We start from the raw sequence: 57,439 nt of genomic DNA on the forward strand, positions 1-57,439 counted from the left end.
CCCTCGAAGACAACCGCCACCGCATCCGGCGACCGCCCCACCTGCGCCTCGAACAACTCACCCAACGTCGCCGGCACCACATCAGCCCCGGTGTCATTCCAGTCGACGAGCACCCGACGCCGCTCGGCCTCGCTCAGGAGCTCCGCACGCGCGACGAGTTCGCCGGGCTCCGCCCCCGCGAGCCACGTGGCGACGTTGAGGTAGCGGCGGGAGACCGCGGCGGCCTCGGTGAGGTTGTGGACGTCCGGGTTGGCGTCGACGTTGATCTGCATGCCCGCGCGGTCGTAGATGTCGATGCGGAGGTCGTCGACGGGGCCGGTGGACAGGTTGTGGGCGACGGTGGGGTTGTCGCCGAAGCGCAGGTCGTAGTCGAAGGCCATGACATTGATGTGCAGCCCGCACAGGTCGCCGTCGACGATGTTCAGGTCGTTGAGCATGTCCTTGTAGCGGTACCGCTGGTGGCGGAGCCCGTCGCGGATCACCCGGGTGGTCTGGCGCACGACGTCCTCGACGGTGGACTCGGGGCCGATCGTGAGGCGCAGCGGCAGGATGTTGGAGGTCATGCCGGGCACGTCGAGGCTTCGCCTGCCGGAGCGGGCGCGGACGGGCAGGCCGATGGTGACCTCGCGGTCGCCGGTGACGCGGTGCTGGTAGAGGGCGGCGGCCGCGATCATCAGTCCGGGGAAGCTGGTCCTGAGGCGGCGCGCGCCGGCCTTGAGGAAGGCGGCCGCGTCCGAGTCGACGCCGTCCGTGTGCCGCAGCGGGGCGCGCTGGGCGCGCCGGGACTTGTGGGCGTCGCCGCCGTGCACGGCCGGGTGGTCGGCGAGCAGGTCCAGCCAGTACCGCCGGTCCTGCTCGAACTCGGGGGACGCGCGGTAGTCGCGGTCGGCGTCGAGGAGGACGGAGAGGGGCTCCACGGCGCCTTCGGAGGGGTCGCGGCCCGCCAGGAGCGCGGCGTAGATCTCGGCGGTCCGCTGGATCATCACGACGCCGCCATGGCCGTCGATGACCAGGTGGTGGGAGCGGACGTACCAGTAGTGGAGCTCGTCCTCGACCTTGATGACCGCGGCGTCGAACAGCGAGCCGCCCTCCAGCCGGGCCGGGCGCTCCAGGTCGGCGTTCATCCAGGCCGCGCCCGCGGCGCGCGGGTCGGGTTCGCCGCTGACGTCGACGACCCGGACCGGGTAGTCGCGGGCGTCGTGCAGGTACTGCATCGGTGTCCCGTCGACCACGCGCACGCGGAGGCGCAGCGCCTCGATCTCGCGGACGCGCAGCTCGGCGGTCCGTACGAGGAGGCCGAGGTCCACGGGGCCGTGGATCTCGAGGTACTCCGACAGGAAGAAGGCCCGGTTGTCGGGGGCGAGTTGCTGCGCGTACCAGATGCCGAGCTGTCCGCTCATCAATTCGCGGAGCTCACCCTCGCTCTTCGCCATTCCCGCGTACTCCAATCGTTTCAGCTCATCGACTGGAACAGCACGGGCCGCCTCCACCGGGGCATGGCGCATGACCGCCCAGCTTCTCTTGCACAAAGCGTGGCCTGACAATTCACACTGCTTCAGCGCCTAGCGGCGACCCACTATGACCCACGGCCCGGCGGTGATCAATGCGGCTCCGATGGGCGTTCAACTGCCGGAGCACGGTGGTTGAACGCCTGTGTGCCGGGCGCCCGTCACGCCTTGACGGAGTCGGACGCGCCCTGCGACCGTAATGGACGCCTATACCGTGAGCGGGCGCCGGAGATCGCCAGAAGCGTCCGCCGACTGCCTTCCGGCCGCGTATCCGTCGCGTATTTCCGGTCACCCACAGATCTGCGAGGCACATCCGCATGCCCGATTCAGCGCCGCTCATTAGTCTGGCGGATCCCGAACTCTATTCACTTGGCGATCCTTTCGCGCAATGGAGCTGGCTGCGCGCGCACGATCCGGTGCACTGGCACGAACCGACCGAGCTGCCGGGCTTCTGGTCGCTGACGCGCTACGACGACATCCGGGCCGCCTATCGGGACGCGGAGACGTTCAGTTCGGCCCAGGGCATCCTGCTGCGGCCCGCCGAGCACGGGCCGGACCCGGGCGGCGGGCGCACGCTGGCCCTGACGGACGCGCCCCGGCACAAGCAGCTGCGGGGGCTGGTCGACGGCTGGTTCGCCGTGCGGTCGGTGCGCGCCCTGGAGACAGAGATGAAGGACATCGCGCAGGGCGTGGTGGACAAAGCCTTGGAAATGGGGAGTTGCGACTTCGTCACCGATGTGGCGGCCCGCATCCCGCTCTATGTGATCTGCAGGATGATGGGTGTTCCGGAGTCCGACTGGGAGCGTCTCTACGAGCTGACCAGCCGGGCCTTCGGGGCGGGTGACCCGCTCACGCGCCGGTTCGCCCACCTCGACATTCTCGGGTACTTCGAGACTCTGCAGGCGGAGAAGGCGGCGGACCCGGGCGACGATCTGGTGAGCGTGCTGGCGACGGCGGAGGTGGACGGCGAGCGGCTGAGCCCCGACGATGTCATCCTCAACTGCGACAACCTGCTGGTCGGCGGCACGGAGAACACGCGCATCGCGGCGGCCGGCGGGATGCTCTCCTTCCTGGAGCATCCGGACCAGTGGCAGGCGGTGCGGGACGACCCGGAGCTTCTGCCGTCCTCGGTGGAGGAGGTGCTGCGCTGGACGTCGACGGCCACCCACATCATGCGGACGGCGGTACGGCCGGCCGAGATCGCCGGGCGGCGGGTCGAGGAGGGCGACAAGGTGGTCTTCTGGCTGCCGTCTGCCAACCGGGACGAAACCGTCTTCGACGCTCCCGACGTCTTCGACGTGCGCCGCACGCCCAACCGGCACCTGTCCCTGGGCTTCGGTGAGCACTTCTGCCTGGGCGGCATGCTGGCCAGGGTCGAGCTGCGTCTGCTGTACGGCGAGCTGCTCAGCCGGGGTGTGCGCATCGAGTCGGACGGGCAGCCGAAGCTTCTCGACTCGATCGTGGTCAACGGCCCCGAGACCCTGCCGGTCCGGATGAAGGCCGTCTGAGGCTCGGCGGGCACATACGCCGAAAGGGGCCCACCTGCCGAGGTGGGCCCCTTTCGCGTGCCGCGGTGGCTCAGTCGGACATGGCCACCAGGACCCGGCGGTCTCCGGTGAAGGGGCGCCGTCCGTGGCCCACGGCGACGTTGTCGACGACCATCAGGTCGCCCCGGCGCCAGTCGACGTCGACGGCCATCTCCAAACCCCGGTCGTGGATGTGGAGCACGTACGCGTCGGGGATGGGGCTGCCGTCGGCGAAGGTGACCGACTGGGGCAGTTCCTCGGGCGGGAGGATCTGCGCGAGTTCGCGCGCGGTCTCGTCGCCGAGCGCGGCCGGGTGGAAGTGGTCGGCCTGGTTGAACCAGAGCTCGGCGCCCGACACCGGGTGCCGCACGGTGGCCGGCCGGATGGGGCTGGTCATGCGCAGTCCCCCGTCGGGATCCCACTTCCAGTCGAACTCCCCTGCGGTCAGGAAGGATTCGACGGTCGCGCGGTCGTCGGTCTCGAAGGTCTGCCGCCAGCTGCGGCCGAGCCCGAAGCCGTCGTGGAGGTTCTGTGTGTAGCGGATGCCCGCCGCGAACGCGTCGCGGACCTCCTCGTCGAGGGACTCCAGCCACAGCGCGCCGTCCACGACGGGCGTCGCGCCCCCGGAGCCGGGTGTGGTGGCGCAGTAGAAGAAGAGCCGTTCAGGCCAGCGGTGGCTGTAGGACAGCTCGTTGTGCATGGCGATGGTCATGTGCTGCGGGTACTCGGTGGACGTGTAGAGGTTCCCACCGAGCTTGGTGCGCGGCGAGGTGCCGTGCAGGTAGGCGAGCCGGTTCGGCAGCAGCAGGTCCATCACGGACTCGATGTCCTGCTCGGCCACCTCGAAGTCACGGAAGACGACGGCCTTCTCGCGGGCGAGCAGGTCGCCGAAGTCGCCTGCCGTGGCGAGGAGTTCACGCATTCCTTCCGCACCGGTGCGGCCGTCCTCGGGGCGCAGCTCCAGCGGCTTCCAGTCCTTGGGATCAGTCATGCCGATCTCGTCTCCGTTCACTCTCGTCCGTGGTTCCGCAGGCGCGACCAGGCCGCGGCGTCGTGCTGGAACACCTGGTCCTTGATCTCGGGGGGCCGCATCCCGGCCGCCAGGCGGTGGTGCCAGTGCTCGGTGAAGGCCGCGGCGGCCACCGGGACGACGCGGGCGGCGCCGAGGGCGCCCGTGGACCGCGCGTTGCGGTAGTCGCGGCTCACCCGGCCCAACTCCGCGTCCACCAGGTCCTGCAAGGAGGACAGCCCGGCCGCCGGCAGGGGCCGGCGCAGGGCGGCGGCCAGCGTGTAGTGGGGGCGGCGGTCGGAGCCGTCCTCGGTCCGGCAGGTGAGGTTGACGACGTCGACTCCGGCGGCCTTGGCCGCCTCCCGCACGGCGCGGACGACGTGCAGTTCGCGCAGCCGCTCGCCCGCCGCGTCCGAGAGCGTGGCGCGCCCGGCGTACTCGACCCTGGGCACCGTGCCGACCCGGTCGACGACGTGCGCGATGTCGCCGAGCACATAGCGGTACAGGCCGCCGGGATGGGAGAGGACGACGTGGTAGTCGCGGCCCGGCTCCAGCTCGTCGTACAGGAGGGTGGGGCTGTCGGGCGTCACGTCCCGGCTCGCGTCGACGAACTCGTACAGTGCGCAGGACACGGCGAGCGGCCCGGCGGTCGGGTGCCGGTCCAGCGGTACGCCGACGGGCCCCTCGGAGGCCGCGGGGGGCGTGGGCAGGACGGCGACGTCGGGGCCGTACGCCTCCTTGAGACGGGGCAGGTAGAGGGAGGCGAGGCCGCTCGTCCAGCAGTACAGCAGCCGCATGCGGGGCCAGACGGCGGCGGGCGTCGGCCGGCCACCGGGCGCGGCCGCGGCGCGTCGCTCCAGCTCGGCGGCGCGCCGGGGGTTGGGCGTGCCGCCGGGCTCGCCGAGGTAGGTGCCGTCGCGGATGTCCTTCAGCAGGTCGGTCCACCACTGGGCGAGCAGCTCGGGCAGCATCGCGATCATGGTGGGGTTGTGGCCGATGACGGAGCGCACGTCGTGCTCGGCGGCCATGCGGACGCGGACGTACAGCTTGTCCAGGTAGGCCTGGTCGTCGACGGGCACGGGCAGTTCGGCCCAGGGGGCGCGGCTGCCGGGCTCCTCCAGGCGCACGCCGAAGCCGCCTTGCAGGTCCGCCTGGCTGGGGCCGAGGCTCGGCCGTCCGGAGGCGCTGACGGCGGGCCGGGCGAGCCGGTCGTGGCGCAGGTTGAGGCAGACGGCACCGCGTCCGAACGCCTCGGGGTAGTACTGGGCCGGCACTCCCATGGCGGCCTGGAAGAAGGGGAGGTAGACGCGTTTGACGAAGGTCTCGGTGACGGGGACGCGTTTGCGGCCGCCGGTTGATCCGCTGGTGGTGAAGAACAGCCGGGGCGCCTCGCGCGTGAGCACCCGCGCCTCGCCTTCGGCGCTGCGCGCCAGCCACGGCCCGTACTCCTGGTGGGTGCGCAGCGGCACTGCGGAGCGGTACTCGTCGATGGTGCGGACGCGGCCGAAGCCATGCGCCCTGCCGAAAGCGGTGTCGGCGTTGTCGGTGAGGATCTCGGTGAGGATGCGTCGCTGCCATGCCGCCGCTTCGCGAACCGCGGCCGCGAACTGTTCCTTGGAGGCGATGAGCCTGCCGCGGTAGGCGGCTTCGTCGTCGCCGTCCGCCTCGGCGCGGGGGCCGGTGTCGCCGAGTCTCATGTTGCTTCCTCGATGGTCCCCAGCACGTGGTCGACGGCGGCCCCCGCGTCCTGGCCGGCGGGCACACGTTCGACGTGCAGCTGCCGGGTTTCCGCGACGAGTTCGGCGCGCAGGTCCAGCTGGAAGCGAGTGAAGCCGTCGATGTCGGGGGTCGGCCCGTAGTGCTCGAACGGGTTGAGCCGGGCGCCTTCGCCCGCGCGCCGCCACGCGGTCCCCGGGTCGACCTCCAGGAGGAGGACGCCCCGCGGCTGGGGCAGCGACCGCCAGTGCTCCTGCCAGGGCCCGTCGGCCAGGCCGAGCAGCCGGCACTTGGCGAGGATCTTGTAGTAGTAGGAATCGATCAGGAGGGTGCGGCCGGGTGGCGCGCGGAAGATCCGGTCGCGGTAGTAGGCGACGGCGACGTTGAGGAGGGCCTGTACGTACTCCGGGGCGTGTCCGCTCGCGAAGGCGCGGCGGAGCGCCTCGGGAAGGGCGGTGAGCGCGCGGTACTCCCCGAACAGCAGTGGGGCGTCGTACGAGACGGGCAGCACCGGGCCGCCGCGGGCGGCGATCCGGTCCAGGATGGTGGACTTGCCGCACTGGTCGGTGCCGAGCAGCACCCAGAAATCAGTCATCGCGACCCCTCTCGGGGCCGCCGAGGCATGCGTACGCGCGCAGCCGACCCGGGCGGCCGGTGTCCTCGTGGACCCGCAGATACGCGGGGCGGGTGGGCAGTTCGTGCAGGTGCGGCACGTGCTCGACCGCGATCCGGTCGCCGGGGTCGAGCACCCCGGTCAGCAGGGCCTCGGCGAGTGTGTGGTTGAGGTGCACCAGGTACTGCGGGAGCGTGAGCCCGTCCGTCGCGACGGTGAGCCGCCGGAGCCCGGCGCCGGCCCGTGCGCCGTGCGGGACACGCACGGTGTACGGCGGCGGTGGCGGCCCGGCGGGCAGGGTGCCGCGCACCCGGCGCAGCAGCAGCCGCAGTTCGCGGTGGCGGGGCCCGGCACCGGGGGCGTACCAGGCGATCCGGCCGTCGGCGCCGGTGAAGGAGGGTGGCAGCCGGGAGGCGAGGTTGCGCGGGTTACCGGCGAGGAAGACGGTGCGGGTGTGGTCGGCGAGCCAGGTGCGCGCGGTGTCCGGGGCGAGCGTGACCGTGAAGTCCAGTACGGACTGGGCGAACCGGGGCAGCTCGCAGCTGCGGAGCACGGCCACGGCGGCGGCCACGGGGCCGGGCGCCCCGGCCGCGCGCACGCGGGCGTCCAGTGCCTCGCGGAGTTCCTGTTGGCTGGGCATCACAGGTACACCTCGTTCAGCAGGTGGCCGTCGGCGCCGCCCCGGCGGGATCGGCCGAGCAGCGCCGTGGTGAGCCGGTAGGGATCGACGTAGGGGTGCGGGCGGGCGTGCCGCCGCAGCAGGGCGGCGGTGTCGGCCGGATCTGGGGGGCTGGACTGGCCCTTGAGCACGCGTGCGGCCCGTTCCATGCAACGGTTCAGCAGCTCGGCGCGGTACGGCTGCCGGTCGCCGCGGCCCAGCATCGCGACGAAGTACAGGCGCAGCCCGAGCCGGTACGCGTCGGGGCCCACCCGGTCCAGGTGGCGCTCGGCCAGCGCCGCGGCGGTCAGCCCCTGCCAGCCGCCGTGCCGCGACGAGGGCACCGGGCCGGGGGCGCCGCCGGTGCGCACCCGGCCGAGAGCGACGAGGTGGACTCGGGCGCCGAGCCTGCCCAGGACGTGCCGCAGCAGGACGTGGTCGGGGAGGGTGTCGCGGTCGCAGGTGAGCACGAAGTCGTCGTAGGCGCGCAGGTGCGGGATGAGATCGCGCAGCAGCCAGGCGAGGTAGTTGGCGGTGCCGTCGGCGCCGACGAGCAGGCGCAGCGGCAGGCCGCCGCGGGTGCCGTCCAGGTACACCGGGCCGTTCCAGCGGCGGTGGTCGACGCACAGGCCGAGGTCGGCGAGGAGCGCCACGAGTTGGTCGAGGCTCAGCGGCGGGCGTGCCCGCGTCCGCAGCCCCGGGTCGGCGATGCCGAGTTCGCGCAGCCGCACGCCCCACAGGTCGAGGATGCGGGCGCCTGCGGGGTGCGGCGGTCCGCCGGCCTCGGCGGCGCGCCGCACGGCGGGGTCGAGGCGGTCCCCGGAGGACCGGCCCCGCTGGTACTCGACGTAGAGGGCGCCGATCTCCTCCTCGTCGCAACGGCTGAAGTCGGCGCCGGGCCGGGTGCGGTCGAGGTGGTCCCAGAAGCCGAGGGTCTGGGCGTTGAGGACGCCGACGCTCCAGCTGTAGTGCAGGTCGACGTGGTGCAGTTGGCCGGTGGCCCGGTGCATGACGTCGCTCCACAACAAACCCTTGACGTGGCTGAGGGTGAGGGGCTTGGTGGGCGCCACGGGCACGGGGGCGAACAGAACGCGCCGCGCGTGCGCGGCGGTGGTGAGCTGGCGCAGGGCCACATCGTCCTCCGTCGGGTGCGTGTGGGAGGGATCCTGTGCTCCCGGCACCCGCCGGGACGGGGGCTTCCTCGGGGCGGGGCCGGGAGCGCACGGGGACGGGGGGACCCCGGCTGCGGCGGCCTCGCCGGGCTCCGCCGGGCCGGCCGGAGATCCACTATGCCCCCGGCGCACGCCGCCACGTCAACGGCGGGGCCTGGCCGTTCAACTGCCCCCGCATCCTGGTTGAACAGCACCGCCGGGGCCCCGGGGGGTGCTCAACGGACGGCTTGATCGGCGAGTCGGGGCGGTGTCATGGTGGGGCGCCCGGCAGCGCCCTGAGCCTTGGGACCGTACCACCGCACGCGGAAGCCCTGCGGGCGGTCGCCGCGCGCGACGGCCGGCGCGGTGCGCGACAGCCGGCGCGGTGCGCGACACCCGATGCGATGCGCGGCAGCCGGTGCGATGCGCGGCAGCCGGTGCGAGGCCTCTCGGGGTGCGTCCCCGACTTCCCTTCCACCACAGCGGCTCCGTCCATCACGGCGCCTTCGCCCACGACGACCTGGAGACCCTCTTGCACACCACGACTGTGAGCGGGGGCGCGCCATGCCCTACGTGACCGCCAACGGCATCCGGCTCTCCTACCAGCGCTCGGGCCGGGGGGAACCGGTTCTCCTCATCATGGGATCCGGCGCCGCCGGCCACGTCTGGACCACGCACCAGACGCCGGCGCTCAACAAGGCGGGCTACGAGACGGTGATCTTCGACAACCGGGGCATCGGCGCCTCCGACGCGCCCCCGGGGCTCTACTCGCTCGCCGACATGGTCGCTGACACCAAGGGCCTGATCGAGGCGCTGGACCTCGGCCCGTGCCGGATCGTCGGCATGTCCATGGGCGCGATGATCGCCCAGGAGCTGGCGAGCCGGTACCCGCACCTGGTGCACTCGGCGGTGCTGATCGCCACGCGCGCGCGGTCCGACGCGACGCGGCGGGCGCTGACGGAGGCGGACCTGGCGCTGCGCGCGAGCGGTGTGCAGCTGCCCGCGAAGTACGAGGCGATGCGCACGGCTCTGGAGATGCTGTCCCCGGCGACCCTCAACGACGATACGGCCGCGAGCGGTTGGCTGGAGATTCTCGAGCTGACCGGCGGCAGCGCCGGCGGCGGCCAGGTCGGGGTGGACCGGATGGGCGACCGCCGCGAGGTGCTGCGCTCGATCGGCGTGCCGTGCCGCACCATCGCGTTCTCCGACGACCTGATCTGTCCGCCGCATCTGGTGGCCGAGGTGGCCGAGGCCATTCCCGGCTGCGACCACGTCGAGATCCCGGACTGCGGGCATCTGGGGAACCTGGAGCGGCCCGGGGCGGTGAACGCCGCGATCGTCGAGTTCCTGGACAAGTACTGACGGCCCTCATCCGTCCTCCGTACGCCCTCTCACGTAAGGCCTCGCTGTGACACAGAGTGAGTTCATCGATTCGGGACCCGCGGCGAAGATCGTGCGGCGGGCCGTCACCACCTGGACGCTGCGGATGTCCTCACCCGACCGGCTGCGGCCGGCCCGCTCGGACGTCCCGATGCGGGTCGAGCGCTCCCAGGTGCCGTCGGTCGACCTGAGCCGCGCCCTGTACGCCGCCGTGGGCTCCCAGGTGTGCTGGACGGACCGCTTCTCCTGGGACCACGAGACCTGGCAGGCGTGGGTCCACCGGGAGTCCCTGGGCACATGGATCGCCACGGTCCACGGCACCGTCGCCGGGTTCTTCGAGCTGGAGGCCCAGCCTGGCGGCGCCGTGGAGATCGTGCTGTTCGGCCTGTTGCCCCAGTTCCACGGGCAGGGCCTGGGCGGCGCGCTGCTGACGGCCTGCGTGGAGCTGGCCTGGCGCGGCGGTGTCGACTGGGGCGGGCCGGGCGCCGGGCCCGCTGCGTACGTCTACCTGCGCACCAGCACGCTCGACCACCGCCATGCGGTGCGCAACTACCTCGCGCGCGGCTTCGAGAGGGCCGAGTCGGAGACGGCGGACAAGGGGATCCCCGACCCGCGGTTCGCTCCCTGGCCGCTGTCGCGCGACCCGCGGCAGGTGCCCGCGAGCGACCTTTAGCGGCTGTGGGGGCGGCCCTGTGGTCCCAGGCTCCCGGCCGGGCCCGCAGGGCCTTCCGTATCCGCGGTCACGTCCGGGTGGCGGCCGCCTCGCTCCTGACGAACCGGGCCAGCCGGCCGATGCCCGCGTCGATCTGGTCGTGCGTCAGGTAGCTGACGGACAGCCGGAGTGCGTACTCGCCCCCGCCCTGCGGATGGAAGTACGACATCGGGGTCCAGATGACGCCGAACTCCTCCGCCGAGCGCGTCAGCGCGGCGTTGTCCGCGCGGAACGGCACGGTGACGGCCAGGAAGAAGCCTCCGGTCGGCTCGTTCCAGCGCACCCCGAGCGCGTCGCGCTCGCCCTCCGGGAAGGCCGCCTCCAGCGCCCGCAGGGTGTCCCTCATCGCGTCCCGGTAGTACGCGGCGGTGGCCACGTTCAGCTCGGACGCGCGGCCGTCCGCCGTCAGCAGCATGCCGGCCGCCACAGCCTGGCTGACCGGCGAGGTGTTCACCGTCACCATGGACTTGATCTTGGTGAGCTCGTCCGCGAGCAGGCTCGTGCGGCCCGCCGCCCGCGTGACGGGCTGGTCGGCGACCGCGAAGCCGACCCGGGCCCCGGGAAAGAGCGTCTTGGACAGGGAGCCCAGGTGGACAACCCGCCGGTCCGTGTCCAACGCCTTCAGGGTCGGCAGCTGCCGACCTGGGCTGACCAGCCGGTACGGGCTGTCCTCAAGGACCAGGAAGTCCTCGCGGGCGGCCAGTTCGAGCAGTTCCCGGCGGGTCTCCAGCAACATGGTGGTGCCGGAGGGGTTGGAGTGGTCGGGGATGACGTAGAAGGCCCGGGGACGCCGCCCCCGGGCCCGCTCGGCGCGGATCGCCGCCGCCAGGTCGGCACAGCGGAATCCGCCCTCGGCCTCCTCGACCGCGACCGGGTGGATGTCGAAGAGCCGCGCCGCGCCGGTGACGCCCACGTAGCAGGGGCTGGAGACGAGCAGCACGTCCTCGGGGCCCGCGATGAGCGCACGCACCGCCAGCAGCATCGCCTCCTGGGCGCCGACGGTGACCACGACGGACTCGGGCGGCACGTCGATGCCCTCGTCCTTGCGCAGCAAGTCCGCGATCAGCTCGCGGATCTGGCCGCCGGCCGGGCCGTACTGGAACAGCGCGGAGCGCACACGCTCGGGCGGGGCGCCCTGCGCCTCCAGATGGTCCAGGTAGCGGCGCAGGTAGGTGAAGATCTGCTCGGTGTCGAAAAAGCCCTCGTAGGGGCGCCCCGGCGCGAACGAGACCGCGTCGGGGTAGCGGGTGGTGATCTCGTTGAGGAAATTCATCGTGTCCAGGACGGGATCCGAGACACTGCCGTGCAGTTCCTCCGCGCGCAGGCCCGCGGCGGTGGCCGCAACGGCAGGGGGCACGCCGGGCGCGGCTGCGGCCCGGTGGCCGAACCGCCCCTGCTCCTGGACCAGTTCGGGCCCGGCCTGCACTACGGAGCCGGTGCCGGTGAGCGCCATCGCCTCCACCAGCCCCTCGGTCACGATGCCGAGCACGTCCGCGACGCCCTCCGCTCCCGCCACGGCCAGCCCGTGCAGGGCCGGGCGCCCGAGCAGCACCGCGTCGGCGCCCAGCGCGAGGGCCACGAGCACGTCCGCGCCACGCCGTATCCCGCCGTCGAGCAGGACCGGACAGGCCCCGCCGACGGACCGCGCGATGCCGGGCAGCACGTGAAGGGTGGCCGGGGCGCCGTCGAGCTGACGGCCCCCGTGGTTGGAGACCACGATGCCGTCGACGCCCGCCGCGACCGCCCGCCGGGCGTCCTCGGGGGTGAGCACGCCCTTGACCAGGACCGGCAGTGAGCTGACGGACCGCAGCCAGTCGATCACCGACCAGTCCAGGGCCGGGTCGAACTCCGCGAGCGCGTGACCGCTCGGCGAGTCGAACCCGGTGCCGGTCAGGTTGGCGGGCGCCACGCCGTCGGGCAGCCGGAAGTCGTTGCGCACGTCGCGGAGCCGGCGGCCCAGGCGCGGCGCGTCCACGGTCAGTACCAGGGCCTCGAAGCCGGCCCGCTCCGCCCGTCGCACCAGGGCGCCTGTGGTGGCCCGGTCCCGGAAGCAGTACACCTGGAGCCACAGCGGGCTCGCGGCCTCGGCCGCGATGTCCTCGAAGGTGCGGCTCGCGAAGGTGCTGACGACCAGAGGCAGGCCGGCCGCCCCCGCGCCGCGCGCCGTGGCGGTCTCGCCCTCCGGGTGCGCCAGCCGGTGGTACGCCACCGGTGCGATCCCGAGCGGCGCGGCCCAGGTACGGCCCAGAATCTCCGTCGTGGTGTCGGGCGCTCCCCGGCCGGCCAAAACCCGGGGACGCAGCGACACCCCGTCGAAGGCCGCGAGATTGGACGCGAGCGTGCGCTCGTCGCCCGCGCCGCCCTCCAGGAAGTCCCAGACGGCGGGCGCGACGTTCGGCCGGGCCCGGGCGGCGTAGTCGGCCAGGGTGACCGGAGGCCCGGCGGTGGGGTCGGCGCCGCTCATCCGGAGGTCAGCCGCTCGCGCTCCACGGCTTCGTACAGCGCGCGGATGTTGGAACTGCCGAAGCCGCGGGAGCCCTGGCGCTGGATCAGCTCGAAGAAGAGCGTGTTGCGCTCGTACGGGGAGCGGCTGAACAGCTGGAGGAGGTCGCCCCACTCGTCACGGTCGGCCAGCACCTGGGCGTCGCGCAGCTCGTCGACGATGCCGCGCAGCCCCTCGAACCGTTCGACGAGCAGGTCGTAGTACGTGTCGGGGGTGGCCAGGAAGTCGACGCCGCGGTCCCTGCACTCCCGGACCGCCGGAATGATGTCGTCGACCAGGAACGCCAGGTGCTGGGCGCCCGGTCCCCCGTTCCGCTGCAGGAACGCGTCGAGCTGGCCCGGCTCCTTGTCCGGGTCCGGGGCGACGAGCGTGAAGGTGACACCGCCGCTCTCGCTGCGCACGACGATGGAGTCCATCGCCTGCCCGCCGACGGCGACGTACTCGGAGGAGAAGCGGGAGAATCCGAACCCGTCGCGGTAGAAGTCCGCGTACTCGGCGAGCGTGCCGCCCGCCAGGCAGACCGCGACATGGTCCAGGGCCCGGACGCGGCCCTTCGGGAGCCGAAGGCCCGGCGACGGGATCCAGTTGCGGCCCGGCGGGAGCCCGTCGGCGGGATTCCCGCCCGCGGGGAGGAGCGTGTGTACCACGTCGCCGAAGCCCGACACGACGGTGTTGCCGCGCATCGAGACCACCGGCTCGGCGCCGGCACGCAGCGCCGCCTCCCGAGTGGCCGCCACGTCGCGGCAGGTCATGGCTATGTCCGCGATGCCGTCCCCGTGATCGTCGAGGAACTTCCAGATGCCCCGCCCAGAGGTGACGACGAGCTGGACGTCTCCCTGTCTGAGCAGGATGGAGCTGCGGTCGATCTCGACGGAGTCGGCGACTCGTGTGAAGCCCATGGCCGAGACGAAGTAGTCGACGGCCACGAGCTTGTCCCTGGTGAACAGCTCGATGTATGCGATGTCTTGCACAGCCATGGAGAGAAGCCTCGCGATCGGCAGGTGCCCTGAGTCGGTGCCTGCGGGTGGAAGGGCAGGACACCCGCACCGCTGCCGCGGCCTCGCCGAGGTGTCCCGCCCAAGGTCGTCACTGACGTGGTCAGGCGACGGCTACCAGCGCCACTCCTGCTGCTTGAAGAGGTGACCGGACTTGATGTCACGGTCCTTGCACCAGGTCATGAACTCCTCGATCTGCTTGATCTGGTACGTGTCCTCCGTGTACGTGGTCGCCATGACGTGGCCCAGCCAGTCCTCCTCGCCCATCGCGTAGACGTAGGCTTCCTTCGCGCCGAGCTCGGTCATGATCGCGGCGGCCTGCTCGGCGTTGGAGCCGGACAGCTTGCGGGAGCTACTCATCTTCTTGGTGACCGGGATGGTCAGCAGGGCCTGGTAGAGCCAGGTCAGCGGAGCGCCGTCGCATTCCATGCCGAGGAAGGCGATGTCGGCGGTGCCCAGGTGGCCCTTGACGTAGCGGTACAGGGACGGTTCGATGCCGGAGGAGTCGGCGCCGATGAAGACCTTCTTGCCGGCCAGCTCCGCCCAGTACGTCGACTTGGCGCGGATGTCCAGGTCGCAGTGCTCGCCGAGGAACGGCGTGGCCGTGACCTTGCCGCCGGGGAACTCCACCTCGTCGAAGTCGTCCACCTCGATCACGTTGAAGCCCTGGTGCCTGAGCATCAGGGCCATCGACGGGTCGGCGAGGTTTCCGCGCGAGGAGCGCGGGACGACGATCGCGCCGAGGCGGCCGCGCAGCTGGAGCAGCGTCTCCAGGACGATGTGGTCCTGGTGGCCGTGGGTGATCAGCACGAGATCGATGTAGTCGGGCAGGTCGTCCAGCGTGTACCGGTCGGTCTTGTCACTGTCGGCGCTGATGAACGGGTCGGTGACGATGGCCGCCTCGGGCGTTTGCAGGACGAGGCAGGCGTGCCCGAAGTAGCGGATGCGGCCGCCGCTGTCGATGTGGCGGTCCGGGGACAGGCTCGGCTTGTCGGAGAGCAGCGCGCGCAGCTGCTTGGCCTGGGCGTCGTCGAGACCGAGGGCTTCGCGCAGGTGGGCGAGGGTCGTCGGGTGCACTCGGCTCTTGAAGAGCTCGGCAAGGCCCTCGTGGCGGAACGGGATCGGGAGCTCCAGGACGTCCGGCGAGGGCAGGCGCGGGGTGCTCAGGATGAACGGGCGCTCGATCCCGGTCTCCAGGGACAGCTGCACCGACTGGCGGGCCTCCTGATAGACGTTGCTCTTGTAGACGACCGGCTCCATGAAGCGCATCTGCGCCTGGTTGTCCGTGTCGTACGCGAGCTCTACCAGGCCGCCGAGCTCGGCCGGCAGCTTGGGGTAGAGCGGGGTGAGGTCGAAGCCGGTGGCGTTGGCCCGCAGGATCTCCTGGCCGGCGGCGATCGCCTCGGCGAACTTGAGCATGTCGGCACGGTCACGCTTGATCGCGGCGAGCAGGTCGCGCACCTCGTCGGCGCGCTCCTCGGGGATGTTGATGAAGTAGCCGCCGCGCAGCTCGGGGTTGTTGCTGGCCGTGACGTGCACCTGCGGGGACTGCAGGTACGACTCGAGGAGCGGGACCTGGAGGAAGGCCAGGTTCATCGCGGCCTGGACCGGCGCGATCGTGTAAGGCCAGGCGAAGAACCTGTCCACGAGCGGCTCGATGATTGCTTTCGACCTGAGAAACAGCTGCTCGTCTGCCATGAGTGCATTCCCTCCAGGAGAGCCAAGGACTAGGACACCCATGGGCATGCGCAATGCCCATGACGTCACAGCGGACCGTAAGAACGACAAGGGGAAATCGCAGGGCGCCGCAATATCGTCTTTGACGTTCCCCGCCGAAGCAGAATGGCCTGGGGGCTTGCTTGGATCAAGCGACTCGGGGTGCCGCGGCGTTGAACACGCGAGGCCTTCCGAGGCCAGCCGGGGAGGCGGTGTTCAACTGCGGATTCGTCTCGGCTGAACGGCCGGTTGGACGACTTCACGCACCGCGCAAGGGGCAACCGCTTGAACACAGCGAAGCCGTCGCCGGATTCCGGCGACGGCTTTTCGTTGCACATTTCCCGCTACTGATCGCGGCGCCGCACAGCGAAGATGGTGATCGCGGCGCAGACGATATACCACACCGCGTACACGGTCCACGCCCCGGCCTCGGACCACGGGTAATTCACGGGCTTTTCGACGACCTGGATCAGCCGCGCCCAGGCGCTGTAGGGCAGCAGGTGATCGACGACGGCCGTGCCGTGGTGGTCGTCGCTGACGCCCATCGGGACGAGCAGCAGGAGCGCGAAGCTCACGCCGATCGTGGCGGCACTGGCCCGCACGATCGCGCCGACGGCCATGCCGACGAGTGCGGCCACCGGGGCGGCCGAGGCCGAGGCGAGCACCGCGGGCACGACGCCCGGATCGCCCAGCGACAGGCCGGTGTCGCGCCCGGCGAGGAGCGCCTGGGTCGACCAGAAGGAGCCGCCGGCGGCGACCAGGCCCAGCGCGGTGCTGACGGCGGTGACGACGACGACCTTGGCCGCCATCACGGAGCTGCGGGCGGGTACGGCCGTGAACGTCGTCCGGATCATGCCGGTGCTGTACTCGCCGACGACGGTGAGGGCGCCCATGGCACTTGCGGTCAGCATCAGGCACAGCACGGCGGCGTCGGTGAAGGCGTCGAGCATCGCCCAGTTGGGCATGAAGTCGGCCTTCTGCCGGGCGTCCCAGCCCGTCCAGTTGCTGTAGTCGTTGTACGCGGTGAAGATGTTGAAGCCGATGATGGCCAGCGTGCCTGCCACGAACGCCCACGGCGTGGAGCGCAGCGACCACATCTTGATCCACTCGGCGGCGATCAGGTCGGTGAAGCGGGCGCGCGGCTCGGCCGGCTCGGCGGACCGCACGGCGGACTCGGTGGCGGAGGTGGCGGGCGCGGTCATCGGGGGTCTCCTGCGGCGTACTCGATGCTGTCGGCGGTGAGTTCCATGAAGGCCGATTCCAGGGAGGCGCTGTGGGGGGTCAGTTCGTGCACCGGGACCATGTTCTGGAAGGCGAGGTCGCCGACGCGGTCCGCGCTCAGGCCGGTCACCGTCAGCGAGTTGTCGGCGTGCAGTGACACCGAGGCGCCCGCGTCGACCAGGACCGTGCGCAGCGCGGCCACGTCGGGCGTACGGACGGTCACGCTCCGATGGGTGCCCCGCGCGGCGAAGTCCTTGAGGCTCTCCGCGGCGATCAGCCGGCCCCTGCCGATGACGACGAGGTGGTCGGCGGTGTTCTCCATCTCGGACATCAGGTGGCTGGAGACGAAGACCGTGCGGCCCTCGCCGGCGAGCCGATGGAACAGGCCGCGCACCCACTTCACGCCGTCCGGGTCCAGTCCGTTGAGCGGCTCGTCGAAGAGCAGCACCGGCGGGTCGCCCAGCAGCGCGGTCGCGATGCCGAGGCGCTGCTTCATGCCCAGCGAGTAACCGCCGATGCGCCGGTGGCCGGCGTCGCCGAGGCCGACCTCGTCCAGTACCTCGCCGACCCGGCGACGCGCAAGGCCGTTGCTGACAGCGAGGGCGGTCAGGTGCGCGCGGGCGGTACGACCGCCGTGGACCCCGTGCGCGTCCAGCAGGGCCCCGACGTGGCGCATGCCGCGCGGCCGGTCCGCGAACGGCCGGCCGTTGATGGTGACGCTGCCGGCGGTGGGCTGGTGCAGCCCGAGCATCATGCGCAGGGTGGTGCTCTTGCCGGCGCCGTTCGGCCCCAGGAATCCCGTGACATGGCCCGGTCGCACCGTGAAACTCAGGTCGCTGACCGCGGCCTTCGCGCCGTAACGCTTGGTGACTTCCCTCACTTCAATCATGCGTTTCATCGTGCCCCGCGGCTTCGAAGGCGTCATCGGTCCACGGCGGACAATTGCTGCACACCGGTGTCGACCACGGTTGTACAACCTCGGTCCGATCCCACGTCGGAACCGTCCGGCTACGATCCACGCATGGTCCCCCTACGCCACACGTTCCTCAAGCGGGTGCCACCGGGCGTCTGGGCGGGCGCCCTCTGGTGCGTCACGGCCCTGTATCCGCTGCTCTGGCCCACCCAGGGAGCGCGCGACGACACGGCACCGCCGGACGCCCTGAACGATCTGCGGGGGCAGCTCTTCCTGGCGCTGGCCACGGCCCTGACCCTGGCCGGCTGCGCCTTGCTGACGCGCCGTCCGTGGCCGGGGCTGGTGCTGCTGCTCGCCGGCAACGGCGCCTTCTCGGCGGCGTGGCGGCTGTGGGAGGTCCCATCGCTGCAGTTCCTCGTCGTCGACGTGGCGGTCGGCTTCCTCGCCGGCGTCCACCCGCGCCGTGCCTCGCTGCCGTTCGCGGGGGCCGCGCTCGCCACGCTCGGGGTGTTCCTGGGCGTGCGGCTGGCACACTCCGGGGAGGGCGGTACTCCATCGGAGCCGTACGTCGCCCTGACCGTCGTCGTGGCCTGGCTCGCAGGCAACTTGGCGTACCAGTCCCGTGCCTATGCCGAGAAGCTGCGCACCCAGCTCCTGGCGCAGGTCGCGGCGCAGGCGGTGGCCGCCGAACGGCTGCGCATCGCAAGGGAGTTGCACGACATGGTGGCGCACAGCATCGGCATCATCGCCCTCCAGGCCGGTGCCGCCGCACGGGTCGTCGACACCCAGCCGGAGGGCGCGCGGCAGGCGATGCTGGCCGTGGAGAGCGCGGGCCGCGAGACGCTGGCAGGACTGCGGCGGATGCTGGTCGCCCTGCGCCGGGCGGACGACGAGCACCGCGACGGCGGCGAGGGCGGCGAGGACGACGTCGAGGGCCGGGCGCGGGCCCCGCTGGCGCCCGCGGCGACGTTGGCCGACGTCGAGCGGCTGGCGGAGACGACCACGGCCGCGGGGGTGTGCGTACACGTGCGGTGGCGGGGCGAGCGGCGGCCGCTGCCCCCGGAGATCGAGCTGTCGGCGTTCCGGATCGTCCAGGAGTCGGTCACCAACGTCGTGCGACACGCGGGCACCGACTCGTGCGAGGTGACAGTCGACTACGGTGCCGAGGAGCTGACCATCGAGATCACCGACCGGGGCACGGGCGCCGGCGCGGCGGCCGGCACGGGCTACGGGCTGGCCGGGATGCGCGAACGCGTGGCCCTGCTGCACGGCGAGTTCAGCGCCGAGCCCCGCCCGGGCGGCGGCTTCCGGGTCGTGGCCCGGCTTCCCGTACCGCCCGCTTCCCCCTCGCCCGACCCTCGGCCCACCACGGCAGGAGCCCGATGACCGTCCGTGTCGTACTCGTCGACGACCAGCCCCTCATCCGTACCGCACTGCAGATGGTGATCGCCGAGGCCGACGACCTGGAGGTCGTCGGCCAGGCCGGGACCGGAGAGGAGGCGGTCCGGCTGGCCGAGGCCGAGCGGCCGGATGTGGTGGTGATGGACATCCGCATGCCGGGGATGGACGGCATCGAGGCGACCCGGCGCATCACGGAGCGCGGCGACGGCACGCAGGTGATCGTCCTGACCACCTTCGACGACGACGAGTACGTCTACGGGGCGCTGCGCGCCGGGGCGTCCGGCTTCCTGGTCAAGGACATGGCGCTGGACGACATCCTGGCCGCGGTCCGGGTGGTCGCCGCGGGCGACGGGCTCATCGCACCCACGGTGACGCGCAGGCTGATCAGGGAGTTCGCCCAGCGTCCGCAGGCGGCCGCCACCGCGTCCGGGCGGGGCCTGGAAATGCTGACGGAGCGGGAGCGCGAGGTGCTGACCCATGTCGGCCGCGGCCTGTCCAACGCCGAGATCGCCGCCGAGCTCCACATCAGCATGGCCACGGCCAAGACCTATGTGACCCGGCTGCTGGGCAAGCTCGGCGTCCGCGACCGGGTCCAACTGGTCATCACCGCCTACGAGACCGGGCTGGTGGGCCACTCGCGGTAGGCGGTGCGCCCGGGCAGCACCCTGCTCACTGGCTCCCGGCGGCTCTGACGACGGAACCGTCCGACGCCGGGACAGGGGAACGGAATCACCGCGCCGCGCCGCGGGTTCGAGCCCTGCTCAGCCGGCCCCGGGTGTCACAGACCTCACGGTGACCGGGCCGGTCACGCTTCCCGCGTCCGGCGCAGGCGCGCCCCCACCCGGGACGCCACCTCGCGCAGCCAGATGTGCGAGGCGTCGTGGGTGTGCACGGGGTGCCACCACATGGCCTCCTGCACGGGGACGGCCTCGTAGGGCGGCTCCAGGACGCGGACGGGGGCGATCGGCATCAGCAAGTGCGCGAGGCGGGCCTGCACGAGGGCGATGCGCCGGGTGCCGGCGACGAGGAGCGGCAGGAGCTGGAAGCTGTCGACGGAGACCTCCACCCGCGGCTCGATGCCGAGCATGCCGAGCTGGCGGACCGCCGGGGCGTCGTAGGTGCGCTGGTAGGTGACCCAGGGGAGGCGGGCCAGGTCCTGGCGGGTGAGCCGGTCCGGCACACCGGGGTGGTCGTCGGCGACGAGGAAGACCCAGCGGTCCTGGTAGAGGTCGGTGGCGGGGAAGCCGCTGATGACCCCGTGCGGCATGAGCAGGCCGTCGGTGGCGCTCAACAGGGTCGCGGTGTCGTCGACGACGGTGGGCGAGGTCTGCGTGAAGCGCAGGCGGATGCCGGGGGCCTCCTGGTGGACGACGCGGGCGAGTTCGGTGCCGAATACGGCGACGGCGTAGTCGGAGGCGACCAGCTTGAACTCGCGGCTCTCCGTCGCGGGATCGAAGTCGGCCTGGCTGGCGAAGAGGCGTTCCAGCACGTCGTAGGCGGTGGAGGTGCGGTCGAGCAGGACCTGGGCCAGGGCGGTGAGCTCGTAGTGGCCGCCGACCCGGGCGAGCAGGTCGTCGTCGAAGTGGCGGCGCAGCCGGGCCAGGGCGGCGCTCATCGCGGGCTGGCTGAGGCCGATGCGCTGCCCGGCCCGGGTGACGTTGCGTTCCTTCAGCAGGGCGTGCAGGGCTACGACGAGGTTGAGGTCCAGGCGGGCCAGATTCACGGGTCTTTCCTCTGCTGTGCGGGCGCCCACCAGCGCTGATTCGCCGGATGGATGCTTGCCATCCAACGAATCGATTTCCCTGATCACCGGGGGCGGGTCCAGATTAGTCGCACCGCAATCAGGAGGACATGTCCGTGAAACCTGAACAGGCGTCCGCGCTCTTCGCCGGACCGTTCGCCCTCGCCACGCTCTCCGCCCCGGAGGGGCCCGCCTTCCCCGCCCTGGTCACCCCGGACGCCCGGGCCCTCGACCTGCGTCTCGCCCTCGGCGACGAGCGGTTGACCATGCGGGGCCTGCTGGAGGAATGGACGACGGCCCTGCCGCGGCTGCGGGCCCTGGCCGGCGGGGGCGGCGGCGACCGCAGGCCGCTGTCCGACCACCGGGTGCACGCCCCGGTCGAGCCGCGCCAGGTCTTCCAGTCGGGGGCGAACTACCGGCAGCACGTGATCGACCTGCACGTCGCGCACCGGGCACCGGGGGACGACCGGCCCGAAGGCGAGCGGCGCGCCGAGGCGGCGGAGATCATGGACCGCCGGGCGGCCGAGGACCTGCCGTACGTCTTCATCGGGCTGCCGAGCGCGATCACCGGGCCGTACGACGACGTCGTACTCCCGGCATGGGCCGAACAGCCGGACTGGGAGCTGGAGTTGGCCGTCGTGATCGGCCGGCCCGCGTACCGGGTGTCCGTGGCGGAGGCACTGGAGTGCGTCGCCGGTTACACGATCGCCAACGACCTCACCGACCGGGCCACGGTGTTCCGCCGGGACATGCCGCAGATCGGCACCGACTGGCTGCGGAGCAAGAACGCGCCCGGTTTCACGCCGCTCGGGCCCTGGATCGTGCCCGCCGAGTCCATCACCGACCCCGGCGACCTGCGTGTGACGCTGAAGCTGAACGGCGAGACCATGCAGGACGAGTCCACGAAGGACATGATCTTCGGCGTGGCGCGGATGGTGGCCCACGCCTCGCAGACCGCCCGGCTCTTCCCCGGGGACCTGGTGCTCACCGGCAGCCCGGCCGGCAACGGCATGCACTGGGGGCGCCTGCTGCGCGACGGCGACGTCATGGAGGGCTCGGTCACCGGCCTCGGCGTCCAGCGCACCCGGTGCGTGCGGGAGACGGCGTGAACCGGCACGACCCCGAGGGCGCGATCGCCGAGGCCGCGAAGGCGTACTCCAACTGGGGCCGCTGGGGCGAGGACGACGTGCTCGGCACGCTCAACTTCCTCGACAAGGCCAAGCGCCGCGAGGGCGTCGCACTCGTCCGGCGGGGCGTGAGCTTCTCCCTCTCCCAGCGCTTCGACATGAACGGGCCGCAGAAGGGCTGGCGGCGGCGCACCAACCCGGTGCACACCATGCTGGACACCGGCACCGACGCCGCCCTCGGCCGCCAGGGCTTCCCGCACGGTCTCGGCGGCGCCGACGACGTGATCGCGATGCCGCTCCAGTGCTCCACCCAGTGGGACGGGCTCGGACACATCTTCGACCACGGCATCGCCTGGAACGGACGCCCGGCCGAGGAGGTGGTCACCTCCGACGGCGACCGGGTCACCGGCATCGAGCACATGGCCCCGCACGTCGCCGGACGCGGCGTCCTGCTCGACGTGGGCCGCGTGATCGGCGAGGACGGTGAGCTGCCCGACGGGTTCGCGATCACCGGGGAACACCTGACGGCGACCGCCGAGGCGCACGGCGTGAGCGTGGGCCGCGGGGACATCGTCGTCGTACGGACCGGACAGCTCGCGCGGGCCCGGCGCGACGGCTGGGGGGACTACGCCGGCGGGCCGGCGCCCGGGCTGTCGTTCACCACGGCCGGCTGGCTGCACGCCACCGAGATCGCCGCGATCGCCACCGACACCTGGGGTTTCGAGGTGCGGCCCAACGAGTTCGAGCACGCCTTCCAGCCCCTGCACCAGGTCGCCATCCCCCACATCGGCCTCCTCATCGGCGAGATGTGGGACCCGGAGGCGCTGGCCGAGGACTGCGCGGCGGACGGCGTGTACGCGTTCTGGCTCACCGCCGCCCCCCTCCCCATCACCGGCGCCGTCGGCTCCCCCGTCAACCCCATCGCCGTCAAGTAGCCCCGGAACAGAGGAGTTCCCTCATGAGCAAAGACCGCACGGTCCTGGTGATCGGTGGTGGCGCCGCGGGCAACGCCGCGACGGTCCTGCTGCGCCGCGCCGGCCTCACGGTGGACCTGGTCGAGGCCAAGGACGACTGGAACGCCACCGCCGGCTCCGGCATCACCCTCCAGGGCAACGCCCTGCGCGTCCTGCGCGAACTCGGCGTCTGGGAACGCGTGCAGGAGTCAGGCTTCGCCTTCGGCTCGGTCGGCATCACCGCCCCCGACGGCACCGTCCTGCACGTCGCCCGGGACGTCCGAGCCGGTGGCGACGGTCTGCCCGCCACCGTCGGCATGCAGCGCCCCCGGCTCCAGCAGATCCTCATCGACGCCGTACGCGCCTCGGGCGCCCGGGTCCGGCTGGGCACCCGGGCCACGGATTTCCACCAGGACGCCGACGGGGTGACCGTGCGCTTCACCGACGGCACCGAGGGCCGCTACGACCTGGTGATCGCCGCCGACGGCCTGAGCTCGGCCACCCGCGCGGCGATCGGCATCACCGCCAAGCCGGAACCGACCGGCATGGCCATCTGGCGCGCCGCCGCCCCGCGCCCGGCCGGCGTGACCCGCACCGACCTCGCTTACGGCGGCCCCGCCTACATCGCCGGCTACTGCCCCACCAGTGACACCACCCTGTACGCCTACGTCGTCGAGGCCAACCGCGACCGCGCCTCCATCCCGCAGGAGACGTACGCCGACGAGATGCGCCGGCTCGCCTCCGCCTACGGGGGCTTCTGGCCGGAGATCACCGCGTCCCTCACCGACCCGGCGAAGGTCAACTACACCTGGTTCGACCGGCTGCTGGTCGAGGGATCCTGGCACCGCGGCCGGGTCGTCCTGGCCGGGGACGCGGCGCACTGCTGCCCGCCCACCCTCGCCCAGGGCGCCGCGCTGTCCCTGGAGGACGCCTGGGTCCTCGCACAGCTGCTCACCACGAGCGACACCTGGGACGAGGCGCTGCTCCAGGCGTACTACGAGCGGCGGATCAGCCGGGTCCGTCCGGTCGTCGAGGCGTCCGTGCAGCTCGGGCAGTGGCAGCTCGACGGAGTGCGCGACGCCGACGTGCCCGGCCTGATGGGCCGCATCATGACGATGCTGCGGGAGCTGCCGTGAGCGCCGCATCCGCATCCGCGTCCGCCCCGACCGCTGCCGTGAGCGCCGCATCCGCGTTCGCGTCCGCCCCGACCGCTGCCGTGAGCGCCGCATCCGCATCCGCGTCCGCCCCGACCGTCGACGTGCACGCCCACGTCCTGCTCCCCGAGGTCGACGCGCTCGTGTCCGCACTGCCCGGTCGCGACGAGGCCAGGGCCCTGGACGCCCGCCGCAACGGCCCCGCCGCGCTGGCGGTGAGCGGCCCCATGGTCCGCGACCGCATGCCCCTGCTGACGAACGTGGCCCTACGGCTGGCCGCCATGGACGCCCAGGGCGTGGACGTCCAGCTGGTCAGCCCCTCCCCCTCGCACTACCACTACTGGACGGACGAGGAGGCGGCCGAGAAGGTGTACCGGCTGGCCAACGAGGCCACCGCCGCGCACTGCGCCGCGTCGCCGGACCGGCTGCGCGGGCTCGGGCTGGTGCCGCTCCACCACCCGGACCTGCTGGTCCGTGCCCTGGACCACGCCTTGGAACAGGGCCTGGCCGGAGTGGAGATCTCCAGCCACGCCCCCGGACGGGAGCTCTCCCACCCGGCCTACGCACCGTTCTGGTCGCGGGCCGAGGAGACCGGCGCGATCCTCTTCCTGCACCCCTTCGGATGCACGCTCGACGAACGGCTCGACCGCTGGTACCTGTCCAACACCGTCGGACAGCCCACCGAGAACGCCGTCGCGCTGTCCCACCTGATCTTCTCCGGCACGTTGGACCGGCACCCCGCTCTGCGGCTGATCGCCGCGCACGGCGGCGGCTACCTGCCGACCCACATCGGGCGCTCCGACCATGCGTGGTCCACCCGCTCCGACGCGGGCGCCGGATGCGCGCACCCGCCCAGCAGCTACCTGAAGCGGCTGTACTTCGACTCCCTGGTCCACGACCCGCGCGTCCTGCGGGAGCTGGTCCGCGTCGCGGGCGCGGACCGGGTCCTGCTCGGCTCCGACTTCCCCTTCGACATGGGCACCGAGGACCCGGTCGGCGCCCTGCGCGCCGCACGGCTCACCGGGGCGGACTTCGACGCCGTACGCGGTGGGAACGCCGCCGCCCTGCTCACCATCCCCACCGCCACCGTCTGAGGAGGCCCCCCATGAGCGCACGTCTGCTCACCCACCTGCGGCACGTGGACCTCGCCGTTCCCGACTACGCCAAGCAGCTCGACTTCTACGCCGGCGTCTGGGGCCTGACCAAGGTCGCCGAGGACTCCGGGATCTCCTTCCTCGCCGCCGAGGGCTCCCCGGAACAGTACGTCGTCCGGCTGCGCAAGGCCGACGAGAAGCGCCTCGACCTCGTCTCCTACGGCGCCGCCACCCCGGCCGACGTCGACACGCTCGCCGAGCGGCTGCTCGCCGGGGGCGTGCGGTTGATCACCCGGCCGGGCAAGGTCGACACCCCCGGCGGCGGTTACGGCTTCCGCTTCTTCGACGTGGACGGCCGCACCATCGAGGTCTCCGCCGACGTCAAGGTACGGCGGCACCGCAAGATCGAGGAGAAGGAGTCCATCCCGGTCAAGCTGAGCCACGTCGTCCTCAACTCCCCCGACCTGAACCGGACCCGGGAGTGGTACGAGCGGCACCTCGGCTTCCGCCTCTCCGACACCCTCAGCTCGCCGCACATGGGCGAGGTCATGCACTTCATGCGGATCTCCAACCAGCACCACTCCATGGCCATCGCGCGAGGCCCGCACACGGCCCTGCACCACATCTCCTTCGAGATGCGCGGCATCGACGAGTACATGCGCGGCTCCGGCCGCGTCATCCGCGCCGGCCACCGGAAGATCTGGGGGCCCGGCCGCCACATGGCGGGCGACAACACCTTCACCTACTTCCTCGACCCGCACGGCAACACCGTCGAGTACACCACCGAGCTGGAGTGCCTGGACGAGGACACCTGGCACCCGCACGTCTACGACTTCTCCCGGCCCGAGGTCACCGACCAGTGGGGCACCGCCAACCCGATGAACGAACTCGTCGCCAAGGAGTCCTTCAACGACCCCGACCGCGGCGTCTTCGTCGCCCCGCCGGTCTGATCCCTCCGACTCCGGGGGTGCGGCGCGTCCTGTCGTGCCCTGACTGCCCGCCGCGCCCCCGGTCCCGGCTTCGGCCGGCCCCACGGTCCCCCAGGAGGTCCGCCATGCGTTTCGCCGCCTATGAACACCACCATCACCGCCGAGTCGCCGTCGTGGAGGCCGACGGCACCCTTCTCCCCCTGCCCGGTGTCACCTCGCTGACCGACCTGCTCGCGCGGGCCGGCGGGCTGCGCGGGCTCCTCGCCGCCGGCGCCGCGGCCGACGACGTCCCGCCCGGCCCGCACCTGTCCGAGGTCCGCCTGCTGCCGCCCCTCCAGCCCGCTTCCGTCCGGGACTTCGTCACCTTCGAGGAGCACGTCGAGGGCGTACGGCGGTCCGTGGACGGGGCGGCGGGCGTACCCGAGCAGTGGTACGCGGCACCGGCCTTCTACTTCACCAACCCGCACGCGATATACGGCCCGGGCGACGGGATACCGGTGCCGCCCGGCTCCGCCGTCCTCGACTTCGAACTCGAAGTGGCCGCCGTCATCGGCCGCGAGGGCCGCGACCTCACCCCCGAGCGGGCCCGCGACCACATCGTCGGCTACACCGTCCTCAACGACTGGTCCGCCCGCGACCTGCAGTCCGCCGAGATGCGGGTCGGCCTCGGCCCGTGCAAGGGCAAGGACACCGCGACCACGCTCGGACCCGTCCTGGTCACCGCCGACGAACTGGAGCCGCACCGCGACAGCGACGGCTTCCTGCGCCTGGCGCTCACCGCCGAGGTCAACGGGGAGACGGTCGGCACGGACCTGCTGTCCAACATGAGCTGGACGTTCGAGGAGATGGCGGCCTACGCCTCCCGGGGCACGCGGGTCGTCCCGGGTGACGTGCTCGGCTCGGGCACCTGTGGCAACGGCGGCTGCCTCGCCGAGCTGTGGGGCCTGCGCGGCGGACAGAACCCGCCGCCGCTGAAGCCGGGCGACACCGTCTCCCTCACCGTCGAAGGCCTGGGCACCCTCACCAACACGGTCGTCCCCGGCACCGACCCCGTTCCGCTGCCCACCGGCCGGCGCCGCACCCGGGAGCGGCCGTGACCGGCCCGCGCGCGAGGCTGCTCGGCAAGGTCGTCGTCGTCACCGGTGCGGCGCGCGGCCAGGGCGCGGCGGAGGCGGAAGCCCTCGCCCGCGAGGGGGCCCGCGTCATCGCCACCGACGTCACGGAGACCCCCGGCTGCCGGCGCCTCGACGTGAGCAGCGAGCGGGACTGGGCCGACCTGGCCGCGGAGTTGGAGGAGTCGTACGGGCAGGTGCACGGGCTGGTCAAGAACGCGGGCGTGACCTGGCGCGCCCGCCTCGGCGAGGTCCGTCCCGAGGACCTGGCGCGCGTCCACGCCGTCAACGTCACCGGCCCGCTGCTCGGCATCCAGCACCTGGCGCCGCTGATGCCGCCCGGCGCCTCGATCGTCAACGTCGGCTCCTCGGCCGCCCTCACCGCCCACTATCCGGTCGCCTACACCACCAGCAAGTGGGCGCTGCGGGGCCTGTCGCGGGCCGCCGCCCTGGAACTCGGCCCGCGCGGCATCCGCGTCAACGCGATCCACCCCGGCCACATCGACACCGAGATGACCGCCTCCGCCGCCCCGGCCTTCCGCGAGGCCAACATCCGCGAGACGCCGCTCGGCCGCACCGGCACCGTGGGCGAGGTCGCCCCGCTGGTGGTGTTCCTGCTGTCGGAGGAGTCGTCGTTCATCACCGGCGCCGAGATTCCCGTCGACGGCGGACTGACCGCGCACGGCGGGGTCAAGTCGGTCTCCGACGCGCTGCGTGACGGGGCCCGTGCCTCATCGTGTGCGGCTCCGGCGCCCGCTCCGCCCAAGCCTGCCGGCGCCTGGCCGATCACGGCATCACGGCCGCCACCCTCACCGGCGGCACCACCGCCTGGACGCAGCTCGGCCACGACACCCACCGCACGGCCGGCCCCCGCACACCCTGGGCCATGGACCGCCAAGTCCGCCTCGCCGCCGGATCCCTCGTCCTGACCGGCCTGATCGCCGGACGACACCGGAACGCGGCCCGCTGGCTGTCCGCAGGCGTCGCCGGCGGCCTGGTCTTCTCCGCCCTCACCAACACCTGCGGCATGGCCAAGATCCTCGCCAAGCTGCCCCATAACCGGCCCAAGGCCACCGACCTGAAGAACACCCTCGCCGGCCTGACCGGCTGACACCACCAGGCTCACGGGGCATCGCTCACGGTGCCCCGCCGAGCGGCCGGTGCTCCACGCCGTCCTCGTCGATCCCCTCGGTGTGCAGAGACGTCGACCGCGCCGGCTGCACCTACATCTCGCTCCCCAGCTCCCGGAATAGCGCACGGTGCGCATACTGTTCCTTCACCGGCAGGGAGGCTCGGCCGAGGTGGCCTCGCCGCCCGAGGAGACGCGTGGAAGATTCCGAGGGACTGCGGGCCCGGGCGTTACCGTGGAGGACATCACCGCCCGCACCGAGGCTCCCCCACGCCTCACAGCACCGCGGCTGCCCGCGACGCCGGTCCGGCCGGCCCGAGGGCGACCGGATACAGTGCGCGAGACGGCAGCCTGGTCAGGGAGGGCAAGCGTGACCGACACCAGCAACACCCGGCCCGCCGAGAGGGAGGCACAGGCACCGCGGCGGAGCCCGCTGCACCGCCTGATGCGCTACCTCCCCCTGATCGCCCCCGTCCTGCTGTGGGCCGTGCCCTGCTGGGTGCTCCTCCACACCGGCCAGCACTGGCCGCTGCCCGCCACGCTGCTCGGCACCGCCCTGTTCGTCCTCGGCCTCATAGGCATGCCGCTCGCCATGGCGCGAGGCCACGGCAGGCGCCAGCAGGACCGGGCGGCGATCATCGGTGACACCCTGCTGGGCACGAGCTGGGTCCTGTTCACCTGGTCCGTCCTGCTCGGCGTCCTCTTGCGGCTCGCCCTGACCGTGGCCGGCGTCGGCGCGAGTCAGGACCGGGCCCGCGTCGTCACGTGGACCGTCCTCGCCGTGACCGCCGTACTGCTCGCCTGGGGGTACGCCGAGGCCCGCCGCGTGCCACGCGTGCGCCGCCTCGACGTGCGATTGCCACGGCTGGGCGCCGGTCTGGACGGCCTGCGCGTCGTCCTCATCACCGACACGCACTACGGCCCACTGGACCGCGCCCGCTGGTCGGCACGGGTGTGCGAGACGGTGAACGCCCTGGAAGCCGACCTGGTCTGCCACACCGGCGACATCGCGGACGGCACGGCCGAACGCCGCCGCGCCCAGGCCACACCACTCGGTACCGTGCGGGCCACCCGGGCCCGGGTCTACGTCACCGGCAACCACGAGTACTACAGCGAGGCCCAGGGCTGGGTCGACCTGATGGACGAGCTGGGCTGGGAGCCGCTGCGCAACCGCCACCTGCTGCTCGAACGCGGGGGCGACACCCTCGTGGTCGCCGGCGTGGACGACGTCACCGCCGAGTCCTCCGGCCTGGCGGGCCACCGCGCCCACCTCGCCGGAGCCCTGAGCGGGGCCGACCCCGACCTGCCCGTGCTGCTCCTGGCGCACCAGCCCAAGTTCGTCGACCGGGCGGCAGCAGCCGGCATCGACCTCCAGCTCTCCGGCCACACCCACGGCGGCCAGATCTGGCCCTTCCACCATCTGGTCCGCATCGACCAGCCCGCCGTCGCCGGCCTCAGCCACCACGGCACCCGCACCCTGCTGTACACCAGCCGCGGCACCGGCTTCTGGGGCCCGCCGTTCCGCGTCTTCGCCCCCAGCGAGATCACCCTGCTCGTGCTCCGCTCCCCGCACCGGCCCACCTCGCCGTAGCACGGGGCCGGCCGGCTCACGCTCCTAGGTCCTTTGCAGTTCGTCGGCGAGGGCACGGCTGATCGGGACGGTCACCGTGTCGGGTTGCCACGCCCACTGGCCGTTGGGGTTGCACTCGAGGAAGTACCAGTCGCCGGCGTGCGTGACGGCGAAGTCGAAGGCGCCGAAGACCAGTCGGAAGGTGGTGAGGTACGCGGAGACCGAGCGCGCGATCCGGGCGGGGACGGCGATCGGCGTGCACTCCATGAGGGACTGCCGTTGCCGCCAGTCCAGGTCCGGGCTGTCGATGCGGACCGCGAACACCCGGCTGCCGACAGCGGTGAGTCGTACGTCGAACGCCTTCTCCACCTTGGCCTGGAACAGGTGCGGGCAGCCGGTCACGGCGGGCGTGATCTCGTGCGGGCGCACTTCGCGCACCCATACGTGTTGTGCTCTGCCGTCGATGGCGTAGGGCGTGTTCCACAACGGCTTGTAGACCACGGCACCGGAGTGCCGGGCGGCGAACTCGCGGGCCTGTTCGTGGTCGTTGGTGATCAGCGTGGACGGGACGGACAGGCCGCTGCGCTGTGCGGTGGCCAGCTGGGTCGGCTTGTACTCGGCCGCCCGGTTGTGCCACGGGTGGTTGACGTAGTGGGCCCCGGGAAGGGACGCCAGGATGCCGCCGACGCCCCACAGGGACTGGGAGGCGGCGAACCGGCGCTCCTGGCCGCTCAGTCCGGGCGGTCCCTCGTAGGGGGAGGGACGGCGTGTCCAGACGGAGCGCACCTCGGTGAGATCGAGTTCGCGGGTCGGCGTGCGCAAGGTGCCGCGCTGATCACCGGTACGGTACGCGGCGGTGAGCGCGGCACCCGTGTGCAGGTCTGTGCCGGGGTCGAGGCGGACCACCGGGACCTGGCGTTCCGCGAGGATGCGCAGGACCACGTCGGCGGTCACGTCGTGGATGCCGGTCAGTACCAGCACCGACCCGGTCGGGCTTGTCGTCATCAGTCGTGGTCGGAGTCCGACGAGCTGTCCGAGTCGTAGCTGTCGGCGCAGCTGGTGCTCGTGGAGCCCGACGTGCCGCTGCCCGTCTGGTGGTGGAGCTCGACCGCCTGGCCCTGGTCGTCGATCACGACGGCGATCTGGGTCTCCGGGTCGATCACCGTGGTGAGCGGGGGAACCGGCCTCGTCTCGGCGTACGGTGCCATGCGGGTGATGCCCCAGGGTGCCACGGCGTTTCGCGTCGTCATCGTTCGTCTCCTCGGTTTCCGGCCGTTCGGGGACTCGCCGCAGCCCCGTGGGGTCCTCTTCGTCACGGGTGCAGGCGCGGCTCACGCGGTGAGCGATGGGTCCAGACTGGCGCGGGGCGTTGAAATGCGGATGAAATCCGGGTTCGCCGGGCGGATGCGGCGGCAGCGGTGCGGCAGGGAGCCCTAGGAGGTGGGGAACAGCGGTTCGTGACGTGTGCGGGCCTACGCGGTGTCACCGGACGCGGTGCGGGAGCGGGTGACGGCCCGTTCGAACCGTGCGCGGGCCTACGCGGTCTCACCGGACGCGGTGCGGGAGCGGGTGACGGCCCGTTCGAACCGTGCGCGGGCCTGGACGAGGTCCTCCGTCGCGGCGTGCTGCCAGCCCAACCGGTTGCGGATCTCGGCCCGCAGCCCGGCGCCGGGCCGTCCGCCGACCGCGGCGCGCGCCTCGGCGTGGCGGCGGGCCGCTCCGGCCGGGTTGCCCAGGCCCTCTTCCACGGCGGCGAGTCTGCCGAGGACCGCGGCGAGGAGGGGGGTGTCCCCCACCCGCTCGGCGAGCTCGGCTGCCCGGGTCAGCGCGTCGGCGGCCCGCGCGTGGCACCCGCGGTCCAGCTGAAGCGCACCCATGCGGAAGAGCGTCTTGCTCAGGATCCGGGGCCTGCCGATCCGCTCGGCGAGACCGACCGCCGCCGCGTAGCACTCCAGCGCCTGCTCGTTCTCCCCCGCCTGATGGTGGACGGCGCCCACGTTGGCCAGGTACATCACGGCGAGCCAGTCGTCCTCCACCCCCCGGGACAGGTCGGCGGACTCGGCCAGGAGCGCGGCGGCCTCGGCCGGCCGCCCTGCCGCGTTCGCGAAGATGCCGAGGGAACCCAGAGCCCGTGCCTGCTCGAGGACGTCTCCGGTGCGGCGGCTGATCCGGAGCGCTTCGTCCAGCCAGCGGCGCGCCTGCCCGTAGTGACCTTGCAGCCCGTACGCGATGCCCATGCAGGTGCGCAGTTGGGAGATCAGGCGCTGGTCGGTGAGCTGCTCCGTGAGCGGCAGTACGATCTCGACGGCGGCCCGGCACTCGTGGTACCTGCCCTGCCGGGTGAAGTAGTCGCACAATCCCTCGGCGAGCCGGCCGGCGTCGTCGACGTGGCCCACGGCCGCCGCCTGGGCGACCACGTCGACCAGTTCGCCGCCCGCCGCGTCCAGCCATGCCGTCGCCTCCTCCCCGTGGGCGAAGGGCGCCGTGTCGGCCGCCGGGCCGGTGGGGAACGCGACGGGCCCCCAGTCGCTCGCACGGCGGGCGGCGGCCACGTAGAGCCGGAAGACCCCGGCCCGCGCCGCGGCGGCTTCCGCGGGGTGCGCGGCGGCGACGCGGCGGGCGTGGACCGCGACCAGGTCGTGCAGGCGGTAGCGTCCCGTGACGGCCTCCTGGACGAGACTCGCCTCGACCAGGCCCTCCAGGATGCGTTCGGCGGCGGACGGGGGGAGGCCGAGCAGGGCGGCCGGGGTCAGGGGATCGAAACGCACGGTGGGCGAGAGGCCCAGGACGCGAAACGCCCGGCGCTGCGCGTCGGGAAGCTGATCGTAGGAGACCTGGAAGGCCGCCTCCACACTGCGGTCCTCGACCGCGAGTTCCGCGAGACGGTGCTCGTCGTCGGCCAGCCGGACCACCATGCGCTCCAGCGCCCACAGCGGGCGGCCCTGCATCCGCGCCCCGACGACCCGCAGGGCCAGCGGCAGCCGGTCGCACAGGCGGGCCAGTTCCCGCACCGCGGCCCGTTCCGGAGCGGACCCCGTGCCGCCGACCACACCGGTCAGCAAGGCCTCCGCCTCGTCCCTCTCCAGCGGCGCCAGCGAGATCCTGCGGTCGACGTCGAGCCCGGTCAGCCGCCGGCGGCTGGTCACCAGCACGAGGCTGCCCGGACCGGCGGGCAGCAGGGGGCGCACCTGTGGTGCGGCGCGTGCGTCATCGACCACCACCATGAGCCGGAGGGCGGCGGTGGCCGCTCTCCAGGACGCCGCCAGGCCCTCGACGTCCCCCGTCGGATCACCGTCGCCTTCCGTGAGGTCGCCGACCGCCCGCAGCAGGCGGCGCAGCACGCGCTCCGGCACAGCCGGTTGCCGTCCCTGCCGGTGACCGTTGAGGTCCACGAACAGGCAGCCGTCCGGGAAACGGTCGCGTACCGCCCGCGCGGCGCGCACCACGAGCGCGGTCTTGCCGACTCCGGCCATGCCGTCCACCGCACGGACGGTCACCGCCTGTTCGTCCATCGGCGCGAGGAGCGCGTCCAGCTCGTGGTGGCGCCCGGTGAAACCACCGACGTCGACCGGTAGTTCGTCCCGCGGGCACCCAAGGGAGCGCGCGGCCGGCGGCCGGCGGCCTGTCGACCGGCTTGCCGGCGGGGGTGCGCCCACGAGGAGACCTTCATCAGCGCGCAGCACTGCCTCGTGCACCCGCCGCAGTTCGCCGCCCGGCTCCGCTCCCTGTTCCTCCACCAGACGGCGGCGCACCTTGGCGAAGACGGACAGCGCGTCGGCCTGCCGGTTGGCGGCGTAGAGGGCGCGCATCAACAGGGCGGCCACGGACTCGTCGTGGGGGTGCGTCGCGGACAGGGCGAACAGTTCCGCGACGACCTCGGCGTGCCGGCCCAGCCGCAGCTGGCACTCCACCTTGTCCCGCACCAGCACGAGCCTGTGTTCCGACAGCCGTAGACGCTCCGCCTCGGCGAACGGCCCGGGGAGCGCCGAGAGGGGTTCACCGTGGAACAGGTCCAGGGCGGCGGACCACGCGCTCACCGCGGCGGCCAGGTCACCGGAAATCCGTGCGCTGCGGGCCTCTTCGACGATCTCTCCCAGTCGGGCCACATCCGTCCGGACGCTGCGCGCATCGAGGCGGTAGCCACCCCGGTCGGTCAGGATCACGGACCCGGAGGTACCTCCCGCTCCCGGGTCCAGACGCCTGCGCAGCTGGTGCACGTAGACCGGGATGACCTTGGCACCGGTGCCCGGCGGTTCCGAACCCCATACAGCGTCGAGCAGCTGCTGCCGGCTGACGGTGGTACCCGGCCGCAGCAGCAGCGCCGCCAGCAAGGCCTGCCGGCGCAGCGGGCCGAGATCCAGCCGCACGTCGCCGCGCCAGGCCCGGAGCGGACCGAGCACGGCGAACCGGAGCGGACTGCCGTGCGCCGGCACTTCCCCGTGGGAGGGCACGCTGGGGAGTATAGGGCCGCGTTCACCTCCGGTCGCCTTCCCGGCCGTTCACCCGACGAAAGGACACCCGAGGGTGCCAGATCAGCAGCGGGACGCCCGTGTGGCCGCGCCCGTCATACCCGGATTCCATCCCGACCCGAGCGTCTGCCGCGTCGGCGACGACTACTACCTCGCCTGCTCCAGCTTCGAGTACTTCCCGGGCGTTCCCCTCTTCCACAGCCGCGACCTGGTGCACTGGACCCAGATCGGCAACGTCCTGGACCGGCCGGAGCAGCTGCGGCTGCCGGCCGGCATGCCGTCCTCGGGAGGGATCTACGCCCCCACCCTGCGGTATCACGACGGCCGCTTCTGGCTGATCGTCACCAACGCCCGCGAGGGCGGCGGCAACCTGATCGTCACGGCCAAGGACCCGGCCGGTCCCTGGTCGGACCCCGTCCCGGCGCCCGGCGTGCCCGGCATCGATCCCGACCTGGCGTGGGAGGAGGACGGCACCTGCTGGTGCACGGTCGCCGGAGTCGCGCAGCTGCGGATCGACCCGTCCACGGGACGTACGTACGGGACCGCGCGGCCGCTCTGGTCCGGCGGACCCGGCGCCAAGGCTCCGGAGGCCCCGCACCTGTACCGGATCGGCGACCACTGGTACCTGCTCATCGCCGAGGGGGGCACCGAGCGGGGCCACGCCGTGTCGGTCGCCCGCGCGCGGACCCCCGGCGGCCCCTTCGAGCCGTGCCCCGCCAACCCGGTCCTCACCCACCGCGGCACGGACCATCCCGTGCAGAACACCGGACACGCGGACCTGGTCCAGGCCCCCGACGGCTCCTGGTGGATGGTCCTGCTCGGCGTACGGCCGCGCGGCGGCACCCCCGGCTGGCACGTGCTCGGCCGGGAGACTTTCCTCGCACCCGTGTCCTGGGTGGACGGCTGGCCCATCGTCGGTGAGGTGGCCCCCGACCCGTCCGCGCTCCCCTGGCCCCTCTCCCCCGGCCCCGTCCCGGAGCCGCGGGACGATTTCGACCTCGCCGGACTGCGGCCGTGCTGGATCTCGGTGCGCGACCGTCCCGCCGAGCACTGCACCACCGAGGAACGCCCCGGATGGCTGACGCTCCGCGCGCGGGGCGGTTCCCTGGACGAGCCCGACGTGGTGTTCACCGGCCGCCGCCAGCAGCACTTCACCTGCAGGGCACGCACCCTGATCGATCCGTCCACGGGGCGCGGCGGCCTCGCCGTGCGGCTCGACGAACGGCACCACTACGCGATCGAGGCGACCGGCACCCGCGTGCAGGTGATCGCGCGCGTCGGCGACCTGCGGAGCGTCGTGGCCGAGCGGCCCGTGCCCGCAGGGCCGTCGGTCCTCGGCGTCACGATCACCGACCCGCCCCCTCCGCACGGACCGTGCACCGGACCCGATGTCGTCTCCTTCGGCTTCGAGCAGCCCGGCGGGGCGTTCACCGAACTCGCCACGCTCGACGGCCGCTACCTGTCCACCGAGGTCGGCGGCGGCTTCACCGGCCGCGTCATCGGCATGTACGCCGCGGAAGGCACCGTCCACTTCGACTGGTTCGACTACGAACCCCTCGACGACTGAGCCCCGACGCCCTGATCCGGGGCCGGGGCCCGCCCGGGAACCCGCCCGGGCTCAGGCGCGGGACCACCTCCGGCCGGCCTGGCCGTTGCGCCGTTGCAGTCCACAGGACCAGCGGGGTCCCGTCGCCGGTCGCGGCCCCCTTGGCGTCCAGGCGGATGGCGTCCGGGCAGAGGCGCCGACGGGGCGGATGTCCGGAACGCGGTACCTCTTCCAGGACGTGAACGCCGGCGGCGACGGCGGGCCCCGGCCGTGTCGCGGGGCAGGTGCCGAGGAGGGCACGGCCGTCAGGCGCTGGCGCGCACGACCAGGCGGGTGGGGAGGATGAGCGGGATGGGGTCCTGCCCGTTGACGAGCGCGACGAGCATGCGCGCCATCTCCCGCCCAAGGGCCTCTATGGGCTGATGGACGGTGGTGAGCGGCGGATCGGCGATCCGGGCGACGGTCAGGTCGTCGAACCCGACCACCGCGACGTCGTCGGGGACCCGTCGGCCGGCCTGGCGCAGTGTGCGCAGCGCGCCCGCCGCCATGTTGTCGTTGGCGGCGAACACCCCGTCCACGTCGGGGTGCTCGGCCAGCAGTGCCGCCATGGCGGCGGCCCCGCTGGGCTCGGTGAAGTCCCCCGCCTGCGGCGGGAACGGATCGAGACCGGCGCCCAGCACGGCGTCCCGGTAGCCGCGGTACCGGGCGCGCCCGGCCTCGGTGTCCAGCCGCCCGCAGATCGCGGCCACGCGCCTGCGGCCACGCGCGATGAGGTGCTCGGTCGCCTCGCGCGCTCCGCCGGCGTTGTCGACGTCCACGTACCACCGGGGAGCCGGACCGACCGGGCGCCCGCCGAACACGACGGGCATCCGCGCCTCGGCGGCCACCCGCGTCAGGGGGTCGTCCTCGCGCAGCGCCATCAGCATGACTCCGTCCGCGCCCCTGGACCGGAGGAGCCCGGCCACCCGCGCGCGGCCCCGGTCGGAAGCGGCCAGGCACAGCATCAGATGCAGGTCCGCCTCCTCCAGGGCGGCCGACGCCCCCACGATCACCTGGGCGAAGAACGGATCGGCGAAGATCGACGGATCCTCCCCCGAGACGACCAGGGCAGCCGCTCCCGTCTGCCGGGTGGCCAGCGCGCGGGCGGTCGGATTGGGCACGTAACCGAGTTGCCGGACGGCCCGTTCCACCGCCTCGCGCTTGGCGCGGCTGACGTGCGGGGCGTTGTTGAGGGCCCGGGACGCCACGGAGCGGGAGACACCGGCGCGTTCGGCCACCTCGTCGAGCGTCGGCTGCCGACGCGGCGCAACTTCTGCCATGAACGGTGAGTCTGGCACAGCGGGCCGTCGCGAGCAGGTCTGGGAGCGCTTCTGGGAGCGCTTCCACTTACGCCAACCGAATCCGCCGTCTCACGCAGATCTTGCGTCAGTCATTGACAGCCCAACCAGCCGGTCACACCATTGGGACCGCTTCCAGTGGGAGCGCTCCCAGCAGCCCGTGTCCCTGACCAGGAAGAGCGAGGTACCGACATGCGCCTCCGAGTCCGCGCACTCGTTGCAGCGCTGTGCGCACTGCCGCTGGCGTTCGCCGCCGCGCCGTCCGCCCACGCGGCCGACCCGACCACCATGACCAGCGGGTTCTACGTGGACCCCGACTCCAGCGCGAAGCGGTGGGTGGCCGCCAACCCCGCCGACGGCCGGGCCGCCGCGATCAACGCCTCCATCGCCAACACCCCGATGGCCCGCTGGTTCGGCTCCTGGAGCGGCGCCATCGGCACCGCCACGGGCGCGTACGCCGGGGCCGCGGACGCCCGGGACAAGCTGCCCATCCTCGTCGCCTACAACATCTACCACCGCGACTACTGCGGCGGGCACTCGGCGGGCGGGGCCTCGTCGCCGTCCGCGTACGCCGACTGGATCGCCCGGTTCGCCGGCGGGATCGCGGGCCGCCCGGCCGTCGTCATCCTCGAACCGGACTCCCTCGGGGACTACGGCTGCATGACCCAGGCGCAGATCGACGAGCGCGAGGCCATGCTCACCGGCGCACTCGCCGAGTTCAGCCGCCAGGCCCCCAACACGTGGGTGTACATGGACGCCGGCAACCCGCGCTGGACCGACGCGGCGACCATGGCCCGGCGCCTGCACGAGGCGGGCCTCCGCCAGGCACACGGCTTCTCGCTCAACGTCTCGAACTACTTCACCACCGCCGAGAACACCGCCTACGGCAATGCCGTCAACAGCGAACTGTCCGCCCGCTACGGCTACACCAAGCCGTTCGTCGTGGACACCAGCCGCAACGGCAACGGCTCCGACGGCCAGTGGTGCAACCCCTCCGGCCGCCGCATCGGCACGCCCACCCGCACGGGCGGTGGCGCCGAGATGCTCCTGTGGATCAAGACCCCGGGCGAGTCGGACGGCAACTGCGGCGTGGGGGCCGGCTCCACCGCCGGACAGTTCCTCCCCGAGGTCGCCTACAAGATGATCTACGGCTACTGATCCCGGACACCCGCCGCCCGCACAGGCGACCGGCACTCCGCCGGGCGGCGGGCGCTCCCCAATCACCCCGTCGACCAGGAAGCAGCCATGAACCCACGCAGCCTACGGCGCCGCGCGGCCGCCGTCATCGCGGCCCTCGGCGCCTGCGCCGCTCTCACCGCGACGCAGGCGCAGGCCACCCCCACGCAGGACGCGATCACACCGGCCACGAAGTTCTACGTGGACCCGCACAGCAAGGCCGCGCAGCAGGCCCTCGTGGACGTGCGGAACGGCGACCTCGCCGACGCCGCGAACATGGCGAGGCTCGCGAGCTGGCCGCAGGCCGAGTGGTTCACCGAGGGCACGCCCGACGAGGTGCGCCGCAAGGTGAGCGGACTCGTCCGCCGGGCCGGGGCCGCCGGCCGGACCCCCGTGCTGGTCGCCTACAACGTGCCGGGCCGTGACTGCACGCAGTACTCCAGCGGCGGAGCCGCGTCGTCCGCCGCGTACCGGCAGTGGATCGACGCCTTCGCCGCGGGCATCGGCGGCCGCAAGGCGGTGGTCGTCGTGGAACCCGACGGCACCGCCCTCCTGCCCAGGGACTGCGGACCCACCACCGACCCGACCGGCGCGCTCACCACCGCCCGGATCGCCGACCTCGCCTACGCCGTCAGGACCCTGAAGGGCGGGCCGCGCACGGCGGTCTACCTCGACGCGGGGAACGTCCAGTGGCGCCCGGTCGGCGAGATGGCGCAGCGGCTGCTGGACGCCGGGGTCCGGTACGGCGACGGCTTCGCCCTGAACGTGTCCAACATGCACCCCACCGACCACAACGCCAGGTACGGCACCTGGATCTCGAAGTGCATGTGGTTGGCCACCGAGGGACCCGAGGAGGGGCGCGGCCACCCCGAGCGGTGCGCCAGCCAGTACTACTCATCCGCCGCACCCAACGACGGCGCCCCCGGCAACGCCGTCTCCTCCGCCGACCCCTCCACCTGGCGGTGGACCGACGCGTGGTTCGACCAGAACGTGGGCGCCCCGCCCGCCGGCGCGCTGCACCACTTCGTGATCGACACCGGCCGCAACGGTCTGGGTGCCTGGACCCCGGAGCCGGGCAAGTACAGCGGGGACCCGGAACCCTGGTGCAACGCGCCCGGCCGTGGGCTCGGTCCGCGCCCCACCGCCGACACCGGCGTGCCCCTCGTCGACGCGTACCTGTGGATCAAGGTCCCCGGCGAGTCCGACGGCAGCTGCACGCGCGGCACCGGCGGCACCGTCGACCCCGAGTACGGCATCGTCGACCCGCCCGCCGGCACGTGGTGGCCCGACCAGGCGCACACCCTGGCCCGCAACGCGGCACCGCGGCTGACGTTCAACCGCTAAGCCCTGCCGGGCGGCCGTTCGCGCGGCCGGTCACGAGCCGGCGATCGCTCGTGGCCGGCCGCGCTCGCGGGGGCGGGTCACGGCGCGGCCGCCCGCGGTTTCCCGTCTATGTCATACGGGGTTTTCCCCTGTCTGTCATACGGGGTGCTCTGCGTGTTTCATGGAGGTGTGGTCCGCGGTGCGCGACGATACGGAAGCGGCACAAGTGCGATTCCCGACGCGGTGACCAGCCAGAAGGAACACGAGACAGGAAGAAGGACGGGCATGTCCGGCAGTGAAAGCGAGAATCCGGCAATCCCCTCACCGACGCCCACGCCGACTCGGCGGCCCCGGACGAACCGGGACTGGTGGCCGAATCAGCTGGACCTCCAGGTTCTCCATCAGCACTCGCCCCGTGCCAATCCGCTGGACGAGGACTTCGACTACGCGAAGGAGTTCGCGACCCTCGACGTCGACGCGCTCAAGCGCGACGTCTTCGAGGTGATGACGACATCGCAGGACTGGTGGCCCGCCGACTACGGCCACTACGGGCCGCTCTTCATCCGGATGAGCTGGCACGCCGCGGGAACGTACCGCATCGCGGACGGCCGCGGCGGTGGCGGCAGCGGCGCACAGCGCTTCGCCCCCCTCAACAGCTGGCCGGACAACGCGAGCCTGGACAAGGCGCGCCGCCTGCTGTGGCCGGTCAAACAGAAGTACGGCCGGAAAATCTCCTGGGCCGATCTCCTCGTCTTCGCGGGAAACTGCGCCATGGAATCCATGGGATTCAAGACGTTCGGGTTCGGTTTCGGGCGAGAGGACATCTGGGAACCCGAGGAGATTTTCTGGGGCCCGGAGGACACCTGGCTCGGGGACGAGCGATACAGCGGCGACAGGGAACTCACCGGTCCTTTCGCCGCCGTGCAGATGGGTCTGATCTACGTCAACCCGGAGGGGCCGAACGGCAACCCGGATCCGATGGCCGCCGCCCGGGACATCCGTGAGACGTTCGCGCGCATGGCGATGAACGACGAGGAGACGGTCGCGCTCATCGTCGGCGGTCACACCTTCGGCAAGTGCCACGGCGCGGTCGACGCCAGTTACATCGGCCCCGAGCCCGAGGCCGCGCCCCTGGAGCAGCAGGGCCTCGGCTGGCGGAACACCTACGGCAGCGGCAAGGGCCCCGACGCGCTCACCAGCGGTCTGGAGGGCGCGTGGACCAGCGAGCCGACCAGGTGGGACAACGGGTACCTGGACAACCTGTACGGGTACGAGTGGGAGCTGACGCGCAGCCCCGCCGGCGCCCACCAGTGGACCCCCACGGATCCGGCGGCCGCGAGCACCGTGCCCGACGCCCATGATCCGTCGAAGCGGCACGCGCCCATGATGCTGACGACGGACCTCGCGCTGAAGGTGGACCCGGTCTACGGGCCCCTCACGAAGCGGTTCCACGAGAACCCGGACGAGCTGGCGGTGGCCTTCGCCAAGGCGTGGTACAAACTGCTGCACCGCGACATGGGACCCGTCTCGCGCTACCTCGGCCCCTGGATCCCCGAGCCGCAGCTGTGGCAGGACCCCGTCCCCGAGGTCGATCACGAGCTGGTCGGCGACGAGGAGATCGCCGCCCTCAAGGGCGAGATCCTCGCCTCGGGTCTCTCCCTCTCCCAGCTGGTCACCACCGCCTGGGCCGCGGCGGCGAGCTTCCGCGGCACGGACAAGCGCGGCGGGGCGAACGGAGCGCGGATCCGGCTCGCGCCGCAGAAGGACTGGGCGCTCAACAACGTGCCCGAGGTGACCGAGGTGCTGCGGACGCTGGAGCGGATCCAGCAGGAGTTCAACGCGTCCCAGACCGGCGGAACGCGCGTCTCCATCGCCGACCTGATCGTCCTCGGCGGGTGCGCGGCCGTCGAGCAGGCCGCGCGGAACGCCGGGTACGACATCACGGTCCCGTTCGCGCCGGGGCGTACGGACGCCTCGCAGGAGCAGACCGACGCGGCGTCGTTCGCGGTGCTGGAGCCGAAGGCGGACGCCTTCCGCAACTACCTCCCGGAGGGCGAGAAGCTGTCCCCGGAGACCCTCATGCTGGACCGCGCCAACCTGCTGACGCTGACCGCCCCGGAGATGACGGTGCTGCTCGGCGGCATGCGGGTGCTCGGCACCGGCTTCCAGGGGTCCCCGCACGGCGTCTTCACCGACCGGCCGGGAAGCCTGACCAACGACTTCTTCGTCAACCTGCTCGACATGGGCACGGAGTGGACGGCGTCGGCCACGGACGAGAACGTGTACGAGGGGCGGGACCGCGCCACCGGCGAGGTCAAGTGGACGGCGACCGCCGTCGACCTCGTCTTCGGCGCGCACGCCCAGCTCCGGGCCGTGGCGGAGGTGTACGCGGCCGGCGACGGGGGAGAGAAGCTCGTACGCGACTTCGTGGCCGCGTGGAACAAGGTGATGAACCTCGACCGGTTCGACCTCGCCTGACCCCGACGGCCCGGCCGGCCCGACCCGGCCGTCCGGGCCGTCTCACCCCCCGTCGGTCACGCCGACGGGGGGTCCCACGTCTCCGTACCGGGCCCGGGCACCGGGCACCGGGCACCGGGCACCGGGCACCGGGCACCGGGCACACCCGAACTCATGGGCGCGGGCCGGGGTGCGCTGTCCGTGGCGTGAGGTCAGTCCCCCAGCGCGGCCAGCGCCGCACGGGCCTGCTCGCGGTAGTCCCGGACCCGGGCCACCTTGATGTCCTCGTAGCCGCGGATCACCTCCGGCAGCGCGGCGATCCCGGCGACCGCCTCGGCGTTGTCCGGGGTGAGCCGGTCGAGGGCGTCCCGCATCAGGTGCTGGTACTCGGTGATCAGGGCACGCTCCTCGTGCCGCACCGCAGCGTGACCGAAGGGGTCGAACGGGGTGCCGCGCAGCCGCCGTGCGGCCCGCAGGACGCGGAAGGCCGGCACCCGGGTGCGGCGCAGCCGCAGCTTGCGCTGCATGCCGAGGGCGCGCAGCACCGGCGGGTGCAGCAGCACGGAGACGTCGGCGTCCGGGCCGAACTCCTCGCGGATGCGGGCCTGTTCCGCCGGATCCAGGTGCAGCCGGGCCACCTCGTACTCGTCCTTGTACGCCATCAGCTTGTGCAGCGCCTTGGCGAAGGCGAGCGCGATGCGCCGGCCGTGCTCCTCCCCCGCGCGTTCCACGGCGATGCGGGTGACGGCCTGCACCGCCCGCTGGTAGCGCTCGGCGTAGGCGCGGTCCTGGTACGCCGTCAGTTCGGTGACGCGCAGGGCCACCGCCTCCTCCAGGGTGGCGGTCGGCTGGGGCTCCGGCGTCCGCGGCGCGGCGGCGCGCCGCACGGCAGCCGGGTCGATCACGGCGGCGCGGCCCCAGCGGAACGCGGCGAGGTTCTTGGCCACCGCGGTGCCGTTGAGCTGCACCGCGCGTTCCACCGCCTCGGCGCTGACGGGCAGGCAGCCGTGCTGGTAGGCCGCGCCGAGGAGGATCAGGTTGGCCGGCATGTGATCACCGAAGAGCTGTTCCGCGAGGCTCTGGGCGTCGACCGCGAACAGCGCGTCGGACGTGGTCGCGAGCGCGATCCTGGCCAGGGCGTCCTCGGGGCCGCCGGGCACCGCGGCACCCCTGGTGATCATGGCGGCGGTGGGTACGACGGCCGTGTTCACGACGGCCACCGTCCGCTCGGCGGCACAGGCGGCGAGGTTGGTGTCGGCCGCGGCACCGAGCAGGTCGAAGCCGATGAGCGCGTCGACGGTGGCGCCGGAGGCGCGCACCGCGCCGGTCACCGGGTCCTTGCCGATCCGCACGTCGCTCACGACGGGGCCGCCCTTCTGGGCGAGACCGGTCTGGTCCAGGCCCGCGGCGTACATCCCGTCGAGGTGCGCGGCCATCTGGAGGATCTGCGAGACGGTCACCACGCCGGTGCCGCCGATGCCGGGCATGCGCAGCAGCACCTCGCGGCCGGCGAAGCGGCGTTCGGGCTCGCGCAGGGGCACCGGCGGCTCGGGCAGGCTGCGCTCCGCGCGCCGGTCCGCCCGCGCGGGCCCGGGGGCCGGCTCCACCAGGAGGAAGGAGGGGCAGTCGCCCTTGAGGCAGCTCAGGTCGGAGTTGCAGGACGGCTGGTGGATGCGCGTCTTGCGGCCGAACTCGGTCTCCACGGGCTGCACCGACAGGCACGTGGACTGCTCGGCGCAGTCCCCGCAGCCCTCGCAGACGCGCTCGTTGACGACGACCTTGGCAGTGGGCGCCGGCAGGCTGCCCCGCTTCCGCAGCCGGCGCTCCTCGGCCGCGCAGCGGTCGTCGTGGATCAGTACGGTGACGCCCTCGACGGCCGCCAGTTCCCGCTCGACCTCCGCCAGGTCGTCCCGGTGCCGCACCGAGGCGCGGGGGTCCAGGCGCACCCCGCGGTAGCCCTGCGGCTCGGGCGTGGTCACCACGATCCGGCGTACGCCCTCCAGCGCCAGCATCCGGGTGAGCGCGGCGACGTCGAGGCGGCCCTCGATGCTCTGTCCGCCGGTCATGGCGACGGCGTCGTTGTAGAGGAGCTTGTACGTCATGGTGACGCCGGCGGCGACGGCCGCGCGGACGGCCAGCGAACCGGAGTGGTGGAAGGTCCCGTCGCCGAGGTTCTGCACGAAGTGGCGGTCCTCGGTGAACGGCGAGAGGCCGAACCACTGCGCGCCCTCGCCGCCCATCTGCGTCACCCCGATCTGGTGGCCGCGGCTGCCGCTGCCGTCCAGGGCGACCATGGCGTGGCAGCCGATCCCGACGCCGACCAGGGTGTCCTTCGTGGTGCGGGTGGAGATGTTGTGCGGACAGCCGGAGCAGAAGAACGGCGTGCGGGCGGCGACCAGGGGCAGCATCCGCAGCCCCGAGGGCCGCGGCCGCTCCAGGAGTGCGGCGGACTGGCCGGGGAGCCGCTCCGCTCCGATCAGCCCGGCCAGCGCCCGGGCCACGTCGTCGGCCTTCAGGGTGCCGCGGGCCGTGAGCAGCGGGCGCCCGGACTCGTCGAGGCGGCCGATGACGGCGGGGGCGTCGGGCCGCCGGTAGAGGGCCGCCTTGAGGTGGTTCTCCAGGAAGGCGGTCTTGTCCTCGACCACCAGCAGCCGGTCCAGTCCCCGGGTGAGCTCCGCCAGGTGTTCGCCGTCCAGCGGGAAGGGCATGCCCAGGGCGATCAGGCGTACGCCGAGCCGCTCCACCTCCGCCTCGCCGATGCCGAGGTCGGCCAGTGCCCGGCGCACCACCGCGAAGGACGTACCCGACGCGATCACGCCCAGCGTCGCCCGCCGGGAGGTGGAGACGATCCGGTTCAGGCGGTGCTCGCGCGCGTAGGCCCGGGCGATGCCCAGCCGGCGGGTCAGCAGGTCCTGCTCGGCGTCCAGCGCGGCGGGGCCGAGCAGCAGGGGCGGTGCGCCGGCCTCGCGGCGTGCGGGCTCGGGGACGCCCCGGGCGAGATCGGTGAGGTCGACGGTGGCCGAGGCGTCCGCCACCTCGGTGACGATCTTCAGGCCGGTCCAGAGCCCGGCGGCCCGGGAGAGGGCGACCGCGTGCAGCCCGTACTCGATGATCTCGCGCACCGAGCCGGGCGCGAACAGCGGCATCCCCAGGCTCTGGCACATCGGCTCGCAGGAGCTGGGCACCGTGGAGGACTTGCAGTCCGGGTCGTCACCGATCCAGGCCACCGCCCCGCCGAGCGGTGCCGTGCCGGCGAGCGTGGCGTGCCGGATCGCGTCGGCGGCCCGGTCGAGGCCCGGGTTCTTGCCGTACCAGAAGCCGGTGACGCCTTCGTGGCGGCGGCCCGGGAGCTGTTCGAGCAGTTGGCTGCCGCCGACCGCGGTGGCGGCCAGTTCCTCGTTCAGTCCGGCCTGGAAGACCACTCCGGCCTCGTCCAGGAACCTGGCCGCGCGGCCCATCTCCAGGTCGACACCGCCCAGCGGGGAGCCCTGGTAGCCGGAGACGAAGACCCGGGTGTCGAGGCCGCGCGCGCGGTCCAGCCGCCGCTGCTCGAGCGTGAGGCGCACCAGCGCCTGCACCCCCGACATCAGCGCGCGTCCGTCCGAAGCCGCGTACTTGTCGTCGAGCGACGGGGTGACGGTCAGGGCACGCACGAGATCCTCCACGGATCAGGGGAGCGGGAAGTGGCCCACAGCACACAACCAAGCGACGGCCGACGCAAGAGGCCGGTGGCGTCTCGCCCCGAAGACGCAAAGAATTGATGGACACGGCGCGACCCGCTCGATTTAATTGCGCCACTACGCGGAGGCGGGAGGGTTCCGATGACGTCGAACGAGCTGGACGAAACCGATCACCAGTTGCTCCGCCTGCTACACGCGGACGGCCGTCGCACGTTCTCCGAGATGGCTCCCGAGGTCGGGCTGTCCGTCGCCGCGGTCAAACGCCGGGTGGACCGCATGCGGGAGGCGGGGGTCATCACCGGCTTCACCGTCAAGGTCGACCACGCCAAGCTCGGCTGGGGCATCGAGGCGTTCACCGAGCTGCGCTACGCCGGGACCACCACCATCCGGGACATCCTCGGCAGCACCACCCGTACGCCGGAGGTGCAGGCGGTGTTCACCATCGCCGGCGACCTCGACGCCCTGGTGCACATGCGGGTGCGCGACATCAACCACCTCCAGGAGGTCATCGACCGTCTGCGCGGCTCGGGCAAGGTGATCGGCACCAGGACCCTGATGGTCCTCGGCTCGTGGACGCGGGAGGACTGAGGCCGCGCGGTTTCCCGGTGTGCGCCGGACACCGGACGCCGTGTGCGGGACGGCGAGTGCCGGACGCCGTGTGCCGGGCCGTCGCGGTTGCCGGTCCCTCCCCCGCGCCGTAGCGTGGTGCGCGGGAGACTTGCCTCCCCGTGGCCCCTGTCCGGTGGGCACACCCGAGGGCAGTGGACCTCCACTCCCCCCCCGGCTCGCATCTGTCATCCACTCATGTCGTGGTGATTCTCCGCATCCTGCGCATCTCCTCCGCTGTTCTTTTTGCTCACTGAGGGCCCTTGCGCGGTCCGCCCAGGCCGGCGTGCGGTCGACGCCCGACGGCATGGCACCGGAGCAACAGGAGAGGGAGCGAGGAGGATGACGAACCACGGCAGGCAGTCAGGCACCGCGGCCATGATGGCGCCGGAGCGGGAACACGTCGCACCGCGGCACACCGTCGCACCGGGCGACGCCGGCGACCACGTCGAGCAGGTGTACCGGTACCTGAAGCGCTTCGGGTACTTCCCCAACCCCGAGCTGGCCGGCCGCTACCCGTGGTGGCGCTCGGCGATGGCGTTCGAACCGGCCGACCCCCGGGTCTACGACGACCAGCTCAGGACCGCGGTGACCCTGTTCCAGAAGAAGCACGGGCTGGAGGCGACCGGGAACGTCGACGACGCGACCCTGGAGCTGATGAGCAGGCCCCGCTGCGGCTTCCCGGACGTGGTGGCGGCCGACGGGGACGGCACCCCGCCGTCCTTCGTCGCACAGGGCAGCCGCTGGGCGAGTCTCACCGTCAGCTACTCCCTGTCCAACACCACTCCGGACCTGACCGCGGCCGAGGTGAACGCGGCGGTGCGCGGCGCGTTCGACCGCTGGTCCGCCGTCAGCCCGCTGTCGTTCGTCGAGAACCCGGCCGGCGGAGACATGCGGATCGGCTTCTTCAGCGGCAACCACGGCGACGGCGCCAACGCCGCCTTCGACGGGACGGGCGGCACCCTGGCGCACTGCTACTACCCGCCGCCGTCCGGGGGTTCCCTCGCCGGTGACTGCCACTTCGACGAGGCCGAGACCTGGTCGGTGAACCTGCCCGCCACCGGCATCGACCTGCCGACCGTCGCCCTGCACGAGTTCGGCCACGGCATCGGGCTGGACCACTCGGCGGAGAAGTCGGCGGTCATGTTCGCCTTCTACGGCGGCCCGCGCCGCGAACTGACCGAGGACGACGTCGCCGGAGTCCGCTCCATCTACGGCACACGCCCCCGTTGGTCGTCACTGGGCGGCGGGCTCACCCATCCCGTCACCGCACCCAACGCCGACGGCCGGCTGGAGGTGTTCGCACGCGGCCTGGACGGGGCGCTGTGGCACATCTGGCAGACCGCGCCCAACAACGGCTGGAGCGGCTGGGCGTCCCTCGGCGGCGGCATCCAGGGCGCCCCCTGCGTCGGCCGCAACGCCGACGGCCGGCTGGAGGCGTTCGCGCGCGGCCTGGACGGAGCGCTCTGGCACAAGTGGCAGACCGCACCCGACACCGGCTGGAGCGAGTGGAACTCGCTGGGTGGCGGCCTGACCCTTCCGGTCGCCGCGGGCAACGCCGACCGCCGGCTGGAGGTCTTCGTCCGGGGTCTGGACGGTGCGCTGTGGCACATCTGGCAGACCGCGCCGAACGGCGGCTGGAGCGGCTGGGCGTCCCTCGGCGGCGGAACCGTCGGCCGGCACACGGTGGGCCGCAACGCCGACGGCCGGCTGGAGGTGTTCGTGTGCGGCCTGGACGGGGCGCTCTGGCACATCTGGCAGACCTCGCCCAGCAACGGCTGGAGCGGCTGGGCGTCCCTCGGCGGCGGGCTGACCGACCCCGTCGTCGCGTCGAACGCCGACGGCCGGCTGGAGGTGTTCGCGCGCGGCCTGGACGGGGCGCTCTGGCACATCTGGCAGACCTCGCCCGACAACGGCTGGAGCGGCTGGGCGTCCCTCGGCGGCGGGCTGACCGACCCCGTCGTCGGGCGCAACGCCGACGGCCGGCTGGAGGTCTTCGCACGGGGTCTGGACGGAGCGCTCTGGCACATCTGGCAGACCGCGCCGAACGGCGGCTGGAGCGGCTGGGCGTCCCTCGGCGGCGGGCTGACCGACCCCGTCGTCGCGTCGAACGCCGACGGCCGGCTGGAGGTGTTCGTGCGCGGCCTGGACGGCGGGCTGTGGCACCTGTGGCAGACCGCCCCCAGCAACGGCTGGGTCTAGGGGGTGTCTCGCCGTTCGGATCAACCCGGCTGGTGTCCGAGCAGGCGGATCAACCCGGATGGTGTCCGAGCAGGCCGCGGTGGCGCTCCGGGTTCACCACCGTGGAGAGCCCGTTGAGCCGGAGCCGGGTGCCACCGCGCAGGTGGGCGACGTCCTGGTCGGGATCGTCGCCGGGCACCAGCCAGGTGTACTGCTCGGTCCAGGTGAGGCGGGAGCCGGTGGCCTCGTCGGCGAGTTCCACGGTGACGAGGGAGACCCAGCGGACGACACCGTCGACCTCGGCCTCGTAGACGTGGACGATCCGGGTGTCCGGCACGATGTCGAGGAACCGGGAGCGGTAGGCCACGCGCTCCTCGATGTCGCCCGAGACGAAGACGTTGCGGGCGGTCTCGCCGCCCCCGACGCGGAAGTCCAGTGCGTGTTCGGCGGTGGCGGACCGGCCGGGGAGGCGGAACCAGCGCTGCCGCAGTGACGGGTCGGCGAAGCCGCGGAAGACCTCGGCGCGGGTCACCGAGAAGTCCAGGCCGAGGGTGAACGAGCCGTGCAGCGCGGGTGGTGTCGGATCGGCGGCGGTACCCGCCGGCTCCTCCCGCGTGAGGTGACCTGCGTCCATGGGATCAACCTAACACGGGCGGTGTCGCCGTCCTGGGCCGCCGTCCGGGCCCGGAGCCGGCCGCCCCGGTCAGGGCGAACCGTCCCGTCGGGGCGGGCCGTTACGGTCAGAGCCAGCCGTCCAGGGACTTGAGGAAGCCGTCGAGGTCGTCGCGGTGGACGCAGTGGCCGGTGTCCGGTACGTACACCACTTCGAAGCCGCGTCCGCGCAGCCGCTCGGCCAGCTCGTCGGGGACCAGGTGGTGGTCGCCGGCACCCTGGACGAGCGAGGGCACCTCGGCCCGCGCGGGGATCAGGTCCCGGTCGCTGCGGAGCCACTCGATGGCCCGCACGTCCCACCGGGCGTAGCCGTCCAGCTCCGCCTCGATGTCCTCGGGCAGCCAGCGGGGGCACAGCGCGCGAATGCTCTCGGCGGTGGCCGACTTGGTGGCCTGCGCGAACTCCCGCACCTCGTCGACCGACTTGACGCCCAGCTTCCACGCGGGGTCGCTGTAGACGACGCGGGCGGGACGCAGACCGGGGACCGCGAGGGCGAGCACGGGCGCGCCGAAGGAGTGGGCGAGGGCGAGGTCGACGCCCGCCGGGACCGACTCCACGAGGTCGGCCGCCAGCAGTTCGGGCGTGTACTCGTCGGCGTGCGGGCTGTCGCCGTGGCCGCGCAGGTCGGGCATGATCACGCGGTAACCGCGCTCGGCGATGAGCGGAGCGACGCGGCGCCAGGTCCGCGCCGACGACATGACGCCGTGGACGAGCAGCACCGTCCGGTCTCCGTCGCCGACCTCATGGAGTGCGAGCTGCATGATGGGGTGTCCTTCCGACACGCGGGTACGGTCATACGTTGCCTGGGGTGCACGCCAGGGGGCGCGCACCTACGAGGGTCCGCCCACAGGTCGGGGCCGGTTCTCATCCCTCGCCCGTTCGCTCTCCCACCAGTTCCACCAGGGCCCTCGCCGCGAGCCGGTAGCCCAGCGAGCCGAGGCCGACCACGACGCCGGAGGCCAGTGGGGCGATCACGGACTCGTGCCGGAACTGCTCCCTGGCCCACACGTTGCTCAGGTGCACCTCGATCCAGGGCTGCGGATAGGCGGCGAGCGCGTCCCGCAGGCTCCACCCGGCGATCATCAGCGCACCGGGATTGACGATGGCGCCGACGGTGTCGAAGTGGTGCCGGTGGATGTCGCGGACCAGGTCGCCCTCCGCGTCGTGCTGGAGGGACAGCACCTCCCAGCCCGCGCCGCTCACCTCCGCGGCGACGGCCTTCTCGATGTCGGCGAGGGTGTCGGTGCCGTAGATCTCGGGCTCGCGCCGGCCGAGGATGCCCAGGTTGGGGCCGTTCAGCAGGAGCAGGGTGGTCATGGGGTCACCTCACTGTTCGGTGGGCCGGACCGTCCGGAGCCGTGCCGGGCCCCGGCCGGACCGGAGTCGTCGTCCTTCAGGGCGGGCAGCAGCAGGAAGGCGAACCGGAGGAGGAAGACCAGGAGCGAGTGCGGTGCCGTGGTCGGCACCGGGTTGGCAAGCGTCACGGGCACTTCCCTCGTCGGACGGGTTCGGTGCGGTCAGCGGACGGTGTCGGCGCCCTGCCCGCTCAGGCTGCGCGACAGCAGTGCGACGACCTCGGCGCTCCGCTCGACGTGGAAGAAGTGGCCGCCCGGGAAGACGTGCACGTCGGTCGCTCCGGTGGTGTGCTCCTCCCAGGCCCGTGCCTCCTCGATCGTGGTCCGCGGGTCGTCGGCGCCGGTGAGCACGGTGAGCGGGCAGTCGAGCAGCCGGGCCGGGTCGTGCCGGTAGCGCTCGATGGCGGTGTAGTCGCTGCGGATCGCCGGCAGGAACATCGCCAGCACTTCCGGGTCGGCGAGGGCGGCCTGGTGGGGTCCGCTGAGCGTGCGCAGTTCGGCGAGGACCTCCTCGTCGGTCGCCGCGTGCACGTGTTCGTCGCGGTACCGCGAGGGGGCACGCCGGCCGGAGGCGAACAGCCGTACCGGAGACGGCAGTCCGGCTTCCCGCATGCGCAGGGCCACCTCGTAGGCGAGGACCGCGCCCATGCTGTGCCCGAACAGGGCGAGCGGCCGGTCGTCCAGGTGGCGCAGGGCCGCGAAGATCTGGTCGGCGTACTCGGGGATGTTGTCGATGCCGGGTTCGTGGCGGCGGGTCTGCCGCCCCGGGTACTGGACGGCCAGGACCTCCACGGTGGGCGCGAGGGCCGTCGCGACGGGGAAGAAGAAGCTTGCCGAACCGCCCGCGTGCGGCAGGCAGACGAGCCGTACCGCGCTGTCCGGCGAGGGGCGGAAGACGCTGACCCACTTCTCGAACTGTGCCGTTGCTCCAGGCATGCCGAATGGCTCGCTTTCACGTCGAAGACCAGCGCCGGTGCGGGACTTCAGCAGGCTAGAACCGGCCGGTGCGGCGCCGGTATCCCCCAACCTGATAGCCGTGGGGCGGACACCGGACACGGCCGGTCACCGGGCCGTACGCTCGCCACGAGTCACCCGAGCAGGGCCCGTCAGCCAGTCAGCCAGGCCGCACCGAGGGGGTTCCCATGTCCGATGTGTCACCCAGCGACGCGACGGCGTCCACCAGTTCACCGTCCGCACCGCCGGCCGGGCCGGAGACGGACGTGCTCGTCGTCGGGTACGGACCCGTCGGCTCGGTGCTGTCGATCCTGCTGGCCCAGCGCGGCTGGCGGGTGACCGTCCTCGAACGCCGGCGGCGACCGTACACGCTGCCGCGGGCCACGAGTTTCGACGGGGAGACCGCCCGGCTGCTGGCCGGCACGGGCATCGGCGGCGACCTGGGCCGGATCACCGAGCCGGGCACCGGGTACCAGTGGCGTACGGCGGACGGACGGACGCTGCTGGACATCGAGTTCACCACCGAGGGGCCGTACGGCTGGCCCGACGCCAACACCATGCACCAGCCCGCGCTGGAGGAGCTGCTCGCCGCCCGCGCCGCGCGGCTGCCGGAGATCACGGTGCTGCGCGACCGCCGGGTCGTGGACCTGGCCGACGGCCCGGACGGGGTGACGGTGACGGCCGAGGACGAGGAGGGCACCGCCCGGACGTTCTCGGCGCGGTGGGTGGTCGGCTGCGACGGCGCGAACAGCTTCGTGCGGGAGCGGACGGGTGTGTCCGTCACCGACCTGGGGTTCTCCTACGAGTGGCTGCTGTGTGACGTGGAGCTGCGCGCGCCGCGCGCGTTCGTGCCGACCAACGTGCAGCTCTGTGATCCGGCCCGGCCGACCACGCTGGTCGGGAGCGGGCCGGGGCACCGGCGCTGGGAGTTCATGCGGCTGCCGGGCGAGCGGGCGGCGGACCTGAACCGGGAGGAGACCGCGTGGCGGCTGCTGGCGCCGTACGGCGTCACCCCCGACACCGCCCGGCTGCTGCGCAGCACCACGTACATCTTCCAGGCGCGGTGGGCCGACGACTGGCGGGCGGGGCACGTGCTGCTGGCCGGGGACGCGGCCCATCTGATGCCGCCGTTCGCGGGGCAGGGCATGTGTTCGGGGGTGCGGGACGTGGTCGGCCTGGCGTGGCGGCTGGACCTCGTGCTGCGCGGGAGGGCGCCGGAGTCCCTCCTCGACTCCTACACCGAGGAGCGCAAGGCGCAGGTGCGCGAGTCGATCCTGGCGTCGGTGCAGCTGGGGCGGCTGATCTGTGTGACGGATCCGGCGGCCGCCGCGGAGCGGGACGCGACCGTGCTGGCGAACCGGCACGGTCGGGGGCCGGGCCGGCCGGACCCGGCGCGGCCGGTCACCTGCGGCCTGCTGCACGGCCCGGACGGCTCCGGCGCGGGCGGCAGGGTGCCGCCGGCCGGTGAGGTCCTGCCGCACGGCCGCCTGTGCGAGCCGTCCGGCGCGGAGCCGATGGCGGATCCGGTGGGCCGTGGTTTCGTCCTGTTCGTCACGCCGGGGGCGGAAGAGGGGCTGACCCCGGACCGGATGTCCTTCCTGCGGGACCTCGGCGCCCCGGTGGTCCGCCTGCGGCCCGCCGCGGGGGCGTACGACGGCACGGGCGGGGTGGTCGACGCGGTGGACGCCGACGGGGTGCTGCGCGCCTATCTCGACCGCTACGGCGCGACCGCGCTCCTGGTACGCCCGGACTACCACGTGTTCGGCGCGGCGTCCGGTCCGGCCGCGGCGAGCACGCTCGTGGACGGCCTGCGCACCCGGCTGACCGCACGGACACCGGCCACGGCGGGCCGCGCCGGCTGACCGGGAGCCCGGGGCCGGTGCCTGCGCCGGCCCCGGGCTGTGCCTGTGCCGGCCGGCCGAAGGGCTCGGATCCGTCGGGGCAGAGGGCGGTGGCGGCGCCGGACGGGGTGGGGCGGGAGGCGGCCCGCGCTCACCCCCGGCGGGCGTCGGCGTCGGGGTGCCGTAGCCGCTGGGCGAGGAGCAGTGCTCCCCGCAGCGACGACAGGCCGCCCAGGCGGGCCGCGGCGAGGGGCGGTGGCGGGTGGCCCGGGCGGGAGAGTGCGGTCAGGTGGGTGGTGACGGCGGGCAGGAGCGCGGGGACGCCCGCGGCGAAGCCGCCGCCGAGCAGGGCGCGTTCGGGGTGGAGGAGTTCCGCGGCGCCGGTGACGGCCGTGGCCAGGGCGCGGGCGGTGCGGTCCAGGGCGGCTTCGGCCCACGGCCGCCGGTCGCGCAGTCCGTCCCGTAGCTCGTCGTGACCGACGGGGGCGCCGCGCAGGGTGGCGGCGCGGGCGAGGGTGGCCGGGCCGGAGGCGGTCGCCTGGAGGCAGCCGCGCCGGCCGCAGACGCACTCGGGGCCGTCCTGGTCGACGACGAGGTGCCCGATCTCGAAGGAGCCGCGGGCGGGGCCGGGGCACAGGGCGCCGCCGAGGACGCATCCGCCGCCCACTCCGGTGCCGACCCCGATGTAGAGGAGGTCGCGGCAGCCGGCCGCGTCCGCCTCGGCGAGGGCGCCGAGGTCGCCGTCGTCCGCCCAGGCGACCGCCGCGCCGGGGAACAGCGCGCGCAGCGCCGGGCCGAGGGCGAGGCCGGTCCAGGCGGGGCGGCTGGGCCAGGCGGTGATCCGTTCGCCGGGGCCGACGGTGGCGGGTACGGCCACACCGACGGCCCGGACGTCCGTCCGGCCGGGGAACTCCTTCAGGTGGGCGGCCAGGTCGGCCAGGTCACGGTCGGCGTCCCGGTGCGGGCCCCAGCGGAAGGACGACTCCTCGGTCCGTCCGTCGTCGCTCTCCGCGCGCAGGGCGACCTTGGTGCCGCCGATGTCGATACCGAGGCAGCCCGGCGCCGGTGCGGCGCCGGGCTGCCGGTCCCGGGGAGCGGGCACGCTCAGTCGCCCGGTACGGCGGGGCACAGGGCGAGCAGGTCGCCGGGGCGGCGCAGGACGGCGTCGGGCCCGGCCGCGAGCAGTTCCTCCTCGTCGGGGCCGACCCACAGGGCGGCGGCGGAGGCGACGCCGGCGTCCCGGGCGCTGGCCAGGTCGGTGGGCGCGTCGCCCACCATGATGGCCTGCTCGGGCGGCACGCCCAGCAGGTCCAGCGCGCGCTGCACGATGTCGGGCGCGGGCTTGGGCCGGGCCACCTCGTCGGAGCCGATGACGTGCGCGAAGAACGGCAGCAGGCCGAGCCCGTCGAGCAGGGAGCGGGCCCGGTCGCCGGCCTTGCCGGTGGCGACGGCCAGCCGGAGTCCGCGTACCCGCAGGGTCAGCAGCAGTTCGAGGACGCCGTCGAAGACCTCGACGCGGTGGGCGAGCCGGTAGCTCTCGCGGACGAAGGGCTCCTCCATCTCCAGCGGCAGCCCCATGATCCGCATGATGTCGGGGAAGTAGCGCCCCTGGTGGCGCACGTACTCCTCGAAGGGCGCGGGGCCGTCGCCGACGACCTCCGCGTAGGCGACCGCGAAGGCTTCCCGCATGACCGCGAAGCTGTCGACGATCACCCCGTCCAGGTCGAAGACGACCGCCCGCCGGGGTGTGGTCAGGAGGCCGGGCGTGGTGACGGGCCGGTCGGTCGAGTGGACTGTCATGGGGTCCTCATCTGCTGGTGGTCCGCTGGTACGCGCCCTCGCTCGGCCCGTCGTGGTGAGTGCGGGCGGAGGCGTAGAGGCGTTCCATGAGCCGTACGGTGGTCCGTGCCTCGGCGATGGCCCGGCCGCGGCCGGCCGGGTCGGCGAGGAGCGCCGGCAGGCCGTCCAGCTGCCGGCCGTACTCGGCGCCGACGGGTTCGGCGGGCACCGGGAGCCGGCGGGTGGCGCCCTCGCGGGTGAGGGTGAGGACGGATTCGGGCTGCCGGTTGGGGCTGAAGCCGAAGGTGCAGCGCAGTTCGGCGGTGCCGGCGCTGCCCTCGATCCGGATCAGGGAGAGGTCCCGGGCCGCGTGCGACGCCCAACTGGTGTGCAGGGAGACGGAGACGCCGTCCTCGCGGAGCAGGAAACCGCGGGCGGTGTCCTCGACGTCGCCGGTGAGCGCGGCGGCGGGCCGCTCGCGGCGCCAGGCGGCGGACCACTCGCCGGCGTTGAGGAAGTCGTCCGAGGTGGCGCCGACGGCCTGGCGGACCGGGGAGGGTCCGAGGAGCGCGGTCAGGGTGTCCAGGAGGTGCCAGCCGAGGTCGAGCAGGGCGCCGCCGCCGGCCTCGGTGCGCCGGGTGAACCAGCCGCCCGCCCGCGGCACGCCGCGGGCCCGCACCCAGGCCAGGTCGACGTGCCGGATCCGGCCGAGGTCGGGGAGGAGCGCGGCGAGTTCGCGGACGTCGGCGCGGTGCCGGGCGGCGCTGCCGGCCAGCAGCACGCCGCCGGCCCGCTCGGCCGCGGCGAGGGTGTCGGCCTCGGTGCTGGACAGGCACACCGGCTTCTCCAGGAAGACGGCGACGCCCCGGCCGAGCAGGTCGGTGGCGACCTCGGTGTGCAGGTGGTTGGGTACGGCGACGACGGCGAGGTCGACGGACCGGGCGTCGAGCACGGCCGGTCCGGGGTGGGCGGGGGTGCCGGTCGCCGCGCCGACGGCCGCGCGCGCCGCGGGGTCGGGGTCGACGACGGCGACCAGGTCGAAGTCGGGGTGGGTGCGCAGCCGGGGCAGCCACAGCTCCCGCCCCGCCCAGCCGAGCCCCACCACGGCGGCCCGCACGCTCATATGGCGGCCACTGCGTCCGCGATGATCTCGGCCGTGATCTCCAGGTCGCGTTCCGCGGCGAGGAGCGTGCGGTGGTGCAGCCAGACGCAGTCGCCGCTGATGGCCTCGGTGTGGGGGCAGCGTTCGGCGATCTGCTCCACGGTCTCGTCGGGGGTGCCGATCTCCCAGAAGGCGTCGGTGCGGTAGACGGCGCGGAACGCGGCGAAGGCGGGCAGCCCGGCGTCGACCAGCCGGTCGACGAGCGCGTTGCGGTCCTCCTCGGCGATGCCGGGGAGGCGGAACATCGCCATGTAGTGGGTGTTCTGGTCGGCGCGTACGTCACCGCCCTGCGGGACGACGCCGTCGATGTCGCCGAGCAGCCGGGAGAGCAGGGCCCAGCGCCGGTCGCGCAGTGCGGTCTGGGCGGGCAGGCGGCGCAGCTGGGCGCGCAGCACGGCGGCGGAGAACTCGTTGAGCCGCATGTTGGTGCCGGCGACCTCGTGCAGGTAGCGGCGGTCGGTGCGCGGCCGGCCGCAGCTGTGCCGCAGGAACGCGGCCTCGTGAAGGTCGCTTTCGGGGAACAGGACGGCGCCGCCCTCGCCGGCGGTCATCAGCTTGCCGTTCTGGAAGGAGAACGCGGCGACCGAGCCGAGTTCACCGACCCGCTTGCCCTGCCAGCGGGCGCCCTGGGCGTGGGCCGCGTCCTGCAGGATCGGTACGCCGGTGTCGGCGGAGAGCTTGCCGAGGGCGTCCATGTCGGCCATCAGGCCGGCCATGTGTACGGGCATGATCGCCCGGGTGCGCGGGGTGATGGCGGCGGCGGCCGCGGCGGCGTCGATGTTGTAGGTGTCCGGGTCGACGTCGACGGGGACGGCGACCGCGCCGATGCGCTGGGCGGCCTGGGAGGAGGAGATGAAGGTGAAGGCGGGCACGATGACCTCGGTGCCCGGGCCCACCCCCATGACCTGGAGGGCGAGTTCGAGGGCGTGGGTGCCGTTGGTGACGGCCAGGGCGTGCGGGGCGCCGTGGAAGTCGGCGAACTCGCGCTCGAAGGAGTCGACTTCCTCCCCGCCCATGCGCCACCACTGGCCCTGTTCCAGGGCCCGGATCAGGCCGGTCCGCTCGTCGTC

46 protein-coding genes and 1 pseudogene (1 of these 47 cut by a window edge) are annotated in these 57,439 nt (G+C 73.0%); 21 read left to right on the forward strand and 26 right to left on the reverse strand.

The window, feature by feature from the left end; genetic code table 11:
- On the reverse strand, window positions 1-1,433 hold a 1,433-nt coding region (locus ABZ576_RS31460), incomplete at its 3' end, for a condensation domain-containing protein (RefSeq protein ID WP_360748477.1).
- A gap of 392 nt (window positions 1,434-1,825) precedes the next feature.
- On the opposite strand from ABZ576_RS31460, the gene ABZ576_RS31465 reads away from it, so the two are divergent.
- Window positions 1,826-3,016 carry a cytochrome P450 gene (locus tag ABZ576_RS31465; protein WP_360748480.1) on the forward strand — a complete coding sequence of 397 codons (1,191 nt, stop codon included), beginning with the start codon at window positions 1,826-1,828 and terminating at the stop codon, window positions 3,014-3,016.
- A 70-nt stretch (window positions 3,017-3,086) separates the two neighbouring features.
- Here ABZ576_RS31465 and ABZ576_RS31470 read toward each other — a convergent pair whose 3' ends face one another.
- From ABZ576_RS31470 to ABZ576_RS31490, 5 genes are read right to left on the reverse strand one after another with little or no spacing between them, the layout of a single operon-like run.
- Window positions 3,087-4,025, reverse strand: coding sequence for a TauD/TfdA family dioxygenase (locus ABZ576_RS31470; protein WP_360748483.1), 939 nt, complete (start codon window positions 4,023-4,025; stop codon window positions 3,087-3,089).
- Window positions 4,026-4,042: 17 nt separating this feature from the next.
- Window positions 4,043-5,740: a GH3 auxin-responsive promoter family protein gene (locus tag ABZ576_RS31475; RefSeq protein ID WP_360748487.1), complete on the reverse strand. Its 1,698-nt coding sequence runs from the start codon at window positions 5,738-5,740 to the stop codon at window positions 4,043-4,045.
- Window positions 5,737-6,354 carry a hypothetical protein gene (locus ABZ576_RS31480; protein WP_360748490.1) on the reverse strand — a complete coding sequence of 206 codons (618 nt, stop codon included), beginning with the start codon at window positions 6,352-6,354 and terminating at the stop codon, window positions 5,737-5,739. Before ABZ576_RS31480 ends, ABZ576_RS31475 begins: the two co-directional genes overlap by 4 nt.
- The gene (locus ABZ576_RS31485; protein ID WP_360748493.1) at window positions 6,347-7,012 is read right to left on the reverse strand and encodes a DUF6182 family protein; all 666 of its coding nucleotides are present in this window, start codon (window positions 7,010-7,012) and stop codon (window positions 6,347-6,349) included. Before ABZ576_RS31485 ends, ABZ576_RS31480 begins: the two co-directional genes overlap by 8 nt.
- Window positions 7,012-8,163: a hypothetical protein gene (locus ABZ576_RS31490; protein WP_360748496.1), complete on the reverse strand. Its 1,152-nt coding sequence runs from the start codon at window positions 8,161-8,163 to the stop codon at window positions 7,012-7,014. Before ABZ576_RS31490 ends, ABZ576_RS31485 begins: the two co-directional genes overlap by 1 nt.
- A 582-nt stretch (window positions 8,164-8,745) precedes the next feature.
- Here ABZ576_RS31490 and ABZ576_RS31495 point away from each other — a divergent pair.
- On the forward strand, window positions 8,746-9,543 hold the full coding sequence (locus ABZ576_RS31495) for an alpha/beta fold hydrolase (RefSeq protein WP_360748499.1): 798 nt from the start codon (window positions 8,746-8,748) through the stop codon (window positions 9,541-9,543).
- 46 nt (window positions 9,544-9,589) lie between these two features.
- Window positions 9,590-10,234, forward strand: coding sequence for a GNAT family N-acetyltransferase (locus tag ABZ576_RS31500; RefSeq protein ID WP_360748502.1), 645 nt, complete (start codon window positions 9,590-9,592; stop codon window positions 10,232-10,234).
- Window positions 10,235-10,301: 67 nt separating this feature from the next.
- On the opposite strand, the gene ABZ576_RS31505 is transcribed toward ABZ576_RS31500, so the two are convergent.
- From ABZ576_RS31505 to ABZ576_RS31525, 5 genes are all read right to left on the reverse strand, one after another.
- Window positions 10,302-12,737 (reverse strand): aminotransferase class I/II-fold pyridoxal phosphate-dependent enzyme, encoded by a 2,436-nt coding sequence (locus tag ABZ576_RS31505; protein WP_360748505.1) that lies wholly within the window; start codon window positions 12,735-12,737, stop codon window positions 10,302-10,304.
- Entirely contained in the window at window positions 12,734-13,753 is a 1,020-nt protein-coding gene (gene hppD / locus ABZ576_RS31510) for a 4-hydroxyphenylpyruvate dioxygenase (RefSeq protein WP_360748508.1), read from the reverse strand. The genes ABZ576_RS31505 and hppD overlap by 4 nt, the downstream gene beginning before the upstream one ends.
- 132 nt (window positions 13,754-13,885) lie before the next feature.
- Window positions 13,886-15,469: an MBL fold metallo-hydrolase gene (locus tag ABZ576_RS31515; protein WP_360748512.1), complete on the reverse strand. Its 1,584-nt coding sequence runs from the start codon at window positions 15,467-15,469 to the stop codon at window positions 13,886-13,888.
- Window positions 15,470-15,831: 362 nt separating this feature from the next.
- Window positions 15,832-16,689: an ABC transporter permease gene (locus ABZ576_RS31520; protein WP_360748515.1), complete on the reverse strand. Its 858-nt coding sequence runs from the start codon at window positions 16,687-16,689 to the stop codon at window positions 15,832-15,834.
- Window positions 16,686-17,597 carry an ABC transporter ATP-binding protein gene (locus ABZ576_RS31525; protein WP_360748518.1) on the reverse strand — a complete coding sequence of 304 codons (912 nt, stop codon included), beginning with the start codon at window positions 17,595-17,597 and terminating at the stop codon, window positions 16,686-16,688. Before ABZ576_RS31525 ends, ABZ576_RS31520 begins: the two co-directional genes overlap by 4 nt.
- Before the next feature lie 132 nt (window positions 17,598-17,729).
- Here ABZ576_RS31525 and ABZ576_RS31530 point away from each other — a divergent pair, with 132 nt between their 5' ends.
- Entirely contained in the window at window positions 17,730-19,007 is a 1,278-nt protein-coding gene (locus tag ABZ576_RS31530) for a histidine kinase (protein WP_360748521.1), read from the forward strand.
- Entirely contained in the window at window positions 19,004-19,666 is a 663-nt protein-coding gene (locus tag ABZ576_RS31535) for a response regulator transcription factor (protein WP_360748524.1), read from the forward strand. Before ABZ576_RS31530 ends, ABZ576_RS31535 begins: the two co-directional genes overlap by 4 nt.
- Before the next feature lie 161 nt (window positions 19,667-19,827).
- On the opposite strand, the gene ABZ576_RS31540 is transcribed toward ABZ576_RS31535, so the two are convergent.
- Window positions 19,828-20,745, reverse strand: coding sequence for a LysR family transcriptional regulator (locus tag ABZ576_RS31540; protein WP_360748527.1), 918 nt, complete (start codon window positions 20,743-20,745; stop codon window positions 19,828-19,830).
- 128 nt (window positions 20,746-20,873) lie between these two features.
- On the opposite strand from ABZ576_RS31540, the gene ABZ576_RS31545 reads away from it, so the two are divergent.
- The 9 genes and pseudogenes from ABZ576_RS31545 to ABZ576_RS31585 all read left to right on the forward strand — a co-directional run bounded on the left by ABZ576_RS31545 (window position 20,874) and on the right by ABZ576_RS31585 (window position 29,852).
- Window positions 20,874-21,872, forward strand: a complete 999-nt coding sequence (locus ABZ576_RS31545) for a fumarylacetoacetate hydrolase family protein (RefSeq protein WP_360748530.1) — start codon at window positions 20,874-20,876, stop codon at window positions 21,870-21,872.
- Window positions 21,869-22,825, forward strand: a complete 957-nt coding sequence (locus ABZ576_RS31550) for a cyclase family protein (protein ID WP_360748533.1) — start codon at window positions 21,869-21,871, stop codon at window positions 22,823-22,825. The genes ABZ576_RS31545 and ABZ576_RS31550 overlap by 4 nt, the downstream gene beginning before the upstream one ends.
- A 23-nt stretch (window positions 22,826-22,848) precedes the next feature.
- Window positions 22,849-23,979: an FAD-dependent oxidoreductase gene (locus ABZ576_RS31555; protein WP_360748536.1), complete on the forward strand. Its 1,131-nt coding sequence runs from the start codon at window positions 22,849-22,851 to the stop codon at window positions 23,977-23,979.
- 80 nt (window positions 23,980-24,059) lie between these two features.
- A complete protein-coding gene (locus ABZ576_RS31560) occupies window positions 24,060-25,091 on the forward strand; it encodes an amidohydrolase family protein (protein WP_360748539.1) in 1,032 nt (343 codons plus the stop codon).
- Between the two features lie 11 nt (window positions 25,092-25,102).
- Window positions 25,103-26,041, forward strand: a complete 939-nt coding sequence (locus ABZ576_RS31565; RefSeq protein WP_360748542.1) for a VOC family protein — start codon at window positions 25,103-25,105, stop codon at window positions 26,039-26,041.
- A 104-nt stretch (window positions 26,042-26,145) separates the two neighbouring features.
- Window positions 26,146-27,117: a fumarylacetoacetate hydrolase family protein gene (locus tag ABZ576_RS31570; protein WP_360748545.1), complete on the forward strand. Its 972-nt coding sequence runs from the start codon at window positions 26,146-26,148 to the stop codon at window positions 27,115-27,117.
- Window positions 27,114-27,848, forward strand: a pseudogene (locus ABZ576_RS31575) (SDR family oxidoreductase); the annotation flags it as partial. The gene ABZ576_RS31570 and the pseudogene ABZ576_RS31575, both read left to right, overlap by 4 nt.
- Before the next feature lie 170 nt (window positions 27,849-28,018).
- Window positions 28,019-28,243, forward strand: coding sequence for a DUF2892 domain-containing protein (locus tag ABZ576_RS31580; protein WP_360748548.1), 225 nt, complete (start codon window positions 28,019-28,021; stop codon window positions 28,241-28,243).
- 388 nt (window positions 28,244-28,631) lie between these two features.
- Complete coding sequence (locus ABZ576_RS31585; RefSeq protein ID WP_360748551.1) at window positions 28,632-29,852, forward strand: metallophosphoesterase; 1,221 nt, start codon at window positions 28,632-28,634, stop codon at window positions 29,850-29,852.
- A gap of 24 nt (window positions 29,853-29,876) precedes the next feature.
- Here ABZ576_RS31585 and tgmB read toward each other — a convergent pair whose 3' ends face one another.
- The 3 genes from tgmB to ABZ576_RS31600 form a co-directional block, all read right to left on the reverse strand.
- Window positions 29,877-30,836 (reverse strand): ATP-grasp ribosomal peptide maturase, encoded by a 960-nt coding sequence (gene tgmB, locus ABZ576_RS31590; protein WP_360748554.1) that lies wholly within the window; start codon window positions 30,834-30,836, stop codon window positions 29,877-29,879.
- A complete protein-coding gene (tgmA, locus tag ABZ576_RS31595) occupies window positions 30,836-31,081 on the reverse strand; it encodes a putative ATP-grasp-modified RiPP (RefSeq protein ID WP_360748557.1) in 246 nt (81 codons plus the stop codon). Before tgmA ends, tgmB begins: the two co-directional genes overlap by 1 nt.
- Window positions 31,082-31,366: 285 nt before the next feature.
- Window positions 31,367-34,282, reverse strand: a complete 2,916-nt coding sequence (locus tag ABZ576_RS31600) for a BTAD domain-containing putative transcriptional regulator (protein ID WP_360748561.1) — start codon at window positions 34,280-34,282, stop codon at window positions 31,367-31,369.
- Between the two features lie 73 nt (window positions 34,283-34,355).
- Here ABZ576_RS31600 and ABZ576_RS31605 point away from each other — a divergent pair, with 73 nt between their 5' ends.
- Window positions 34,356-35,867 (forward strand): glycoside hydrolase family 43 protein, encoded by a 1,512-nt coding sequence (locus ABZ576_RS31605; RefSeq protein WP_360748564.1) that lies wholly within the window; start codon window positions 34,356-34,358, stop codon window positions 35,865-35,867.
- 284 nt (window positions 35,868-36,151) lie between these two features.
- Here ABZ576_RS31605 and ABZ576_RS31610 read toward each other — a convergent pair whose 3' ends face one another.
- On the reverse strand, window positions 36,152-37,165 hold the full coding sequence (locus ABZ576_RS31610; protein WP_360748567.1) for a LacI family DNA-binding transcriptional regulator: 1,014 nt from the start codon (window positions 37,163-37,165) through the stop codon (window positions 36,152-36,154).
- Between the two features lie 210 nt (window positions 37,166-37,375).
- Between ABZ576_RS31610 and ABZ576_RS31615 the strand changes: the two genes are divergently transcribed.
- The 3 genes from ABZ576_RS31615 (at window position 37,376) to katG (ending at window position 42,160) form a co-directional block, all read left to right on the forward strand.
- Complete coding sequence (locus ABZ576_RS31615) at window positions 37,376-38,341, forward strand: glycoside hydrolase family 6 protein (protein ID WP_360748570.1); 966 nt, start codon at window positions 37,376-37,378, stop codon at window positions 38,339-38,341.
- A gap of 87 nt (window positions 38,342-38,428) precedes the next feature.
- Entirely contained in the window at window positions 38,429-39,703 is a 1,275-nt protein-coding gene (locus ABZ576_RS31620; RefSeq protein ID WP_360748573.1) for a glycoside hydrolase family 6 protein, read from the forward strand.
- A gap of 264 nt (window positions 39,704-39,967) precedes the next feature.
- Window positions 39,968-42,160 carry a catalase/peroxidase HPI gene (gene katG, locus ABZ576_RS31625; protein ID WP_360748576.1) on the forward strand — a complete coding sequence of 731 codons (2,193 nt, stop codon included), beginning with the start codon at window positions 39,968-39,970 and terminating at the stop codon, window positions 42,158-42,160.
- A 191-nt stretch (window positions 42,161-42,351) separates the two neighbouring features.
- Here the strand turns inward: katG and ABZ576_RS31630 are convergent, their stop codons facing one another.
- On the reverse strand, window positions 42,352-45,792 hold the full coding sequence (locus ABZ576_RS31630) for an indolepyruvate ferredoxin oxidoreductase family protein (RefSeq protein WP_360748579.1): 3,441 nt from the start codon (window positions 45,790-45,792) through the stop codon (window positions 42,352-42,354).
- 168 nt (window positions 45,793-45,960) lie between these two features.
- On the opposite strand from ABZ576_RS31630, the gene ABZ576_RS31635 reads away from it, so the two are divergent.
- Window positions 45,961-46,407, forward strand: coding sequence for an AsnC family transcriptional regulator (locus ABZ576_RS31635; protein ID WP_360748582.1), 447 nt, complete (start codon window positions 45,961-45,963; stop codon window positions 46,405-46,407).
- 360 nt (window positions 46,408-46,767) lie between these two features.
- Complete coding sequence (locus ABZ576_RS31640; protein ID WP_360748585.1) at window positions 46,768-48,627, forward strand: matrixin family metalloprotease; 1,860 nt, start codon at window positions 46,768-46,770, stop codon at window positions 48,625-48,627.
- A 49-nt stretch (window positions 48,628-48,676) separates the two neighbouring features.
- Here the strand turns inward: ABZ576_RS31640 and ABZ576_RS31645 are convergent, their stop codons facing one another.
- The 5 genes from ABZ576_RS31645 to ABZ576_RS31665 all read right to left on the reverse strand — a co-directional run bounded on the left by ABZ576_RS31645 (window position 48,677) and on the right by ABZ576_RS31665 (window position 51,569).
- Complete coding sequence (locus ABZ576_RS31645) at window positions 48,677-49,240, reverse strand: SRPBCC domain-containing protein (protein WP_360748588.1); 564 nt, start codon at window positions 49,238-49,240, stop codon at window positions 48,677-48,679.
- A gap of 106 nt (window positions 49,241-49,346) precedes the next feature.
- A complete protein-coding gene (locus tag ABZ576_RS31650) occupies window positions 49,347-50,039 on the reverse strand; it encodes an alpha/beta hydrolase (protein ID WP_360748591.1) in 693 nt (230 codons plus the stop codon).
- 103 nt (window positions 50,040-50,142) lie between these two features.
- A complete protein-coding gene (locus ABZ576_RS31655; protein ID WP_360748594.1) occupies window positions 50,143-50,595 on the reverse strand; it encodes a type II 3-dehydroquinate dehydratase in 453 nt (150 codons plus the stop codon).
- Complete coding sequence (locus ABZ576_RS31660; RefSeq protein ID WP_360748597.1) at window positions 50,592-50,762, reverse strand: hypothetical protein; 171 nt, start codon at window positions 50,760-50,762, stop codon at window positions 50,592-50,594. The genes ABZ576_RS31655 and ABZ576_RS31660 overlap by 4 nt, the downstream gene beginning before the upstream one ends.
- Window positions 50,763-50,795: 33 nt before the next feature.
- Window positions 50,796-51,569, reverse strand: coding sequence for an alpha/beta fold hydrolase (locus tag ABZ576_RS31665; RefSeq protein WP_360748600.1), 774 nt, complete (start codon window positions 51,567-51,569; stop codon window positions 50,796-50,798).
- A 206-nt stretch (window positions 51,570-51,775) separates the two neighbouring features.
- Between ABZ576_RS31665 and ABZ576_RS31670 the strand changes: the two genes are divergently transcribed.
- Window positions 51,776-53,449, forward strand: a complete 1,674-nt coding sequence (locus ABZ576_RS31670) for a bifunctional 3-(3-hydroxy-phenyl)propionate/3-hydroxycinnamic acid hydroxylase (RefSeq protein ID WP_360748603.1) — start codon at window positions 51,776-51,778, stop codon at window positions 53,447-53,449.
- A 130-nt stretch (window positions 53,450-53,579) separates the two neighbouring features.
- Here ABZ576_RS31670 and ABZ576_RS31675 read toward each other — a convergent pair whose 3' ends face one another.
- The 4 genes in view from ABZ576_RS31675 to rifK are tightly spaced (at most 7 nt apart) and all read right to left on the reverse strand, a layout consistent with a single transcriptional unit that may run on beyond the window.
- Window positions 53,580-54,530: an ROK family protein gene (locus ABZ576_RS31675; RefSeq protein ID WP_360748606.1), complete on the reverse strand. Its 951-nt coding sequence runs from the start codon at window positions 54,528-54,530 to the stop codon at window positions 53,580-53,582.
- Between the two features lie 2 nt (window positions 54,531-54,532).
- Window positions 54,533-55,228 carry an HAD-IA family hydrolase gene (locus ABZ576_RS31680; protein WP_360748609.1) on the reverse strand — a complete coding sequence of 232 codons (696 nt, stop codon included), beginning with the start codon at window positions 55,226-55,228 and terminating at the stop codon, window positions 54,533-54,535.
- A gap of 7 nt (window positions 55,229-55,235) precedes the next feature.
- Entirely contained in the window at window positions 55,236-56,330 is a 1,095-nt protein-coding gene (locus ABZ576_RS31685) for a Gfo/Idh/MocA family oxidoreductase (RefSeq protein ID WP_360748612.1), read from the reverse strand.
- Window positions 56,327-57,439: the 3' portion of a 3-amino-5-hydroxybenzoate synthase gene (rifK, locus tag ABZ576_RS31690; protein WP_360748615.1), read on the reverse strand. 48 nt of this gene lie beyond the right edge of the window; only the last 1,113 of its 1,161 coding nucleotides appear in the window; the start codon falls outside the window, past its right edge; the stop codon is at window positions 56,327-56,329. Before rifK ends, ABZ576_RS31685 begins: the two co-directional genes overlap by 4 nt.

Origin of the sequence: Streptomyces sp. NPDC013455, assembly GCF_040632975.1 — a bacterium.
Taxonomy (GTDB): domain Bacteria; phylum Actinomycetota; class Actinomycetes; order Streptomycetales; family Streptomycetaceae; genus Streptomyces.

Excerpts from the sequence above, each read along its gene's own strand:
- ABZ576_RS31465 (WP_360748480.1), top strand. The coding sequence starts at position 1,826 with ATGCCCGATTCAGCGCCGCTCATTAGTCTGGCGGATCCCGAACTCTAT.
- ABZ576_RS31470 (WP_360748483.1), bottom strand. The coding sequence starts at position 4,025 with ATGACTGATCCCAAGGACTGGAAGCCGCTGGAGCTGCGCCCCGAGGAC.
- ABZ576_RS31475 (WP_360748487.1), bottom strand. The coding sequence starts at position 5,740 with ATGAGACTCGGCGACACCGGCCCCCGCGCCGAGGCGGACGGCGACGAC.
- ABZ576_RS31480 (WP_360748490.1), bottom strand. The coding sequence starts at position 6,354 with ATGACTGATTTCTGGGTGCTGCTCGGCACCGACCAGTGCGGCAAGTCC.
- ABZ576_RS31485 (WP_360748493.1), bottom strand. The coding sequence starts at position 7,012 with ATGCCCAGCCAACAGGAACTCCGCGAGGCACTGGACGCCCGCGTGCGC.
- ABZ576_RS31495 (WP_360748499.1), top strand. The coding sequence starts at position 8,746 with ATGCCCTACGTGACCGCCAACGGCATCCGGCTCTCCTACCAGCGCTCG.
- ABZ576_RS31505 (WP_360748505.1), bottom strand. The coding sequence starts at position 12,737 with ATGAGCGGCGCCGACCCCACCGCCGGGCCTCCGGTCACCCTGGCCGAC.
- hppD (WP_360748508.1), bottom strand. The coding sequence starts at position 13,753 with ATGGCTGTGCAAGACATCGCATACATCGAGCTGTTCACCAGGGACAAG.
- ABZ576_RS31515 (WP_360748512.1), bottom strand. The coding sequence starts at position 15,469 with ATGGCAGACGAGCAGCTGTTTCTCAGGTCGAAAGCAATCATCGAGCCG.
- ABZ576_RS31520 (WP_360748515.1), bottom strand. The coding sequence starts at position 16,689 with ATGACCGCGCCCGCCACCTCCGCCACCGAGTCCGCCGTGCGGTCCGCC.
- ABZ576_RS31525 (WP_360748518.1), bottom strand. The coding sequence starts at position 17,597 with ATGATTGAAGTGAGGGAAGTCACCAAGCGTTACGGCGCGAAGGCCGCG.
- ABZ576_RS31530 (WP_360748521.1), top strand. The coding sequence starts at position 17,730 with ATGGTCCCCCTACGCCACACGTTCCTCAAGCGGGTGCCACCGGGCGTC.
- ABZ576_RS31535 (WP_360748524.1), top strand. The coding sequence starts at position 19,004 with ATGACCGTCCGTGTCGTACTCGTCGACGACCAGCCCCTCATCCGTACC.
- ABZ576_RS31545 (WP_360748530.1), top strand. The coding sequence starts at position 20,874 with ATGTCCGTGAAACCTGAACAGGCGTCCGCGCTCTTCGCCGGACCGTTC.
- ABZ576_RS31555 (WP_360748536.1), top strand. The coding sequence starts at position 22,849 with ATGAGCAAAGACCGCACGGTCCTGGTGATCGGTGGTGGCGCCGCGGGC.
- ABZ576_RS31565 (WP_360748542.1), top strand. The coding sequence starts at position 25,103 with ATGAGCGCACGTCTGCTCACCCACCTGCGGCACGTGGACCTCGCCGTT.
- ABZ576_RS31570 (WP_360748545.1), top strand. The coding sequence starts at position 26,146 with ATGCGTTTCGCCGCCTATGAACACCACCATCACCGCCGAGTCGCCGTC.
- ABZ576_RS31580 (WP_360748548.1), top strand. The coding sequence starts at position 28,019 with ATGGACCGCCAAGTCCGCCTCGCCGCCGGATCCCTCGTCCTGACCGGC.
- tgmB (WP_360748554.1), bottom strand. The coding sequence starts at position 30,836 with ATGACGACAAGCCCGACCGGGTCGGTGCTGGTACTGACCGGCATCCAC.
- tgmA (WP_360748557.1), bottom strand. The coding sequence starts at position 31,081 with ATGACGACGCGAAACGCCGTGGCACCCTGGGGCATCACCCGCATGGCA.
- ABZ576_RS31610 (WP_360748567.1), bottom strand. The coding sequence starts at position 37,165 with ATGGCAGAAGTTGCGCCGCGTCGGCAGCCGACGCTCGACGAGGTGGCC.
- ABZ576_RS31615 (WP_360748570.1), top strand. The coding sequence starts at position 37,376 with ATGCGCCTCCGAGTCCGCGCACTCGTTGCAGCGCTGTGCGCACTGCCG.
- ABZ576_RS31620 (WP_360748573.1), top strand. The coding sequence starts at position 38,429 with ATGAACCCACGCAGCCTACGGCGCCGCGCGGCCGCCGTCATCGCGGCC.
- katG (WP_360748576.1), top strand. The coding sequence starts at position 39,968 with ATGTCCGGCAGTGAAAGCGAGAATCCGGCAATCCCCTCACCGACGCCC.
- ABZ576_RS31635 (WP_360748582.1), top strand. The coding sequence starts at position 45,961 with ATGACGTCGAACGAGCTGGACGAAACCGATCACCAGTTGCTCCGCCTG.
- ABZ576_RS31640 (WP_360748585.1), top strand. The coding sequence starts at position 46,768 with ATGACGAACCACGGCAGGCAGTCAGGCACCGCGGCCATGATGGCGCCG.
- ABZ576_RS31645 (WP_360748588.1), bottom strand. The coding sequence starts at position 49,240 with ATGGACGCAGGTCACCTCACGCGGGAGGAGCCGGCGGGTACCGCCGCC.
- ABZ576_RS31650 (WP_360748591.1), bottom strand. The coding sequence starts at position 50,039 with ATGCAGCTCGCACTCCATGAGGTCGGCGACGGAGACCGGACGGTGCTG.
- ABZ576_RS31655 (WP_360748594.1), bottom strand. The coding sequence starts at position 50,595 with ATGACCACCCTGCTCCTGCTGAACGGCCCCAACCTGGGCATCCTCGGC.
- ABZ576_RS31665 (WP_360748600.1), bottom strand. The coding sequence starts at position 51,569 with ATGCCTGGAGCAACGGCACAGTTCGAGAAGTGGGTCAGCGTCTTCCGC.
- ABZ576_RS31670 (WP_360748603.1), top strand. The coding sequence starts at position 51,776 with ATGTCCGATGTGTCACCCAGCGACGCGACGGCGTCCACCAGTTCACCG.
- ABZ576_RS31680 (WP_360748609.1), bottom strand. The coding sequence starts at position 55,228 with ATGACAGTCCACTCGACCGACCGGCCCGTCACCACGCCCGGCCTCCTG.
- ABZ576_RS31685 (WP_360748612.1), bottom strand. The coding sequence starts at position 56,330 with ATGAGCGTGCGGGCCGCCGTGGTGGGGCTCGGCTGGGCGGGGCGGGAG.